Source organism: Bacillus sp. EKM501B (assembly GCF_011800505.1).
Taxonomy (GTDB): domain Bacteria; phylum Bacillota; class Bacilli; order Bacillales; family Bacillaceae_G; genus Bacillus_A; species Bacillus_A cereus.
The window spans coordinates 173,015-230,685 of sequence record NZ_JAALFZ010000006.1 but is presented as its reverse complement, the minus strand read 5'-3'; the positions used below and the strand labels follow the sequence as shown (position 1 = coordinate 230,685).

Genomic DNA, 57,671 nt, shown 5'->3' with positions numbered 1-57,671 from the left:
TTAGTTTTTGAACCGTTTCACGTTTATATAAATCGGTACTAAACTCTAGTAATCCATGTAAACCGTTCGGAGTACCATCAACCCCGTTACTCTCACTAATTTCAAATGTTAAATCAAATTTTGCAGAACCGACGCTTTGAATTTCAAGGCTCGCTTCTAAACCTGGTACATGAAACGTTGCTTCTGGTGTATTTTGAAAAGCTAACATAACTTGAAACAACGGGTGGCTGTTTCGAGTACGTACTGGATTTAACACTTCAACAAGCCTTTCAAATGGAACATCTTGATTTTCATAAGCTGCAAGATTTACCTGCTTCACTCTATTTAATAATTCTTTAAAACTTGGATCTCCTGACGTATTTGTACGTAACACTAATGTATTTACAAATAAACCAACAATATCTGAAAGTACATCATCATTTCTTCCAGCAATCGGACTTCCAATTGGTATATCAGTGCCTGCACCTAATCTTGTAAATAGTGCACTAAGCCCTGCTTGCAATACCATAAACAAACTAACTCCATTTTTACGTGCAAGCTCTACTAACCTACTATGCATACCTTCATCTATATGAAAATGAATTGTTTCCCCGCGGTAACTCGTCTCAATTGGACGCTGGAAATCTGTAGGTAACTCCATTTGGTCTGGTAAACCTTTAAGTTCTTCTTTCCAAAAATCTAATTGTGTTGAAATAAGACTCTCTGGTGTCGTTTCATCACCTAGCAATTGCTGTTGCCAAAGTGCATAATCCGCGTATTGAACTGGTAGTGTCTCCAGCTGAACTCTGTCACCTTGACATCGTGCTTTATACGCCACTGTAAAATCTCTCGTTAACGGCTGTAATGACCAGCCATCACCTACAATATGATGTAATAAAATTAATAATACATGTTCGTTTTCACTCACTGTAAAAAGTTGTAAACGAACTACCGGCTCAAAATCGAGGTTAAAGCTATATCTTACCGCCTCTGAAAGTACACTTTCTAATTCATCTTTACATGTATTAGTTATAACCATTTCTAGATTTAAGTTTTCCATATCTAAAATTCTCTGATAGGAACTACCTAATACGTTAGGGAAAATTGTTCTAAGTGTTTCATGTTTCTCAACTACATCATAAAAAGCACCTTGTAATGCTTCCCGATTCAATATTCCATTCATACGAATGACTAGCGGAATATTATAAGTAGGACTTGGACCTTCTAAACAATTTAAGAACCATAACCTGCGCTGTGCAAATGAAAGTGGAACTTCATTTGGCCTACTTGCTTTCTGAATAGCTGGTCTTGCGCTTTTTGCATCGTTTAATTGTTTCGCCAGTTCGGCAACAGTTGGTGATTCAAATAGTTTCCCGATTCCTAATTCCACACTTAACGTTTCACGAATTCTTGCCATTAAACGAGATGCGAGAAGTGAATGTCCACCCATTTCAAAGAAATTATCATCAATGCTAATTCGAGAAACACCAAGTACTTCTGCAAATAAATCACATAATATTTCTTCTTTCGGATTTCTAGCAACTCTCTCATTGTGCATTCCATTAAAATCAGGAGCAGGTAATTTCTTTCTGTCAACCTTACCATTTGGCGTTAATGGTAATTCTTCTAGCACAACAAATGCCGATGGTATCATATAATTCGCTAAACTTTCTGAAACATAAGAACGAATTTCTGAAAGATTAATCGGTTCCTTTTCTTCTGCAACGATATACGCAATGATGCGTTTATCATTTGGACGATCTTCTCGTACCATTACTACCGCTTGTTGAATATTTTCATGTCGTTGTAATACCGTTTCAATTTCAGCTAATTCAATTCGGAATCCACGAATTTTAATTTGATGATCTGCGCGACTAATGTACTCTAACGCACCATCACTACGCCATTTCACAAGATCTCCTGTACGGTACATGCGCTTCCCTGATTCTCCATAAGGATTTGCAATAAACCGTTCAGCTGTTAACTCAGGTTTTCCTAAATATCCGCTTGCAAGTCCCTCCCCTGCAATATATAATTCCCCAATAACTCCAGGTGGAACTGGTTGTAACCCTGCATCCAATACATACACTTCTGTATTGCAAATTGGCTTTCCAATAGGAGGTATACCCTTTTCACCTTCATCAATGTTCATAAAAGTAGACCAAATCGTCGTTTCAGTTGGTCCATATAAATTAGTTATTGAGCAACCTAATTCTTTTAATTTATTTGCTAAATGCGCTGGAAGAGCTTCACCACCAACTAGTATATTTAGCCCTTGTAGCTTCTCTGGATAATCAGTTACTAACGCCTGCCAAAGCGTCGGTGTAGCCTGCATAATGGTCACTCTTTCTTCTTGTAAAAGTGTCGTTAATGCTGATGGCTCTTGTATGTCTTCTTTTTGCGCAATTGTTAAACTTGCACCACTAATAAGAGGTAAATAAATTTCTAGAGCAGAAATATCAAACGCAAACGTTGTAACTGCTAATAAATGATCATTTTCATTTAATGAAAACTTTTGTTGCATAGCCATTAAAAAGTTACTTAAACCTCTCATAGGAACAATTACACCTTTTGGGTTTCCTGTTGAGCCTGAAGTATATATTGTATAGGCTGGGTTTAAAAGTGATACATCATTCTTACATGCTATATTCATACGAGAATATGTATGTAACGCTAGTTTCGTTTCTTCTTCATCTAATACAATTTTTTTCATATCATTTTCTATAACTAACTTAGATGAAACAGATGAATGTGTTATGATACAAACTGGTTTTGCATCATTTACTATATAATTAATTCTTTCTGCTGGGTATTCTGGATCTATTGGTAAATACGCTGCACCAGCCTTTAAGACTGCTAGCATACTAACTACCATTTCTATTGATCTAGGGAATACTAAAGCTACAAACTGGTTTGGTCGTATTCCTTCTTCTACTAAATAATGTGCTAGTTCATTCGCTCGTTCATTTAGCTCTTTATACGTAAGGTTTACACCGTCACAAGTAATGGCTAGTTTATTGGGATTTTTTTGCACTTGTTTTTCAAATGATATAGGCAGACTGATTAACTCATCGTCTTCCTTCGTTTCATTCCATTCCAATAAAACTTTATGATTTTCTTCAGGCAGAGTAATGTTTATTTTTCCAATCGACTCGTTTTTCTCATAATTATTTACTACTAATTCAAATAGACTCATAAATCTTTCTTTATGCAATGCTAGCTCCGCGCCATTATATACTTCAGGATTTGCATCAAAATGAATCATTAGCTCATTTTGATCAAAACGTTTATATACATTTATTGATAAATCATCGACAGGTCCTGCTGATAAATTATGCGTAATACCACGATTTCCAGCAAAATTTAGCCCGTAATCAAAAGGCATAACATTCACTAACGGTCCAAACAACCTTTGATTTTCACCTAGTAACTTTAAGTCTCTTCTTAATTCCTCATGACGGTATTTATAATGGCGACGTACATCTCGGATTTCTTTAGAAACTTGCTGCAATAATTCCGCAAGAGTTATATTTGGAGTTACTGTAATACGAAGTGGCACTAAATTCATTACCATACTTGGTGTATGAATAGATACCGAACCTAGACGTCCCATCATCGGTAAACCTAAAACAATATCATTTGCACCTGTTAACTTATGCATATAAATACTTGTTACAGCGACAATGAATTCCGGCCAACTTGTTAACGAAATATTGATATCTTCTAATAAAGTTTTCGTGCTAGAACTAGATAAATAAGCTGTTTCTCGTGAAAATCCATTTGATGTTCTCGGTGCTCGCTCTGCCAAGCTTACAACTTCTGGTTCATCCGCAAATTTTTCTAACCAAAAAGTACGATCTTCCTGAAATTTTTTAGACTCACGATACTCAATATCTTCTTGCACGACTTTTGTAAGAGAACCAAACGGCTTTTCATTCTTGTTTGTTTCTTCTATAAGTGATGTATACTCATTCGCCACTTTTTGGCTAAGAAGTGAAAATCCATAGCCATCCATCACAATGTGATGGATGCGCTGATACCAAAAGAAACGATTATTTTCAACTTGAATAAGTGCTTCAGTAAATAATGTATCTTTTTTCAAATCGACTGGCATAGATAAATCATTTTTCATCCATACTTTAGCAGCTTCTTCAGGGTTTTCTTCTTTCCGAACGTCAATAAAATGCATATGAAACTGTGATTCTTCAATAACTTGCCATGGGCCAATTTCATCCTCCTCGAAGCGAACATGAAGTGCTTCTGCTTCCATTACAACTTTACGTACAGCTAATTCGAAAATTTCTTGATGAATATTTCCGTTTATTTCTACATATTCCCCAGTATTGTAAATTGGATTAAGCGGATCTAATTGTTGCGCAAACCACATACCAGACTGCGCAGATGATAACGAATGACGAATCTTTTGACTGTTAGGCATTCTTTACTACCCCTTTATTATGTAGTCTATTTGTTACAGCACCTGTGCTGTTTGTGAAGATAGTAAACTGTACCAACCTGCAACAGTTGGACGTTCTGCTAAATGTGCAAACGTGATTTCTTTCCCTTCACGACGCCACTTCTCTACTAAACTCATAATTCTGACCGAATCAAGCCCTCTATTTAATAAGTCCTCATCAATATCAATACTCTCTACTGGCTCACGAAGTAGTTGTGCAACTAGTTCATGCACTTCCTGTATAGTGATTCCTTCACTCTCATCATCTTTTACACTTTGTAAATCGTTTAACAGTAGGTTTGTTGATGTCGTTACTGCACATCTATTAGATGCATACTCCAATGCTTGTTTATGATGCTCTAGTGAAAAATCAGCAACTGCATCTGCTACAAAGAACGGCTCTATACCATCCATAAATGCTTCACAAGCTGTTAAAAGACAGCCAATATGCGCATAAATACCGCAAATAATGAGTTGATCTTTTCCTTGTTCATTTAAAATTTCTAATAGATTTGTCTTTTTAAATGCACTATATCTCCATTTTGTGAGGAATATATCATCCTCATCAGGAGTAAGTTCATCAACAATTTTCTTTTTATCTGGTCCAGCAGGTATACCGTCACCCCAAAAGTCTTGTAATAAACCTCGTTGTTCTAACGTTTGCCCACCAGGTTGTGCTGTATAAACAACTGGTATACCAAGTTCCTTACATTTTTCTCTTATCATTTTTATATTTGAAATAAGTTCTACTTTTGGTGATTCTTTATCGCTATATGCATCAAGAAAATATTCTTGCATGTCATGAATTAAAAGTACTGCACGTTTCGGATCTGGTGTCCAATTCACTTTATTTTTTGGTAGTTCTGATTCAATTGGCATTTTATATACTGAAATAGATGGGATAGCCATCTAATCACTTCCTTCCGGTTTTTATTATTGTTTTACTGTAATAAGCTTTTCAGCAATGACTTTACGTAGTTCTTTTTTGCTGACTTTTCCGACTCCTGTTTGCGGGAATGCTTCAATAAATTCAATTCGATCTGGAATTTTATAAGCCGCTATACCACGTTCTCTTAAAAACATTTTTAATTCACTTACTGCTGGAACTTGTCCGCGAGCTATAACAAAAGCACAGGTGCGTTCACCTAAATAATCGTCAGGCATAGATACAATTGCTACGTCATGGACCGCATCGTGTGCTAATAGATGATTTTCAACTTCTTCCGCAGCAACTTTCTCACCACCGCGGTTAATTTGATCTTTATCTCTTCCTTCTACAATGATGTATCCTTGTTCATTTACTTTTACAAGATCACCTGTGCGATAAAATCCATCCTTTGTAAATGATCGTGCATTATGCTCTTCGGCTTTATAGTAACCACGAATTGTATATGGACCTCTTGTTAATAAACTACCTACTTCGCCAGGTTGTACATCGTTGTCATTTTCATCAACAACTCGTACTTCATCGAGTGCAGACATTGGTCTACCTTGTGTATAAATAATAAATTCTTCCGGATCATCTAATCTTGTATAGTTCACTAATCCTTCCGCCATACCGAACACTTGCTGTAACGTACATCCAAATGTAGGACGTATACGTTTTGCAACCTCAGCGCTAAACTTAGCACCACCTACTTGAATAATCTCTAGGCTTGATAAATCGGCATTACGAGAAGATGCAGCATCAAGCCAAATCATTGCTAATGGCGGAACGAGCGCTGTAATTGTAACTTTTTCTTTTTCGATAAGAGCAAAGGCCTCATCTGGACTACCACCAGTTGCCAATACCACTTTTCCACCCGCATAGAAAGTTCCAAATGTCCCTGGAGAACTCATTGGGTAATTGTGTGCTACTGGAAGAACTGCCATATAGACGCTTTCTGCATTCAAATTACAAATTTCAGCGCTAACACGTAAACTATAAATATAGTCATCATGTGTTCTAGGAATTAATTTAGAAAGACCTGTTGTGCCTCCTGATAATTGGAGAAATGCAACATCACTTGGCTGAACTTCTGGTAATGAGACGGGATCCATATACAGATCATTTATGTTCACAAACTCTTCTTCTTCTCCCACTACAATTACATGTTGTAACGTTGGCACTTTCTCTTTCACTTCTCTTGCTAATTTTCGATAATCAAAACCGAGAGCCTTATCTGAAATAACGTAAGCGCTCGCCTCGCCAAACTCACAAAAATAACTAATTTCACTGCTTCGATGTGAAGGTAGTGCAAAGACAGGAAGCGCTCCAATTCGAAATAGTGCAAAACATATTTCGAAAAACTCGATAATGTTAGGTAACTGGATTACAACTCTGTCCTCTTTCTTTATTCCTAAATTCAGTAAACCTGCTGCTAAACGATCTACCTTTTTATTAAGTTCACTATATGTTATATGCTTCTTACCACTTACAACCGCGATTCGATCTCCATATTTCTCAGCCCGCTCTCTTAACACTCCTCCAAATGTTTCACCAAGCCAACATCCTGCTTCTCGGTAACGATCGGCAAATTCTTTTGGCCATTCTGTATAACCTACTAGCATTCTTTCTTCCCCCTATTTTTCATTAAGTGAACTATCTCTTAACCCTAAAGCTTTTAGCATTGTTTGGAACTTAGCTGATGTTTCTGCTAACTCATCTTCTGGTTTTGACTCAGCAACAACTCCAGCTCCTGCATATAAACGAAGTGTATTTTCTTGTACTTCAGCACAACGAATTGTAACAATCCATTCTCCATCTCCATTTAAATCGCTCCATCCTAGCATTCCTGTAAAGAACTCGCGGTCAAATGGCTCAATATGCTGTATAGCTTCTCTTGCTTTTTCCATCGGAGTTCCGCAAACTGCTGGCGTAGGATGAAGGGCAATTGCTAATTGTAAAGAAGAAGTATTTGGATCCTTAAGTTCACCTTTCACTTCTGTAGACAAATGCCACATCGCTTCACTATGAATAACTGATGGCTTTTCTGGAACATGTAATGTATGACAATACGGACGAAGTGCAGCGACAACCGCTTCAACTACTACCGCATGTTCATGTAAATCTTTTGGCGAAGAAAGTAATTCCTCTGCTCTTCTTTTATCTTCTACTGGGTCCTCACTACGTGGCCTTGAACCAGCTAACGGGTTAGAAATAACTTGCATACCATTACGTGAAACAAGTAATTCAGGGCTTGCTCCAATTAGCGTCTTACTGTTCTCTTTTTCATCTTTCGGTAAATTTACAGCAAATGTATAACCATGCTTATTATGCTCTGCTAATTCTCGCAGAAGTTTTTGCTTATCAATCTTTTCGGAAGATTTAACATCTAACGATCTGGATAGAACGATTTTCTTTAAATCACCGTCCTGTATTTTTTCAATTCCTTGCTTCACACCATTCATATAAACTTCAGGGTCTGGCACTGGTGTCATTTCAAATGTTACATTCTCATTTGTTTCAAGCTGATTTGTTGTATCCAATTGTAAACGCTCAGAAATTCTGCTATATTCTGGTACGATGAGTTGGACTTCTTTTCTACGATCAAATGGCAAAGCACCCACAACGATAGGATTTGGATTTCCAGCTTGTTTCGCATTACTTAATGTCGCTTGCACAAGCTCTGGGAAACTTTCAATTTCACGATGCTTTACTGTAGTAAACTCTCCTTCTGCTAATATCGTTCGAGTTGGTGAAGCGAAAAAGAATGAAGATTCAGTCTTATAATCTTCTAAAAGTTTTTCTGACAATTCCTTTACAGCTATATGTTCATTCATAATATAATAACCTCCTGAATTTTTATTAAACTCCTAACGTAGCACCGCCATCAACACATAAATTGTGCATTGTAATATGACTTGCTCTATCTGAGGCTAAAAATAACACTGCTTCAGCAACTTCTGAAGGTTGTGCAATTTTTTGTAATGGAATTCCGAGTCTATATGTATTTTGAGAACCAGCAATTATATTTTTAGCTCCATTCTCATCAGCCCATAGTAATCTTTGCATCTCAGTTTCAGTAGAACCTGGAGAAACTAAGTTGCAGCGTATATTGTATGCCGCAAGCTCTAGTCCTAAACATTTCATAAACATCGTCGTTGCGGCCTTTGACGCAGCATACGCAGCCATCTCCATTCTTGGCGTATTTGCCGCATTTGAACCGACTGTAACAATTGCCCCCGATTTTCTTAACATCATATTTTTACTTACCGCTCGGGACATATTGAAAACCCCTGTAGTATTTACAGAGAATGTTTTATTCCAATCTTCATCACTTAACGAATGAATTGGTCCCATACGTAAAACCCCTGCAACATTTATTAAAATATCTATTGGCGCTATTTCATTTGCAATATGATTTACCATGTCTTCAACAGCGGCGCTATCACTCACATCTAAACGAAACGTTTTCATACGTGTATTGTTTAATTCATTTTGATTTAAGAGTACATTTAACCCCTCTTCATTTTGATCAACCGCAATAACTGTGGCTCCTCTTTCTAAAAACATTTTGGCAACGACACTGCCTATGCCTTGTGCTGCACCTGTTACTAAAACTGTTTTCCCATCAAATTCCCCTAAGTTCATTTTCTCTATCCTTTCACATAAACATTAATTTCATTAAGTAACACCGATGATATTGATTTTCATTATCAGTTGTGTTGTAAAAAATAATACACTTACTAAACTAATTGGTCAAGTGCGCATTACTTTAAAATCCATTTTATTGATAATGTTTTTCATTTACCATCTTACACTGAAATGATAATGTTTCTCAATAAACTTGTCAATCTTTTTTTATTTTTCAGATAAACCATTTTAATGCTTCTTAATAAAATCATATGTAAACGCATTAAAAGTACTTATATTATAAATAAAATTCAAAGTCCTCTTTTTAAAATTGAAGAAACTAAACTAGAGATACGTTCATTTACAATGCTTTATGAAAAACTCAAGTATATATTTTCTCAATATTTTTCTGAAAATATATCTTACAAATACTAATGAATGTCTTTTTTGTCATTTAAGATTTAATATATATTTCGAATACGATGTATCAATTTATTGTATTTCAATATAATCCAAATAGGCATTTCACTCACTTTTACATCTATGAAAATCATAAAAGTAATTTAACCTTGTTAAAATAACTCATAAAAAAAGCATCCTAATTAATAGAATAGGATGCTTTTTCGTAATCATATTGTTATAGAAGATTTATATACTTATGCTACGCTGCGATACTCTTCTTCTTTTTCTTTTTTCTGCTTAGGTGCTTGAATTAAAATTGCGATAATGAATGACACGACACATAATACACCTATTACCATGAACGTTGGTTTGAATCCACCTAGAAGTGCACCGATAAAGGAACCTGCAAGCGCCCCAAATCCAAATCCTTGATACACAATTCCGTAGTTCTTACTATGGTTTTTCATACCGAAGAAATCACCAACAATAGCTGGGAAAATAGTGATATTTCCACCAAAGCAAAACGCTACACTTGCTACACATACGAAGTAAATACCATAATTTAAATCTACAAAACTTAGAACTAAGACTGAACTCGCCATAACAACAAAAGTACCAGTAACGATTTTTAAACGCCCAATTTTATCCGATAACGGTCCTAAAATGATACGACCTAATGTATTGAAGATTGCAACCATAGCCACCGCATTAGCTGCTGTTGCTGCGCTAAGTCCTACAAGTTGAACACCAATGTCTTTTACCATACCAATTAAGTATAAGCCACTCATACATGATGTAAATAACATGATAAATAATAAGTATACTTGTTTTGTGCCTAACATTTCTTTCGTTGTGTATTCCTCAGTTTTTGTTTCATGAACTGCTCCTTGATCTGCAGCTTGATGGATTAAACAAGCACCAATTACAACCATAGCTGTAACAATTAAACCCCAGTATATAAATGCTTGGGATACACCAACTGATTCAATCAACTGTGCGTTAACGTATTTAAAGATTAAGCTACCTGAACCATATGCAGAGACAGAAATACCAGCAATTAAACCTTTACGCTCTGGAAACCACTTTATTAAATTTGATAGTGAAGTGATATATGCTGTACCATCTGCATAACCTACAACAACTCCCGCTAGTACATAAAGTAATATTAGTGAGGATGCTTGTGAACTAAGTATTAATCCTAGTCCTAATGCTAATCCAGCTATCATAATAAGTTTACGAAGTCCCCATTTTTCTTGCAATTTACTCGCAAATAAAGTTGAAAATGCTAAAGAAAGACTAGTAATTGAGAAAGTTATCGCAACAGCGTTAAGACTCCAACCATATTTACTAACTAAAGGCTGATTGAATAAACTCCATGTATATATCGTCCCAAGCCCCATTTGTACTATAACTGTGCCAAGGACAACAAGCCATGGATTAACAGTTGATTTTTTCATACCTTTCCGCCTCCTCTTTCTATTTCAATGCTATTCGCTAAATTTACTTTTTTTATGTTCATTTTGGTCACCTCTTTTGATTTGACACCTTCATTGTATAAGATGTTTTTGTTTATGTAAGCACTTACAAGATAGAGCGTCAAAAACATGGAATCAGTTACAAAAAACGAAGGATGAAATACAAAAAACTACTGATTAGATACAATAGAAAAATTTTTTATACTTCAATCCACCTTATTTTTTATAAAATCACAAATTTTTTTCCAATAAATAAAACTAAATATTCACTAATATATCTATCCGTGGTTTAATATATATAATAAAAAAATATTTCTGTCTTTAATGAGGAGGTACTATGAAAGCAAACGTAGGGGATACTATACTTTTTCAACGAAATAATTTAAAGATTACAGGATCTGTATTAAAACTTTATACTGAATCGGTCTTAGTTGAAATTACAAATGTAAGCGGTGGTACTTTTGAATTTGATCGAACAATTGTAAATCATAAAAACTATAAAGTTTTAAATACAAATACATAAAACAACACAAAATAGCCCCTGCTCAACAGCAGGGGCTATTTTATATAAAAATATTTCACTAGTTTATATACCCTAAAACATTAACAATCTTACTCGCTTTTAAATTGTTAATATGATAATAAATTTCTAAACCTCTTCTCTCTGCTCGTAACACTTTACCCTTCATTTTTGATAAATGTTGTGAAACAGTAGATTGCGGAATATTCAGTAACTCTGTTAATTGTGTTACATTACAAGTTTTTCTCGTACTTAATTCATTTACAATTTGCAGTCGGATTGGATGCGCCATAATTTTTAAAATATCTACATCTTCTTCTGAAACTAAAGTTTTTCTCATTTCACTCGTATATGTTGTCATAAGACATTCCCCTTTTATATGAATTCCATATTCATAAGATCTATTTCCAAATTTTTTAAAACCCTTGATTAAAACTTTCATATAGAAATAAAAGGATTTTAAATTTTTGAAAACAGAACTTACATTCACTTTATTTATTTATTTGGTACATATACATAATACAATGTTAATATGTGCTCTATGTGAAGTTCACATAAATTTATGATGAAGATTTACTTAGCCACTCGCATCCTACTCATCTAATTACCCACTGCATAAAATCATCAGTTATTTTAACACATTTTAGGCGTTTGTATATACTATTTATAAAACAACTTTTATAAAGGGGGGATTCATATGCCTACAGCGTTACAAGAAGAAGTCGAAGAAGCACGGGAAACATATGTCAGTCGTATCATCTTAGTTGGAGGATCCGCTTTATTTTTAGTAGGCGGGGTTATCTCAGCAATTTCAGCCTTTAAAACTTATAATCGTTTGGAGAATACGCCGCCTTCTACAGATAATTCATAGATATTTTATAAAATAAAACGTCGCCTCCAATATGAAGAGACGACGTTTTATTATTCATACATATGACACTAAAAGTATCGGTAGATTCCCTACTCCATTTTCTAAGCTTACTTCACCACAAACCTAGTCTGACTACACCCATCCTTCTGCTTCGTTACTTCTAATACAGCTGGCATTGCGTTTTTCAGCTCTTGAACGTGTGAGATGACACCGATAAATCGGCCTGATTTTTGTAAGTCAATTAAGGCATCTACCGCTTTCGTTAACGATTCTTCATCTAATGAACCGAACCCTTCATCGATGAACATCGTTTCGATGGAAATACCGCCTTCATATGCTTGAATGACATCTGCCATTCCTAGCGCTAGGCAAAGTGATGCGTTAAATTTCTCTCCACCGGATAGTGTTTTTACATCGCGTGTTTGGCCAGTGTATGCATCGTACACATCTAAACCTAATCCACTTTGACGGTTTCTTTTTTCAACTCGCTCACTTCGTTTTAAATAAAATTGTCCATTTGATAATTTACGTAGTCGTTCGTTTGCGATTTGAACAATTTGTTCTAAATACTCAATTAAGATGTAACGTTCAAATGATATACGACTTTCGTTATCACCTTTCATTACTTCATATAAATCAACAAGTTCTTGGAAGGCTTTTTCTTCCTCGTGAATTTGTTCGTCAATACGTCTAATGTTTTCATGTAAATCAGAAATATATGTTACCGCATTTTGCGCACGTTGACGTTTTTCTTTAATGATATCGAGATTAATTTCTAGTTCTTTTATGTGTTCACCTAAAGATGTAATATCCATATACTCTTTATCTTTTAATTCTGAGTTTAACTCTTCAATTTGTTTTGCAAGCACTTCAAGCGATGAATAATAACCTTGAATTTCTTTTTGTAACATCTCCACCTCGGGATCGCTTAATTTGGCTTTTTTATACGTGAATTCATCTGTAAACCCGCTTTGTTCTAGCTCTTTCATAAAGCGTGCGAAAGTCTCTTCTTTCTTTAATTTTGCACTTTCAAATTGATTAGAAGCACCTTTTTGTTCTGCTTGAATACGTATATTTTCATTTTGCCAATGCTGATACGCTTCCTGCACTTTCTTCCATTCGTCCTCCATTAACCTAAGTTCCTGCATAGCTTGGTCAAACTGTGCTTTCCAAGCTTGTACTGTTTGTAAGTTTTCTGGAATATTTCGTTTATCATGTTCATATGACGTACGAAGTTGCATACACTCCATTTCTGTACGGTGCTGCATTGTTTCCAATTCTCGTTTTTGTTTCTGAAGTTCTTCTATTTTTTCTTCTACGCTTTTCATGTTCGCAGCAATCTGCTTACGTGTTTCTTCACTTGCTTTTAACGTATTAACATCTGCAGCTAATTGTTTTCCTTTTTGAACAAGTGCACTATATGTTTCAGCTAATTTTTCCGAATTGTAGCCGCGCTTCACAACTTCTTCTATCACTTGTTCATATTGTAGTCGATAGAAATTCCATTTCTCCTCTACTTGCACATGGAATTTTTCAGCAATGTTCTTCTTATCTCTTAAATCGTTTAACTCTTTTTCATCGATCGCATTACTTTGCTCTGTAGCTTTTTGTGGATGACTCGTACTACCACATACCGGACAAGATTCACCGTCATGTAAATGAAGAGCTAATATACCAGCTTGTTCACTTAACCAGCGGCGCTCCATGTTTTCATATGCACGAACTGCCACTTGCATTTTATTATTTGCCGCTTCTTTTTCTTGCTCGAATTTTTGTTTTTCTTGCCAAACATCATATGCTTGTTTTAAAACTTTTGCATCTTCTCGCATATTCGTTAGTTCTTCCACTTTAGCTACATATTGCTCAAGTGCTTGTTCTAATTGCTGCAATTCATCAGACATTCTCTGTTTTTGGTTTGTATGCTCTTCTAGTTGTTGATCTAACTTTTGCATACTTTCTTTTAATTTCCCTATTTGAATTTCGGCATTTTGTAAATTCAGCTTTCTCTCAGCTAATGATTCAATAATCGCTTGTAACTCTTCTAATCTTTGAACAAGTTTTTTAGCCTCTTCTCGTTCAGCTTCTTTATTCTTTACTACTTCATACTTCTCCTGAGCAAGTTCAAAGCTATTCATTATCTGTTCTTGTTTGACGATTATCTGTTTTAACAAACTTTCAGCTTTCTGCTCATTTTCCATCGCTTCTTCATACCATTGTTCAAATGGTAATAAGTGCTTTGCTTGTTCCGCACGTTTAAAGAATTTTTCTTTCCTTTCAATTGCTGCACGGTTCTCTTGTAAAGTGTTATATTTCTCATTCTTTTGTTGTAAATCTATAAATTTCTCATTTACAGATTTTGCTGCATGAAAACGTATTTCTGCATCCTTTAATTGCTTCGTTTGAACATCTTGTTCTACTTGTAATTGCTCAACCTCTGCCTTATACACGGTTGTTTCTTGTTCTAACGCTTCTACTACTTGATGCGTATTTACATGTTCTTGTGCCACTAATGTCTCTAATAATGCTCCATCACGGATTGGTAATTTAAAAACATTACGGAAATAGAGCTCTCTCTCTTTTTGTTTTTCTTGTAAGACGTCTTTCCATTGTTTTCTCTTTTGATCAAGTAACTCACGCATTAATTTATAACGATCCGTTTTAAAAATACGACGTAAAATCTCTTCTTTGTTTTCCGTCTCAGATGTTAATAGTTTTCGGAATTCCCCTTGGGGTAACATAACAATTTGGCTAAATTGATGTTTACTTAACCCAATTAAATCTTCCACTTTTTTGTTTACGTCTGTTACATGAAAACGATCGACGGCTGGAACGTTTTCTCCATCAATAACTTCATATAATTCTACTGCATGTCCTGTAATAGTCTTATTCCCTTGTTTTTTATGTCCAAGTTGTCGTTTTATTTCATAGCGTTTCCCTTTTAACTGAAAGGTTAATTCAACACTTGTATAAACATTATCATCAGCAAATTGACTTCGAAGCATGCTCGTATCACTACGTTCTTCGCCACTAGCCTCACCATATAACACATAACAAATCGCATCAAAAATCGTTGTTTTTCCAGCTCCTGTATTCCCAGAAATAGCGAAAATACGATGTTCTCCAAGATCTTCAAAATCGATTATTTCTTTCTGTTTATATGGCCCGAATGCTGTCATAATAAGCTGAATCGGTCTCATCCTCGTTCACCTTCCCGTTCTTGCACTGTTTGTAATACATCTATAAATAGGCGTTCTTTCTCTTCTGATAAATCTAACCCCTTCATTTCTTTATAGAAAGCCTTTAAAAGAGATAAATCATCCGTTTTATGTCTTGAAACAGTTACTTCATTTGTATCTGTGAGTTCTCGCCTTTGCATCGCTCTTTCAACGTGCATTGCATTTGGATATACAGATCGTATTTTCTCCATTGGCTGTAAGACAGGGTTTTCGTCTAATAATTTTACAAATACGTAATCTTCACTTACTGGGTGCTGTAATAATTCATCTATTTTCGCTTCTACTGTTCGCATTTTACGACGTGGTGAAAGTAACCTTTTTTCAATTGCTACTTCACCAGTTTCATTCAGTTGTACAATGTAATAGCCTTTTTTATGTTTCTCTTCAGAAATTGAATAGGCAAGTGGTGAACCTGAATATCGAATCGTCTCATTACGTACGAAATGCGCTTGATGTAAATGTCCAAGCGCTGTGTAATGAAACTTATCAAAATAATGACTATTTACATATTCAGCACCACCAATTGAAAGTGGTCGTTCTGCATCACTTGTATTCTCCTCCGCTTCTCCTGAAGAAGTTACAAATGCATGTCCAACAAATACATGTCTAGCTTCTTTATCCATCGTTTCAGAGAGCTCATTCATAAAAATGCGCATCGCATCATCATGAGAACGTATGTCTTCATTTTTCAACACGTGCCTCACTATGCTTGGGTCTGCATACGGTATTAGATGGAAGTGAACCTCTCCATATTCATCATTTAGTACAACAGGTTCATACGGGAATTGAAATTGACCTGCAATATGTAATCCTTGTTTTTTCATTAAACTACTTCCAAAATGGATACGATCCGGACTATCATGATTACCAGCTACCGCAATAACTGGTGTTTGCAAATCAATAACTATTTTTTGCAGCACATCATTTAATAAGTCTACTGCTTCTGTAGGTGGAATTGCTCGGTCATATAAATCCCCTGCAATAATTACAGCATCTGGTTTTTCTTCTTCAACAGCCTGTACAAACTGATCTAATACAATCTTTTGGTCTTCAGTCATATACACGCCATGAACAAGCTTACCTAAATGCCAATCCGCTGTATGAAATAACTTCATATTTTTCTACTCCTTTTAATTTACTGATTTTAGTGAAACGAGTTGATAGTTTATTGTAGTTTTTCCGTTCTCCCACTCTAGCTTCAATATCGTTGCACTTCCAATTCTTTCTTCATTTGATTTATATAAAGGCAATATTTCTTGAACTGTAAATAAGTGATAACCATCCAATATTAATTGAAATATATTTTCTTCAATATGTAATCTTACTTCTTTTTCATTTGAAATAATTTTTGTGTGCATCTCAAATTTCATGATAGATACAACCCCTTTTTATAATCTCTACATTTTAATAGTATAGTGGCTATGCAAGATTGACAAGTACATACACAGCAAAGTACACACTTTTCTATTGTTATATGTTTTATGTATTTTATATAAAATAAGGTATGTGAAATTTTATATTTTCCCCAAAATAAAAATGTCTATTATGACATCTTTATTTTTGTATAAAGTCTTTCATTACATAATATAAAACGGTAATTAAGACGATTGCGACGAAAAATGAGAACACTGCGACAATGTAGCCATCTTTATTTAATAAAATACAGAATGAAATAGATATTATAAAAATCGGAAATACGAGACGTACTTTATCCTTCACTTCTTCTGTCGTATCTGTATGATGAAAATACTGCGTTATTCCTATCATTAAAAAAGACAAAATAATAACCGACAATAGTAAAGGTCCTGGCATTCCGATTTCTCCTTTCTCTATTTCTAATTCAGTGTAAAATTTTTTATTACAATTGTACGATTTATTTTTTCTTCAAACACACTTTTAGAATTGATAATGAACATTTCACACCTATATAATAGCGCTTTTATCATTATAACTTCAAATAATTACACTTACAGTAATGTTGTAATATTCCCCCTCAGTCTCTGAAATCCTGCAAAGATAACTCGTCAAAATATGCAGTGACCAAATTAATATTTACCGTCAACTTTTGACAAAATTTATAAAGGACATTTCAGTACATATCAAGAATTAAGAATAAGAAGATATGTAAGGGAGGATGCATTATGACTGAACAAGTTTTATTTTCTGTTAGTGAAAACGGCGTTGCGACAATTACTTTAAACCGTCCAAAAGCACTTAATTCTTTATCTTATGACATGTTACAACCTATCGGACAAAAACTTAAAGAGTGGGAACACGATGAGCGTATTGCACTTATCGTGTTAAAAGGAGCTGGCACAAAAGGTTTTTGTGCAGGCGGCGACATTAAAACTCTTTATGAAGCGCGTTCCAATGAAGTGGCATTGCAACATGCAGAACGTTTTTTTGAAGAAGAGTATGAAATTGATACATATATTTATCAATATACAAAACCGATTATTGCTTGTTTAGATGGAATTGTAATGGGCGGTGGTGTCGGTCTTACAAATGGTGCGAAGTATCGCATTGTAACTGAGCGTACGAAATGGGCAATGCCAGAGATGAATATTGGCTTCTTCCCAGACGTCGGAGCTGCATATTTCTTAAATAAAGCGCCTGGATATACAGGACGATTCGTTGCTTTAACAGCATCTATTTTAAAAGCTTCTGACGTATTATTTATTAATGCTGCTGATTACTTTATGACATCTGATTCATTACCAGAGTTTCTTACTGAACTTGAAAGTGTAAATTGGCATAAAGAAGATGATGTACATACTAATTTAAAAGAAGTTATTCGTACATTTGCAACTGCTCCAAACTTAGAAAGCGAGCTCGCTCCTTCATTAGAAGTAATCAATTCACATTTTGCTTTCGATACAATTGAAGAAATCATCCATTCATTGGAGAAAGATGAAAGTTCCTTTGCTCTAAAAACGAAAGAAACACTGTTATCAAAATCCCCTATTTCACTAAAAGTAACATTAAAACAGTTTATTGATGGAAAAGATAAATCCGTTGAAGAATGTTTCGCTACGGACCTTATACTTGCTAAAAATTTCATGAGACATGAAGATTTCTTCGAAGGAGTACGCTCCGTTGTCGTTGATAAAGATCAAAATCCGAATTATAAATATAAACAGTTAAGTGACATTTCAGAAGAAGATGTGAATCGTTTCTTTAACTTACTTAATGCATAAAATGAAATTGTCATGAGGGGGTGTTTCGTTCATCCCCTACCTAACTTCTTTGCTTCAGCTAAATCTTGTGCGGTGAAAATCTTACTACCCGCAAATAGCGGGATAAAATCGAAGCTATATAGTAGTGTAATTACAGCTACTATATAGCCTTTTTTATTTAATTATTTTTAACAAAATTTAATTTTATTAAATCCATTTTTGTGCTACACTGATTTTAATCAAATATTCTAAAAATAAAAAGGAGGGGCGGCTATGATAGAAAATTATCTTCTTTTCATCATTATGTCTATTTGCCTTATCATTTTACCTGGTCCAGATACAGCAATGGCTACGAAAAATACATTGGTTGCTGGTAAAGTCGGTGGAGTGAAAACAGTGTTTGGTACATGTATTGCACTATTAATTCATACTTTAGCTGCTGTAATTGGTCTTTCTGCACTTATTGTAAAGTCAGCTCTTTTATTTTCTATTTTCAAGTACGTTGGGGCTCTATATTTAATTTATATTGGTATTAAAGCCCTTTTAGCAGTAAGAAATAAAGAAGGCATTGATACGAACGATACATCTTTAAATAATGAAGATGAACACACCTCTTGCTTTCGACAAGGGTTTCTTACGAATTTATTAAACCCTAAAGTTGCAGTATTCTTTTTAACGTTTTTACCGCAATTTTTAAATCCAAATCATAATACGTTTATCCAACTACTCGTAATGGGCCTTACTTACCTCGTTTTAACAGCCATTTGGTTCGCTTTTTATATATTTTTAATTGATAAAATTAGTGCTTTTATGAAAAAACCGAAGACGCAGCGTTATATTCAAGGGTTAACGGGAGTCGTCTTAATTGGTTTTGGTATTAAACTTGCTTTTGAAAAAAGTAATTAACAAGATGAAAACCACCACTATTAATAGTGGTGGTTTTCATTTAATAACTAATTTGGCTGTTTATTTTATATTAAAACCAGCGCTCAGTTACAACTTTTTTACGTGTATAGAATTGAACGCCATCTGTGCCATTTGTACCTAAATCACCAAAGAATGACGCTTTATTTCCTGCAAATGCGAAGAATGCCATTGGTGCTGGAACATTTACGTTTACACCGATCATACCAGCATCGATATTATCACGGAACGTTTGTGCATGTTTACCGTTTGACGTATAAATAACTGCACCATTTGCAAATTTAGATTGATTTGTTAGTTTAATACCTTCTTCTAAATCTTTAACTCGTACAATGCTTAATACTGGAGCAAAAATCTCATCTTGCCAAATTTTCATTTCTTGATTTACGCCATCAAAGATTGTCGCACCTACAAAGTAACCTTCTCCAACTTCTTCATTAATTTTACGGCCATCTACTAATAAAGTTGCCCCATCTGCTACACCGCTATTAATGTAGCCTAAAACGCGCTCTTTATGAGATTCACGGATTAATGGTCCAACATAGTTCTCTTCGTTAAAGCCATCGCCTACTTTTAATTTTTTCGTTTCTGCTACTAATACATCAATGAATTCATCAGCAATTTCATCCACTACTGCTACTACTGAGCATGCCATGCAGCGCTCTCCACTACTTGCAAATGCAGATCCAATTACACCTTGTACTGTTTTCTCAAGATTGCAATCTGGCATTACAATCGCATGGTTTTTCGCACCTGCTAACGCTTGTACACGTTTTCCGTGTTTCGTACCTGTTTCATATACGTAACGAGCTACCGGCTCAGAGCCAACGAACGAAACAGCCTGAATATCTTTATTTTCTAAAATGCTATTTACAACATCTTTTCCGCCTTGTACTAAATTTAATACGCCTTTTGGGAAACCTGCTTCATAGAATAATTCTACAAGTCGCTCCGCTAAAAGTGGCGTTCTTTCAGATGTTTTTAATACGAATGTATTACCGCAAGCAATTGCAAGTGGGAACATCCATAACGGAATCATCATCGGGAAGTTAAATGGCGTAATACCAGCAACAACTCCGATTGGGTAGCGCCAAATCGATCCATCAATTCCGCTAGCGATATTCGGAAGTGCTTGACCCATCATTAAATTTGGCGTAGATGTTGCAAGTTCTACCGCTTCAATACCACGCTGTACTTCACCTGTTGCATCCGTTAGCGTCTTACCATTTTCTAGCGTAATGATTTTTGCAAGCTCATCTTTGTTTTCTTGTAATAGCTGTAAATATTTATATAAATTTCTTGAACGATTTGGAACTGGTACTTTAGACCATGTTTCGAATGCTGATTTTGCCGCTTCAACAGCTTTTTCAACATCTTCTTTTGGAGATAGTGGAACGTAAGCGATAATTTTTCCAGTCGCTGGATTTGGAACTGCTTCTACTTCCGTACCTGTCGATTCAACCCACTCACCGTTAATGTGATTTTTTACTCGTTTAATTTCAGTTGTAATCATTGTATTCTCTCCTTTGTATAATTTATTTTTGATTAGAAATTAATTGCTCGCTAACTTTCTTATATAAAGCAGCCATATCGTTTTCACCATATCCAGCTTGACTCGCTTCGTCATATACGTTTAATAACATTTCGCTTACCGGTAAATGGAGTTCGCTTTCCTTAGCTAAGTCAACTGCAAATCCTAAATCTTTCTTCAATAAGTTCACAGTAAATCCTGGCTCGTAGTTTTCAGGTGCTATAAAACTTTTATAATTACGTTCATAAATTCTACTTTGACCGTAACTTACATTTAAAATATCAAACATTTTATCTAAATCCATATTGTTCTTTTTCGCTAATGTTAAAGCTTCACTCACACCAGCTGTATAAAAACCAATTAATAAGTTATTAATTAACTTAACAGTTGTACCACTATCAATCTGCTCACTAACGTGGAAAATGTTCGCGCCTAGTACGCCCATGATAGATTCCGTTTTCTCATATACTTCTTTTGATCCACCAACCATAAACGTTAATGTTCGGTTTTCGGCTCCGATTACACCACCGCTCACAGGTGCTGCTAAAAAGTCTACTTTCTTTTCCTTTGCAGCTTCCTCTAATTGTTTGTTTAACTGCGGCGATACCGTACTTGTATCAATGAAAACTATATTCGAGTGACCATTTTCAAATAATCCTTCTGCTCCAAAATATACCGCTTCAACAGCGCGAGGTGAAGGTAAACTTGTAAAAACTACATCACATGTTTCTGCTAGTTTTGAGATTGATAGACCGATAATTCCGCCTTCTTTTTCAAAGGACGCTTCCGCCTCTTTATTTAAGTCCACGCCATATACTGTGTAACCTGATTTAACTAGATTTTTTGACATTGGAAGACCCATGTTACCTAAACCGATAAAACCAATCTTTTTCATATCGCTTTCCTCCTATTTACACAATATATTTCCCACGATTTATAATAGCTTTCGCAATTTCTCTCTTCTTCGTAAATACGTTCGTGTATAAAGGTACTAATAATTGACGGATTTCAGCTAAAATCACATTTCTATCTTGTTCTTCTGTGACAGCTGCTGAAAGTACAGAAATCGCCGCTTCTTCTACTTTACGGTATCCTTCTTCACAAATAACATCCGTTATGAGTTGCTTCGTACGTTCTTTTTCCTCTCCATTTTTACGTACTGCTTTTCTCGTACGTAAAAACGCTGATTCCATGATGTACACGTCCGTCAACATATTTGATATTACACGTGAATATTCTTGTTCTTGGTCAATTTTTAGACCTGGAGTTTTAGAGAGCGTTTTCAAAGATTGTTTCAACAATTTTTTCGCTAATAAAATGTAACGATGGTTTCTTTCTACATTTGCTACATCACTTTCTACTTCAGTGTCTTCTAATTGTTCGATTTGCTTCATTAACATTTTAGCAACTGTTAATCTATTAATTTCGTTCGTTCCTTCAAAAATACGACTAATTCTTGCATCACGATATAATCGTTCTACCTCATACTCTTGCATATAACCGTAACCACCATGAATTTGTACAGCTTCATCTACGATATAAGCAAGTGTTTCAGAAGCATTTACTTTATTCAGTGCACATTCAATTGCAAATTGGGACATTTTCTTCATAAGATCTTCATCGCTCTCATGAATTGCTTCATCGATTACACCTGCTGTACGATAAGCTGCACTTTCGGCTCCATATGTAGCAATAATCATATTTGCAATTTTCTCTTGAATCATCGTAAAGTCTACTAATTCCGTTTGGAACTGTTTTCGCTCTTTTCCATATTGAACCGACAAACCAATTGCTTGTTTTGCTGTTCCAATATTTCCAAAAGCAAGTTTAAGTCTAGCAAAGTTAAGAATATTAAGGGCTACGTGATGCCCTTTCCCAACTTCCCCTAAAACATTTTCAGCAGGGATGACAACATCTTCTAAAATAAGAGTCGCTGTTGAAGAACCTTTAATCCCCATTTTCTTTTCTTCTAATCCAATAGATACACCTTCACATGTTCTTTCGACAATAAACGCTGTCATTCCTTTATTTGTCTTCGCAAAAACAACGTATACATCTGCCATATGAGCATTTGTAATCCATTGCTTCTCACCATTTAACTTCCAAGCTGTTCCCTCTTCATTCAATACGGCGCTTGTTTTTGCACTTAATGCATCCGAACCAGCATTTGGCTCCGTTAAAGCATAAGCCCCAATCCATTCTCCCGATGCGATTTTCGGTAAATATTTTTCTTTTTGCTCTTTCGTTCCATAATATATGTAAGGCAATGTACCGACACCAGCGTGTATATTAAAAGAAACGCTAAACGCACCAGCGTAACCCATTTTCTCTGCTACAAGACCTGAGACAGCCTTTCCTAACTCGAACCCGCCATAATCTTCTGGTACCTCAATGCCTAATAATCCAAGTTCCCCAGCTTTCTCAAATAATTGACGAGAAACTTTATAGTTATGTTGTTCAATATTCTCCATTTGTGGAACAATTTCTTGTTTAACGAATTGTTCTGTCGTTTTTGCGATTAAATCTTCATCACCTGAAAAATCTTCTGGTGTAAAGTAAGTATGATTTATATCTTTATTAAGTGAAAAAAATTCATCCCATGGTAACTTCGTTTTCTCCATATGTATCCCCCTATCATTCGGCTGTCATAGCTTTTTGCTTATGCTCGTCTACGATGAGTGGAATATCTTTTTTGAAAATAGAAGGCGATGATTTTTCACATCAAGCATTTTATTTTGCCAAAGATGTATTTTCATCGCCTTCGCTGCTTTATCTATTGATCTTCTGATAATACTGTTTTTGCAATACCAGTATCTAACTCTTCAAAGTCATGATATGAAATTGTTTCGTATAATTCACTTCTCGTTTGCATATTAGAAAGTGCATCTTTTTGAGAACCTGTTTCTTTAATTAAAGCAAACACATTTTCATATGCTTTCGCTGCAACGCGAAGTGAAGTTACAGGATAAATAACCATTTGGAAGCCCATATTCGCAAATTCCTCTGCACTATAATATGGAGTTTTTCCGAATTCAGTCATATTCGCAAGCAAAGGTGCATTTACCTTACTATTAAATAGACGGAATTCTTCCTCTGATTGAAGCGCTTCAGGGAAAATTGCGTCTGCACCTGCTTTTACATATGCATTTGCTCTTTCAATTGCTTCATCTAATCCTTCAACGCCGCGAGCATCAGTACGTGCTACAATGTATAAGCTCGGTGCAACTTCTTTAATCGCTTTAATTTTTTGAACCAATTCTTCTGTAGTAACAAGTTTCTTACCATTTAAATGTCCACATTTTTTTGGTAATTGCTGATCTTCAATTTGGACAGCTGCTACTTTCGCTTCCACCATTTCTACAGCTGTTCTCGCCACATTTAGTACACCACCAAATCCTGTATCAATGTCAACAAGAACAGGTAAGTCTGTAGCTCTTACTAAATCTCTTGCTCTCTCAGCCACTTCAGTAGACGTCACGATACCTAAATCTGGTAAGCCTTTACTTGCAGTATAAGCAGCTCCTGATAAATAAAGAGCTGAAAAACCTGTATTTTTTGCAACAAGAGCTGCCATTGCATCATGAGCACCTGGAATTTGCAAAATTTCATTTGCTTCTACTAAAGCTCGGAATCGATTCGCAAGCTCCTCTTGTGTTGACTGCTTTTTCACAACCCAAGCCATTCTAAATTCCCCCTATTATTAAATTAAGAATAGATCTACAAATTCGTTTACATTCATATTTTCTAGTTTTTCTTCATTTAAACAAACTTCATGAATTTGTTCTTGTTGCTTACTAGAATAATGACCTGCCATATTTGCAGTGAATTTTTGAACAACTTTTGGAATTGCTTCGTCTCTACGGAAGCGGTGACCAAGTGGATATTCACATTCCACATTTTCTGTTACTGTGCCATCTTTAAAGTGAACTTGAACAGCGTTGGCGATTGAGCGCTTGTTCGGGTCAAGGTAATCTACACTGTACTGTTTGTTTTCAACAACAACCATCTTATTACGTAATTCATCTACACGTGGATCGTTTGCTACTGCATCTTCATAATCGTCTGCAACGATATCTCCTTTTAATAAACCAATTGCCGTAATGTATTGTAAGCAATGATCACGATCAGCTGGGTTATTTAATGGACCTTCTTTATCAATAATACGAATTGCTGATTCATGAGTTGTAATTGTAATACGGTCAATTTCATCTAATCTCTCTTTAATTTCCGGATGCAACTTCACTGCACATTCTGCAGCCGTTTGTGCATGGAATTCTGCTGGATATGACACTTTAAATAATACATTTTCCATTACATATGACTCTAGTGGTCTTGCTAATTTTAATTCTTGTTTATTGAATAATACATCTTGGAATCCCCATCCTGGCGCAGATAATGCTGTTGGATAACCCATTTCACCTTTTAGAGCAGTCATTGCAAGATGAACACCGCGGCTCGTTGCGTCACCTGCAGCCCATGATTTACGTGAGCCCGTATTTGGAGCATGACGATATGTACGAAGACTAGAATTATCAATCCACGCATGTGATAATGCATTAAAGATTTCTTCACGTGTTCCGCCAAGCATTTTCGCAACTACTGCAGTTGTTGCTACTTTTACATATAATACATGGTCAAGACCAACTCTGTTTAAGCTGTTTTCTAAAGCAAGCACGCCTTGAATTTCATGTGCTTTAATCATCATTTCTAATACTTCACGTACTTTTAAAGCTTCTTTTCCTTCTGAAATACGAACACGGCTAATATAATCTGCAACTGCTAAAATTCCGCCTAGGTTATCAGATGGATGTCCCCACTCTGCTGCAAGCCAAGTATCGTTATAGTCTAACCAACGGATCATACATCCGATATTAAATGCACCTTTTACTGGATCTAGTACATAAGACGTACCTGGTACACGTGTACCATTTGGCACGATTGTTCCTGGCACAACTGGTCCTAGTAATTTCGTACATTCTGGATATTGCAGTGCTAAAATTCCACATCCAAGTGTATCAAGTAATACGTAACGGGCTGTACTGAATGCTTCTGCACTAGTAACCTCTTTATTTAATACATAATCGGTAATCTCTTCTAATAATGCATCTTTTTGCTTAATTTCATTTGTTTTAATCATGCTATCCTTCCCTTTCTGTCGAAAATTCGTTATTATTAATGATGGGTGTCGGTCAAACACCCATCTGGCGGGCGGCGCTAACAACTCCCCAGTTGTTCTTATTTACTAAGTACATGTCGCTCGCCAATATAATTTACACGTGGACGGAACAAACGATTATTTGCATGTTGCTCAATAACGTGCGCACATAACCCCACTGTTCTAGAGCTAAAGAAGATTGGGGTGTAAAGTTGAATTGGAATACCTAGCATCCAATATACTGGAGCTGCATAATAATCAAGATTTGGATAAATTCCTTTTTCCTTCTCCATAATCTTTTCTCCAGCTTCACACATTTCATATAGTGTATAATCACCTTTTACATCACATAACTGTTTTAAAGCTTCCTTCATCATAAGTGCTCTTGGATCCATCTTCTTCATATAAACACGGTGTCCAAAGCCCATAATTTTTTCTTTGTTATATAGTTTCTTCTGTAATAACTCTTCAAATTTCTCAACATTACCAGCTTCTAAAAGCATGTACATAACCGCTTCATTTGCACCGCCATGTAAACTTCCTTTTAAAGATGCAACTGCACCTGTTAAAGCACCGTATAAATCTGATTGTGTTGATGCAATAACGCGAGCTGTAAATGTAGAGTTTGGCATTTCATGCTCACTATATAAAACAAGGGAACGATCAAAGATCTTTTCCTCAAGTTCAGTTGGTTTTTTACCAGTTAACATATAGAAGAAATTCGCACTATAAGATAATTCTTTAAGAGGTTCAATTGGCTCCTCATTATTTAAAATATGATAGCTATTCGCTACAATGTTTGGCACTTTACTTAACAGCTTGTACCCTCGGCTTTTATTCACTTCTAACGAGCGGTTTTCGATATCATTATCGTAACCAGCTAACGCTGACACACCTGTACGTAATCCATCCATGGGATGCGTCTCTTTAGGCAATGCCTTTAGTACGTTGAACACACCTTCTGGTACTGCATATTCTTCTTTTAATTTCTTTTCAAGTGTTGCTTTTTCATCTTCATTCGGTAGATGTTCCTCCAATAAAAGGTGCACAATGTCTAAATACTCTTTTGTTTTTGAGAGTTCGATTAAGTCATACCCTTGAATTACAATTTCACCTTTTACTGTGTCAAGAAACGAGATTTTCGTCTCCGCTGCCACTATACCATCTAATCCCGGGGAAAATTTCTCTTCAGCTTTCATCATTATTTCCTCCAATCCTAATAGATCTTCGTGCACATAACTGTAAGCCTTTACAATATTGTGAAACTACATTTCTATTTCAATGTATCAGAGTTTTTAGAAGATTTCAATTTATTTTATAATGATAAGTTTCCTACACTTTTCTTACTGTAACAATACAATTTTTTGAAAATAATTCTTATATTTTATAAAGAAAGGATAGACTTCTTTGCGTATTTTCAAAAACAAAATATAAAGATTTTTCATATAACACCGCCAAATATACAATTATTCTAATTTTATTTGAGAAATAGAAAAAACGAGCTGTACATAAATACAGCTCGTTACTATATGATATTTATTTCACTATCTCTTAAATATAATTTTTATATAAAACTTATTCATTTTTAATAAAGTTATTATTTTACATAATTAAATTGAATTTCTTCCATTTCCTCATGATAACTTACAAATAAATCATAGTTTTGAAAATACCAAAGATCATCAGAATCTACAAAAAATATAATACCTTCCTTCTCAACTGACACTATTTCGCCATCGGGTTTCTCAGCAACAACCCCTAAAGAATATCCGGGCTGAATTGAACTATCCCCTCCGTACCTTACAGTAAAACGTACAGATTCACCGTGCTTTATACGTAATTCTTCCTGGAACCATTGCAGAGCTTTACGATCAATTGAAATTCTCATCTTTATTCCTCCAGTTTACGCAAACTCTTTTTTTCCTAATCGTTGTTTTACAAAGAAGACGAAAATAATTAAGGCTATCAATGCTGAAATTGCACTCCCTGAAAATAAAATACGATAACCAAACATTTGTGAAACAACTCCAAGTAAAATAGCACCTAACCCGATTCCTAAATCAAACGCTGTAAAAAATGAAGCATTTGCAACTCCTCTTTTACTCGGATCGACAATTGTAAGTATTGCCGCTTGCAAAGCTGGCTGCGCTGAACCAAATCCAATACCGTATAATGTTGCTGCGATAATTACACCTATCAAACCATTTGAGATAGTTAAAACAACTATAGCTAAAATAGTAATACATAATGCTGGAAGTATGATGAATACTTCTCCATACTTATCTAATAGTTTCCCTGAAATTGGTCTTACAATTGTTAATGCAATTGCATATACAAGAAAGAAAGTTCCCGGGTTTACATGAATTGATGATGCAAATAACGGTAAAAAGGTTGTTATTCCTCCATATGCAAACGATAAAAAGAATACTACAATCGTGATTGTTAATACGGATTTCTCAAATAGCTGAATTTTCCCTTTTTCTTTTTGTGGCGTAAATGGGATCTTCGTTATTAATGATAATACAACTGCCATAAAAGATAACAACGTCGCTAATAAAAATAGACCATCAAATGAATAATTTTGCACAACCCATAATCCAATCATAGGTCCAATCGCCATTGCAATTGTCATCGCCATCCCATACCAACCCATACCTTCACCGCGGCGTGAATCTGGAATAATATCCGTTATTGCTGTTCCAACAGCTGTTGTAGAAACAGCCCATGTTACTCCGTGAATAACACGTAAAACAGCTAAAAGGACAATAGTCGATGCTATATTATAGGAGTACATCGTTAAGCCAAAAAAGATGAGTCCGAAAATAATAAAGGATCTTCTACCATATTGATCTAACATTCCTCCAATAATCGGTCGTATTACAACAGCAGCTATTGTAAACATCCCCATCATAAGTCCAACTTGCGATTCATTGCCACCTATCTCTTTAATAAAGAGCGGGAGCGTTGGAACAAGTAAATAAAATCCTGTAAATAAAAATAACATTGCGAAAGTCATTTGAATAAATGATTTCGTCCATAATCGTTCCATAAAAATACCTCCATACACTCGTAAAATATTACGATTAACACCCTCATTGTATATTTTTTTTATCTCTTTTCCCTCCGCAAATAGACGTATCTTTTCATATTAAATAGTCCACCATCAGCTTACATTAGTCTTAAGACTTTGTACGCATGTTTTAAACGAAAGTCCTATATATGTACCTTTATACGTGTGAAAAGAATATACTAATTTATTAACTCAACTTAGGAGTGAATATTTCATGTGGGTATTATTAAGAGTAACTGCCGTAGTTCCTTCGACTCCTGGGATACATGTTCCTGCAGTTCATACAGCTAGCTCCGATGTAGGAATTGAACTTCCCGCAACTTGGCAGCAATATCAAATTCCCGGTCAAGTTACCCCATCATTTTGGCATCATGGTACACACCCCAGTAGTACTCCCATTCATAGCCATAGTTATCCTCCACTACCTCCGACTCAAGTCTTTTATCATTTCCCTTCAATTTTTTTCCAAAATTTTCATGGTACGTTTAACATTTAATAGCTATCACTGTATTACCCCTACATTTTAATAAGGCGAACCTTTAATCCAGTTTCAACATAACAAAGTCGAATTCCTTAAATAAGAAATTCGACTTTTTAATTGTTTTCCAAACTAAAGTAACCGTTAAAGAAAGACATTTATTAAAGATTTGAATATAATTTTTACTTATTTAATACTTTATATGATTCATCATAGTTAGTCCCTTTGCGGGATAACCAACACATACCATCATTTGCAAGTAGACTTTTCTCTCTTTACGTTAATTCACTCTTTTTCTTCTATCTAGCCCTTAACATTACATTTTCTGTAGCAAAATGAAAAAAGCACTTAAGATTGTAATTTTCACAAATCTTAAGTGCTTTTTAATATTTTTTATAAATTTTTCTTATTGTCCATTATTGGCAGGAACCTCTCCTGCATTTCCACCATTATTTGGTTGTACTGTTGCAGGTGGGGTTGGAGTTCCTTGACCTCCATTATTATTCGCTGGAGGTGTCGTTCCTTGACCTCCTCCGTTATTTGCTGGAGGTGTCGTTCCTTGGCCTCCTCCGTTATTCGCTGGAGGTGTCGTTCCTTGGCCTCCTCCGTTATTCGCTGGAGGTGTCGTTCCTTGGCCTCCTCCGTTATTTGCTGGAGGTGTCGTTCCTTGACCATTTCCGTTATTTTGTTCATTTTGTTTCTTTTCTTCTTCTTGTTTCTTTTGCTCTTCTAGTTTCTTTTGTTCTTCTTGCTTCTTAAGTTCCTCTTGTTTCTTTTGTTCTTCTTGTTTTTTCAGTTCTTCTTGTTTCTTTAATTCTTCTTGCTTTTTCTCTTCTTCAGTTTTTTGCTGTTGATCTTGTTTTGGTTGCTCCGTTGTATCCGGTACGCTAGTATTTGGCGATGAATCACGTTTTTCACCTTTTATACGTAGCTCACTACCTTCTTGAATAACACTACTTGGCATTTTAAAGCGTGATTTATCTGTAGCCATTTCGCTCATCATTTCTTTAAAGATCAACTGTGCAATTTTCGTATTTTTACTACTAATATACTCGTCTTTACCATCTTTCATATACCCAGTCCATACTGCCATCGTATATTGCGGTGTATATCCAGCAAACCAACTATCACGAGTTGCACTTTCTGGAATTTTATATTGAGCTAATTGCTTTGATGAATAGTTTGTCGTACCCGTTTTACCAGCTACATCTAAAGAGCCTACATTTGCCGATGTACCAGTACCCGATGTAACTACAGAACGAAGCATATCAGTAATCATGTATGCGGTAGAATCTGTCATAACTTGTTTTGGTTTTTGTCCAAAACTTTGTGACTTACCGTCTGGATAAACGACTTTCTTAACAAAATGCGGTTTCGTATATTTACCTTCATTACCAAATGCCGCATAAGCACCCGCTATTTCAGTTGGCGATACTTCATTTGTACCAATCGCTGTCGATTCCGTCGGTGCTGTATTAAATGTAATACCTAGTTTCTCAGAGAATTCTTTTGATTTACTAATCCCTACTTCTTTTGCAGTTTTAATTGCAGGAATATTACGCGACATTTTTAATGCTTCACGCATCGTAATTGGACCCATATGACTTCTATCTGCATTTCGAACTTCTTGACCCGTTGAATACTTAAATGGAGAGTCATCGATTTGATGATACGTAGCCCATTTTAAATATTCAATTGCAGGAGCATAGTCGAAAATTGGCTTCATCGTTGAACCAGCTGCACGATCTAATTCAATTGCCATATTATGCCCTTTAAATACAGCTTTATTTTCTCCACGGCCACTACCTATAGCACGAACTTCTCCTGTTTTCGTATCCATAAATGTGAATGCACCTTGGAATTTATCGTTTGGATAATCAATGATATTATTATTTAAAATATTATCAGCAAGTTTCTGTGCTTTCGGATCTAACGTTGTATAAATTTCTAAACCGTCAGAACCAATATTAGCATCTGGCAATTCTTTTTCTACTTCTTTCACAACTGCATCCATAAATGCAGGGTATGGCATTGTTTGTAGTTGAGCTGCAGGCTTGAGTCCCTTTTCTACGTCAACTTTTATTGCTTCTTCCATTTCCTGTTTTGTTATATATCCATGTCGATTCATTAAGTTTAGAACAACATTTCTTCTTTCTGTTGCTTTTTGAACATTTTCTTTTTTCGTTGGATCATAGTTATTCGGTGCTTTCGGTAAACCTGCAAGCATCGCAACTTCTGGTAATGTTAAGTCCTTCAATTCTTTACCATAGTAGTTTTGTGCTGCTGTTGCGATACCATATGAACGATTACCTAAGTTAATTTTATTTAAGTACATCTCTAATATTTCATGTTTTGAATACTGTTGTTCTAGCTTATAAGCTAAATATATTTCTTGCGCCTTACGCTTTGGTGTTTTATCCATAGATAAGAAGTAGTTTTTAATAACTTGCTGCGTTATCGTACTTCCACCTTGAGAGCCATAATCTCCTTTAAGACTCACTAAAACAGCACGGGCAGTACCTTTAAAGTCTACTCCGCTATGCTCATAAAAACGTGAATCTTCTGTCGCTAAAAATGCATTTTCTACTAATTTAGGTATTTGATCATACGTAACATTCGTCCTTTTTTCTTTTCCATATTCATATACCAAATCCCCGTTTTTATCATAAATTTTTGAGGATAACGGATTAACAAGTTTTGCTTTTTCCAGTTTTGGTGCGTCCTTAATCATTACGAAAAAGGTAGCAACCCCCGCCACTAAACCTACAATACCAAGTAATAAACAAGTAATTAAAAACTTGCGGAAAAATGATGTTTTACCTTTTGGTTTTTGTGTTTTAGAAGCTGGTTGTTTTTTCTTTTTAACTTGTCGTCGCTCCTCGCGAGAACGATAATTTTCTGACATGTTACTTTCTCCTGCCTTTCAATTCTCCCGTTGATTTAATTAAAAATATTGAGGTCACTTTCGTAAATACGTTTAGGCAAGAAAGTGTACTGACCTGGAGCATTCAATATTTTCCTAATTCACAGATTACAAATTTTAGAATGGCTCTTATACATACTATTTTCACTTCTAATTTTCTAATAATGCTGCCCCTTTTAGCATAATAATGAAAGAAGTGAATTTTTATTACCTCGTATAAATAATATACCTTTTTTTCAAATGGTCAATATTTTCTTATTAATAAATCAAAGGTGAAATAAAAATAGCATATCGATATGAACTTCGTGTGAACTTACTTATAATTACGTATAACCAATATTAAATATATTGAATATAGGTATAATACCTCTTTAATTATAAAGATTTCAACACCACAATACCGTTACCTACAAAGAATTATTAAAAATGAAAAATAAGGAGTTGCATAATAATGAAGCTATCTCCGGTTACCTCAAAAAATATAGTTGCTGTTGGTTATAATCCTTTTTCTATGATTTTGCGAATCCAATTAAAGCATGGTATGTATGATTTCTTTAATGTACCAGAAAGCATTTATACTGGCCTATTACATGCACAATCTAAAAGTTATTATCATAATACTTACATTAAAAATTCTTTCCGCCACACAAAAATTTAAACTTAACACCCACTAAAAAAAGAAAGGAGGTTAATCCTCCTTTCTTTTAAAAACATTTGGCAGATGAATTATCTTCGATTTCTCTTATTAATTTCATCATATGCTTGAATTTGTTTTTTCAAACGCTGATCAGCTTTTTTATCATGCACTACAAGAATTGCGTGTATAACTCCTGGAACCCAAAATATTAATGTTAATATGAAATTTATGATTGCCTGAATTGGTTTTCCACAAAATAATACAGCAACAGGTGGAAGAAAAATTGCTAATAAATACATCATCCCTTGAAAACTCCTTATTTTGTATTTTATATATCACTTTTCAAAATATACGCAAAAAAACCTACTACCATTTTAATCTTAACCTGCCTCTAAAATCAATGTATCTCCTTCTATTTATATAAGTATTTCAGACTTTTCATTGTTTTCTAGCCTATTTTCTTCCTCTATTGCAGTTATTCCAATTGCGGAAATTAACGTTCCTATCGCTTGTATCCAAATACCAATGAGTGCAATGATTCTCTCATCCTTCTTATCAAAAATACTATCTTTATTTTCTTTCTCATCTTTCAATACATTTAAAACACCTTGATACGCTTGTAATCCAGCTCCTAAACTTTGCATGGAGTTACCCAGTATAATAATTTTCTGTAATACATTTATATCCACCAAAGCTGCTTCTACTCCTAAAAAAGCACCAATCGATTGTAAACTGTTCCCTGTAATGATAAGATAATCATTTTCTTTCAATTGTTCATTTATATTAAAATATATTCCTATTACATTTGATATATTTCCTAATGCTAATAACTCAATTCCTATTTGATCAAGTAATTTACTTTGATTCTCTCTTTTTTCTTCCCCATCATCATAATTGCTCGCAATGATTTGTAATATATACCCGAGGGCTTGTAATGAGCTTCCTACAATAACAAGTTCCGATTCAACTTTCTCTTCTCCAATAAATCCTCTTGTCGTTCCAATAGCAGCTGTAAGATTCCCCCCTACTTGAAACCATGCCCCTGTCACTTTTAAACTGCTTGGATTCATTTTTATCACCTATTCAAATATTTTCTAAAGCTTTCAAAACAAACAAATCTCACCCTTAATCTTTTATTTTATTTTTCAGATGTAATTTTGTGAATGATCTAATGTGCTACTAATATAAAAAGCACCTTAAAGGTGCTTTTTATACGCATGCTGGGCATGTCAATGAATCTCCATTTTTATCTATTGTTATATTCAATATATATTCAATTGCGTTATGTGACCAAGTTTCAGGTGTAGGCGATTCATTTATATATTGTGGCGCACATGACTTCAGCATTGGAGTACTAATACTCCCCCCAGGATCTAAAGCAACTACAGCCATGCCATGGGGTAATTCCAGGGCCATAGATTTAGTGATACCTTCAATTGCAAATTTCGAGGCACAATATGGCGCAAGCTCAGCTTCACCTTCTCTCCCCCAACTAGAACTCATATTAATGATAATTCCTTCTTTCCTAGCTACCATTGCGGGAACAAACGCTCTTATTACATTTACTACACCATTCACGTTTACATTCATTACATTTTCGAATTCTTGAGCCGTAATTTTCCAAAGTTGTGCATTTTGATTTACAATCGATGCATTATTTATTATCAGATCGGGAGCCGTATGTCTATTAAATATATAATTTGCCCAGTTATTAACTTGCTGAGAATCTGAAACATCAATTACTTGGAAATCATGTATTTTACTGTACTGTTTTTTTAGTTCTTCAATTTTATCTTTTGAACGTCCACAACCATATATGTTCCACCCTAATTCATGAAATCGATCAACCATCGCACGTCCTAACCCTTGTGTCACACCTGTAATAATTACAGATTTACTAATTTCTTTTCGCTTCATTTCTCTCATCCTCCTTCCCTATATCTTACTCTCTTCATTTTTATTCAGCGATTTACTATAGTATCAACTCAACTCATACTTTAGTAATGGTTTTGATATTGCATACATAAGCAAAAAAAGTAACCATCATGGTTACTTTTTGCTATATATCTAAAAATTCATTGTTTATTTCATTATTGTTTTTACATTTCAACTTCTCTTTTCCACATTTCTCACACTGGTAAATATAAACTACACCTAATATACCTTTTTTAAAATCCTCATTATCCTGCATCTTAATAAAAATATATTTATGTTTACAATGCGATTCACCCAAATAATTTTTAAACCACTTTTTCAACACAACACATTCCACCTTTATGATAGAACCTTTATTTAGCTGCTTTATTACATACTTTTATTTAAATGTTCAATCTCATCTTGCAATTTTTTAAATTGCTCAAAATGCATGGTAATAGATTGGCTACTGCCATAATCAACATTTTGTTTCACTAATATAACACCCGTGTCATGAAAAAGCGCTTCAAGTTCTTTCCTAATAGACACTTTCGCAATATGAGCTGTTTTAATTGCAGATAAAATTGCAATTTCATTAAACTTTAATTTTATTTCATTTGGACAAAATGCGTCTTCAACTAATATAACTTCATTACTATAAATTAATGCAACAAGATTACTTGATTTGGCATCTGTTAAATCAACTTTTTTCATAATATCTTTCATTACATTTTGCCTCCTTTATTTTCATATATATCAATTATACAAATTTTTTAAAAAAAATTACTCAACTTTATTATATTAATTTTAACACACTTTTATTGAAATCCACGCTCCAAACGTTTTACTATTCCACAATTTTTATTGTATGAACCATCTGGACTATAACTCCATATAGTAATGTTAACAACTTATTATAAAGCAGGTGAAAATTATGCCATCAGTTGTAGGAAATTTAGTTGTACAAAATAGCAATGGATCATTTAACTTAGGTGATTTCTACAACGTATCTCCGAAAGAAAATACGAAAGCTTATAATGGTTCCGGCGCATCAAACGTTGGTTTTGTTGTTAATACTTTTAACGGTGTTAGCGCGACCAATACATTTGATTCTGACCTTGCAGATCAAAACCAAGTGGGTACAGCCTAATCTTATGTTCAACTTTCTGTATAGAAAATTTTAATTTGTCTATACTATAATCAGGCTGTTTGACAGCTCTTGTTGATTTTGGAGTACCCTATCTTTTTCTCCCTTTCCCTGGGGCTCAGCAGCTAGCACGAAGCTAGCTGCTTTTTCTTGTATTATTTGTCTCATAAATCAGAAATAAAAGAAGCTGCCATTTAATATTCAGCTTCTTTTACGTTATTTCAATAATATCCATAGCGTTAAATACGTAAGTTTTATAAAAGGCGTCTGTACAAATTACAATTTGTTTTACCGGATTGATATGTACAACAGTCATGTAGCTTGTTAGTATGTAACCATCTTCAAAATATGTTACCAATATTTCTTTCTCAGACAGTAATGACGTTAATAATTTATCAGAAATTCTCTCTTTTGCTTCATTTGTTAAAAGCGGTTTTTGTACTTTTAATTTCTCTCCAATAATCTTTCTCATATTTAAAAGTTGTTCGGACATTACTGTAAACGGAACCCACTCTCTTTCTTCTTTTTGTATCTTTACATCGTTCATTTTTTATCTCCTTGATCATTTATACATTTATTTAGCCATACTATCCCTTAGTTATTTTTAATACTCACTAAACTCGGATTTACTTCTAAACTATAATTAGGTTACTTCTTAAAAGAACATTCGTTCCTATTATACACGAACTTACGTTCTTTTGAGAAGAGCCATACTTATTATTTCTTAACAAAAAACATAATTTTATTTATCTCCATACTTTTTTCCTTTATCAAATAAACTTCTCATTTCTTATATAACATGCATATAACAACTAAAAGGCGACTTCACCCAAAGTAAAATCGCCTTTTTCTAAAAAATATTTCAAAGCTTATTTTTCTATCCTAACTAATGTTCTTTCTGGAATACATAATTCATCTATATTAAAATGATTTATTTTTAAGTTCAATTCCCCTACTCGTTCCTTATCTTCATCACCAACCCAACAACTAAATAATTCGAAATAGTCTCTATCTTCCAAATAACCTTCCATAAAGTTAAAAGTTTTTCTTTCGCTTCTTTTTTTCCTTTACATTTTGCCACTCGACAAGTTCAATTCCCCAACTAGTTGAAACCTCATATGTGTAATTTGTTTGGAATTGATAATCTTGTACAATTTCAAGCATACTTTCATCTGAAAAACACGGTCCAAAAACAATTAGATTATTAGAATCCGGATCCGTTAACGGAATTTCTACATTACAGCCTGTGTAACTTGCTAAACTCATTTTATACTCCTCCAGTATTCGTATAAAAAATACTTCATAGTATATTTATTTATTTAAATATAAAATCCCTGCCTAAACGAAAAAGTTTTAAATTTTTATCGTTTATTAACCATCTATAACTGAAAACATATACTATGATGAACGAACTCACAAAGCATAAGAAAAGAGAGCATTTACAACACTCTCTTTTCTTACATACTCTATGGAACTTTACAAAACTGAATCAATGATTTTTATTATTATATTTTATTACATATACTTAGGTTGTACTATTATATGTAACTCTCTCTCTGTATCCGCTTTTTTCGGATGACGAAAATAATTAAGTTCGTACTTTAACACTTTATACTCAACCATCCCGATTTTAATCCCTTTCGTTTCTTTTAATATAGCTAATAAATCACTTACATTTTCATCATATGACTCAAAAATTTTCGCGCCGCCCTCTCCTTGAAAGATTACTTTCATATATTCTCCACCACCTTAATTTATTGATGTGGTAAATGACGCGTTTAAAACGATTCATTCTTTATCCTAAAATTTTCATATGAAAAAGAACATCCTTTCCAATCGAATGCTCAGCTTTTTACTAATTATCCATGTTAAATATTTATTCAAAGACATTATATGTATTATTTTTTAAATTATGTTCGATATCCATTATTAAAGAGTAAATATATGTAATAAACTTGCATAATGAAAACCGTAGAATATCCACTTTCGTTGAAAAAATTATAATCCATAATTTTCCATTGTAATTCTTAATATTTAAATGTAATATTGTATTGTCTTACTATCTATTTATAACTCACACACTAATTAGAAAAGGGAACTCTATATGAGTTCCCTTTTCTAATTATGATTACAGTCATTATTTCTTTTCTAGAAATTTAAATGTATCTTTAAATTCTTTATTATTCACTTTAATATCAGCATCTTTCAATAAATCATTGACTACTTGTTGTTTCCATTTACCTGTCGTATCTTGTAGTCTTTGTTGTTCTATATCTTTACGAATTTTATCCTTTACTTCATCAAATGGCTTCAATTCTTTTTTATCCGTCACTTTAATAATATGGTAACCGTAAGTTGTTTTAACCGGCTCACTTACTTGGCCTGCATCTAATTTATACGCAGCTTCCTCAAATTCTTTCACTGTTTGTCCAGGGGCAAAACCAGATATTTCCCCGCCCTGTTCCTTTGAACCAGTATCTTCTGAATACTGTTTTGCTAAGGCAGCAAAATCTTCACCATTATTTACTTTCTCCTTTATTTCTTTAGCCGTTTTTTCATCTTTCACTAAAATGTGACTTACTTTCATTTCTGGTTTATAGTTATCTTTCACATCTTTATCTGTAACTGTTGCTTTAATTGCTTTCTCAAATGCAATTTCTGGCTTCATTTTTTCTTTTAATTCATCTTCATTTTTCAACCCAAGTTGTTCTAAAGTCGATTTAAAGTTTTCACCCATTTTATCTTTTGCTTCTTCTACTTTCTTTTTTGCTTCCTCATCTGAAACTTTATATTTATCTAGCAATGCCTTACTTAACATCATTTGATATAAAGTACTTTCTCCATATTGTTGTCGTAATTCTTTACTTAATTCTTTCTCTGTAACATTTCCTACTTTTGATGTTACTACGTTGTCTGAGGAACCACATGCAGATAATGCTAGCATCATGCATGAAATAATTGTTCCAATAAATATTTTCTTCTTTTTCAATTCAAATACCTCACTTTTATCATTATGCAAATTAACTATACACAGTCATTGTGAAAACAGTGTGTTTTCTACATGTAATTCATTTCATATGAGTTGACTATGTATCATGTATTTTCATTTTTAAATATAAAGAGCCTTCTTACTATGCATAGTAAGAAGGCTCTTTATATAATTCTCAAAAAAATATAGCTTCTATAGTTGCTTAATAATTACATGTTTTTCAGGTATCCAACTATTCTGTCCGATATCTACCGCATTTCCCACTCTACCCCACACTCGAAAAGATGTCGATCCATCTATGTTTCCTTTATAATTCATACATTCAGGCTCTTCATAATAATTTACTCCGTAACCGACAGGATATTTTGAAGTTGCATAAAACCATTTCACATTAAAATGTTTTAAATATACCCACTGCTTATCGTTCCCTAAACAAATCATATCTTGCTCACCGCCTCCCCAATAACCTGCTAAGATTAAATATGGAATTTTTTGAGTGAGTGTACCTGTAAATTGAGGATTCATGGGGTTTTCATATAAATTTATTCCATATCCATCAGGATATTTCGAAACTGCAATACCAATGCCATTCGGTTGCTGTGTATACACTATGTTAGATTGATTTGCTTTGTTCGAATTTATAAACCAAGAAAGTGACTTATTTCCTACTAATCGATTCAGATCACATTTCCCAATCCCAGGAACATTCCCTGAATCCGTATATTGCCACATATCGCATGGATATGCTGGCTTATTCCCTCCATAACGAGGGATCCATACGAAATCAGCTTCAATATTACGTGCTCCAAATGATAGATACGTGTGATGCCCTACATATAATCCTACTTTTTCCGCACCTAAACGGCGTAATTCATCAATAAATGCCTGTGTCCCGCCTTGCATATCTACCATCGTTTGAACTTCTACGTCCGCTACCCAAAACTTAGCAGATTGATCACCACGATTCCAAAAATCTTGTGCCTCTTTCTTTGCATCAGCAATAGATATAAAACGACAAAAAGCATAATTACCGAATGGGATACTATGCTTTTTCATTTCACTAACATAATTTTGATACATAAAATCCACCGTATTAGAGCCATCTTGAACTCTAGCAATCACTAAATCTAGCTGAGATGCTGCAATATCCCAATTGATAGTTCCATTCCATTTTGAAATATCTACAATATACCCCATACATTCCAGCTCCTTTTGAATGTCCTATTCATAGCTAGTTTTATTGTAAGCCTCCTCTCTCTAAAACTAGCTATCTATAATATAAGTAAAAAGAATCTTTACTGTTTTTCAAAATATATTCTCTTTCAGAAATATTTCTATTAGCTTTAACATGTATGTCACAAAAAATATTCTCATATTCGAAATATACCTTACTATTTGTTATGTAGTCTCATCCTATCAATTTAGGTATTGAACATTTTTATAGATATTAGAAAAAATCCTCTTATATTATTAACTTAAAACTTCCAGTATCAATTCCCTTTCAGTTAATAAAAATCACTACTCATTTTCTATATATTATTAAGTCAAATGTTGAATTTTTTAATTCATTAAAATTTGTGATCCAAGGTGGCGAAAGCTGAACTTGTACATTTTCTTCCAATATTTTATACTACCTCCTTATACCATTCTTACTAACATAATATGTAACAAACTAAAAAATGCATTAGTTATATTAATTAAACATTTTATTTCACATTCTCAATTTCCCCTTTACATCTTTAAGCACTTTTACTACTATGAAATTCTTTATTATAAGCAAATCCACTGAAATTTCATATTATACTAATACGACTCTATATCCTTTAAATTATAATACTCAATATTAGGAGCTGATTTCATGGAAAAAAAACCTATCGTGTTTAAAATTCCACCAAATTCAAAACTAAAAGTTACATTTTTCGGTCCTTGTAACGAAGTAATTACAAATGTGTCTATAATTAATCAACTATGCACCCCTAAATGTCAAACTATCACGCAATATCCAGACTTTAAGAAATATGTAACTGAAGTACGATCGTTATCCCGTTGTTAGTCCGCATAATGCACGATTTTCACAACTTTGTTACCTAAAAATAACTGAGAAAGAAAATAACTGCATTCCTAGACTAAAATTACTCATTTTATGATATTCCATTGATAATTCATTGATTTTTTACACGTTTTTATTAAAAGAACATATATTATCGTATGGAGATTATCCACTCATAAAACCTATCTTTCTTTGGAGCGTACTTATTATGTATGCTCTTTTTTTATGTAACCGTCCCCCTTCTAAATTGGCCAACAATATATTAAAATTCTTTATATACTCAAGGAGGTCAAATATGTTCAAGCTGCATCCGATACTACTCATCTTAGGATTGATTTTGTTTTTATATAGTGTAATCGCCTTTACGCTATTCTTTTCAGTGTATTAGCATTCCCTACACAAATCTATGTTCAATATATAATTTCTATATAGTAAAGAAAAAACGTAATGATACGATCTTTTATGTATTCCGTCTTTCTTGTTCTATAAGAAAACTAGTAAACTTACTAACAATGAGTTTTCACAAGCATGTTACTTATTATTCTGTTTATTATCTGAAGAAGGTTGAAGCCCCTACAAATTAAACTACGCTTTACCTATTTACTTATATATTTTAGAAAAACAATAATAATCCCCCACCATTTGGTAAGGGGATTAACTAAACCTACTAAAAAGCATTTAATAGTCTGTTTTATTTAATTGGAGAAGGAAATCTTGCTGCTTCAAAATGTGCCCCATCTTCTAAAGGACTTAAAACCCCATCTATACTACTTTGTGCATAAATCTCAACTTCATCCCCTGCATTCAATTGAACAATCGTCGAAACACTTACGACATTTCCAAAACTTATTGGACCAAAAAAGTCATTATCTATAGCTATCGCTGCGTTTCCATTCACACGAATTTCTACACGCGCTCTATAATTTAAAGTTGGATCGTTTGGAAAGAAACCAATCGTTCCAATAATAGAATATACACCTTTAGTCTTCGGCGTAAAAATAGATGTTGCTGGATTATACTCATTCGCTAAATCAAATTGTTCATTTTGAAATAACACTTTCACAAAAGTATTAGCAGGAACATTTTGATTCACAGTATTTCTAGCTCTAAATGCCGATGCTCTAACAAGATTGTCCTTATTATCATGACACTTACTAGTGTTCTTACAACAATCATGATGCTTCTTTTTATACTCCTTACAATACTTACAGTAGTAATAACAAGACATACTAATTCCCCTTTCAAACTTATTACTACATATTATGTAAGATTGATTTATAAGGTTTGGACTAGCTATTTTTCTTATTCATAAGGGCGCTATTAATCTACACCCTTATTTATATAAACCACTTCATTCCTTACTAGTTATAAGTTGTATATAGTTCCATATGGAATAGTAAGAAAAGAACTTCCGTACGGTGTAACATGATGTACTGGATAAAAATACTCTACGGATGAGTAATATGGTTGTACTCCTTGCTGCTGCATTTGCATTTGTTGTTGCATTTGCAATGCTTGTTGAATAGCTTGGACTGTACTTTGTGCTCCACTATACGTTATAGACGTACCATACGCTGGTCGTATGCCAGCTTCAGAATTAAAATATGAATAAAACATGATCTTCAACTCACTTCCGTATAATTTATTACAAATTATATTATGATTCTTTATTTCAGTAGGTACTATAAGCTAGTCCGCTCGCTTATATTCAAATGACAAAATAAAACAGTAGCTGCTAGACTACTTTGAATTCTTCTTATTACCAAATGAAATGATATACATATTCTCCGGTTACACGCTCATCGATTCCAGCAACCCTAACGAACCTAAGTAAATCCGCCCCTTGAAGAAAATATATCGACATCGTAACCGGTACTTGTGACCACATGAATTGAAAAAGCTCATTCACCCTCTGATTCGTCGTAATGATTAGATCATTTACAGGTCCATGATTCCATGCAGAGGTTTGAACTGAAGTGAAAGAAAGGTCTTTCCCATTAACCACTATTCTTGCCACGCTTTGAGTTATGTCCACAATACTCCCCTCCAACATTACAAAAATTGGACCTTTTTTAGTTCATATTATTATAAATATTCTTGACTGTAATAAATGTTTAAGGCAAATCCCTAATAAAGTGAAACTTTAATCAGTGGGGGTCTTACTGCCCGTTAATGCGGGATACAATTTTTTTATTCATATCCCTCAATTCCCATTACAACCATATAATTTCTAACCTAATTCAATTTTTGTAAAAGTTAAACCAGCAAATGTAAATTCCATAAAAGTATTAGAAAAATTAAACTTTACTTTTGAAGGTACTCTGAGAAAAAGCGAAAAATCAGCTGGAAAGCTTATCGATTTAAATATTTATTCGAAATTAATAAGCAATTAATTTTAGTCACTCTGCCCATACTCAATCAAAGTTTGGGCTTCTTTAATTTCTGTATAAAATTCAAAAGTTTGACACAATCCTGGAAAAAGCTTATAAAGAAAAGTGAGGTTCCGTTATTTTCACACTTAGTAGCGCAGTCATGTTACATACAATTTTATAAGTGTGAACGAACTACAAAACTAAAAAACAAATAATAAGTTTGCAACATGTTTGCAAATACGAATTTTGCATATAAATTCGTGTGATATTGAAAGGAGTTTTACTTATGAAAGAAATTAAAACAGAACAAGAATTCAAAGACATCATCGCAAGCGAGGAGCCAGTAGTTGTTAAGTTCTTTACTACATGGTGCCCAGATTGCGTACGTATGGACAACTTTATCGGAGATGTAATGGAAGAGTTCAATAAATTTGAATGGTATTCTATTAATAAAGATGAGTTTCCAAGTATCGCTGAAGAGTATCAAGTAATGGGTATTCCAAGTTTACTTGTATACCAAAACGGTGAGAAGCTAGGCCACTTACATAGTGCTAATGCAAAAACTGAAGAGCAAGTTACTGAGTTTTTAGAAGCATACTAAGTTGAAAGCCCTCTGGAAAATATTTTTCAGAGGGCTTTCATCTGTTTTCATAATTATCTTTTGACGTTTTTCATCGTTTAATGAATTACACCTTGTCATGATAAGAATAATACGTAGTAAGAAAAGTACTCGTTTCCTCATCCATCTACCCTCCTATCTCTTTAGTAAATAAACTCTAATTAGGTTCACACCCTAACTTTGTACTTTTCAACATATTTTTCCTTCACGAAACTTTGTTATCCCCTTCTTAAAAAGCTATAAAACGTCAACAATGTTTGTATAGACCCACACGACTTTCGTTTGATACTCTATTTATAGAAAGAAATTCCTTTAAAGAAAGGTGAGTGATTAAAATGGATACTCTTTCTCATAAAGAAGCTGATAAAGGTGCTATTGTCAGCATTATGGCCTACATATTTTTATCCTCTATGAAAATCATCATCAGTTATATTACCCTCTCTAGCGCATTACGTGCTGACGGTTTAAATAACTTAACGGATATCGGTGCTTCTTTAGCGATATTAATTGGTCTAAAAATATCTCGTAAACCTCGTGACCCAGATCATCCGTATGGGCATTCGCGGGCCGAACAAATCGCATCACTTGTTGCGTCCTTCATTATGGCAACAGTCGGATTAGAAGTTGTTATTAGTGCCATTCAATCTTTCTTAAATCCGAAACAAGCAGCGCCTAATATACTCGCTGCATGGGTTGCTTTATTTTCTGCTGTCGTTATGTACTGCGTGTATTTGTATACGAAAAAAATTGCAGCACGAACAAAAAGTAAATCATTAGAAGCCGCTGCAAAGGATAATTTATCAGATGCACTCGTAAGTATTGGTACCGTAGTAGGTATTGTCGGTTCTCAGTTCCAAATGCCTATTTTAGACCCTATTGCCGCTTTAATTGTCGGTCTTATTATTTGTAAAACTGCATGGGAGATTTTCGTAGAATCTTCTCATATGCTTACAGATGGAATTGATCCTGATAAAATGGAAGAATACGCTGATGCTATTGAGCATATTGGCGGTGTGGAAAACATTGTAGATATTAGAGCACGTATGTATGGGAATCAAACGTACGTTGATATTACAATTGAAGTAGATGCTCGCATGGATGTTGGAGAAAGTCACTGTATTACCGACAACATCGAAGCTATGCTTCGCAAAAAGTTTGGAATTTACCATGCACACATTCATGTTGAGCCAATGAAAAAAGAACCTATTATGACATAGGTTCTTTTTTTATGAACGTTTTATGGAATATAACACATAAAACGAGCCAGCTACCACCAGCTGCCCATCCTGCTAATATGTCAGATGGATAGTGCACGCCAAGATATATTCGGCTAACTGAAATAGATAATACAACAAAGCTTGCTATAAGAATAATTAACAATTTTTTATGCAACGAAATACGCTCTTCAGTAATTGTGACGTATGCAATAAATCCTAAAAAAGCAGTAGCATTCATCGTATGACCGCTCGGAAAACTATATCCAGTTGCAGTAACAAGCTGCGTGACATCAGGTCTTGCTCGTTCGTACCATAGTTTAAGCATACTGTTTAAATAACGAGATCCGTAGTAATTAATTGTTAGAAGTAACGCACTAAGCAACTTTTTTCTAACGAGAAAATACATTACAAGAATAATGAGTAATGGAAAATATATTCTTTTGGAACCGATAAAAGACACCCAAGTAAAATAGGTCGTCAAATAATCGTTTCGAAAGCTTTGAATAAAATGTGCGACTATATTGTCAAAGTTCTCAATACAAGCGGTATGATACGAAAGTGATAATACGACAAAACAAATGAGTAACGTAAAACTTAGCAAGTATAAATGTCGATATCGTTTCACATACATAACCTCACTATGCAAAAAAATGGAGCGGTTGTTTTAGTTTTCCTCTCCATTTCTTTTTTATGCATAGTTTATTAAAAAATATAATTATTAATTTTTTGCTTCATCTCAGGGATATCTTCTCTTGTTACAGTGAAGCGAATAACCTTCTCATCAAGATCAAGTGCCTCAGCGAATAAACCAGCTAATCCACGTGATTTTCTATCTACTTCCATAATTATTTCTAATCGGTCGTATGCACGTGGCAAAATTAATAATTCTAATTCATCTAATCTGCCGTAGTACTCTCCAGAAACCGGAATAAACTCAAATTCTTGTGCGAATGGAACTTGTTTACGTAATCGGTGCGGTAATTCTTCACATTCTATATGACGTGCTTTAAACCCTAATTCATTTACACTATCTAAAACACTACTTAATAATGCATTAGGTAACACTTGAACGTAGTCGCGGTCACTTGGGTCTATACTACGTTTAATATCAAGACCTGTATGAATCCATACCGTTTTCATACCAAGTGTAAGTGGTGCTTCAATTGGCATTGGAAAAGAAAATGGAATGTCAACTGTTTCATTTGGTTCTACAGAAAAAGGTTCGGTTAAGCGTACTCGCTCTAAATCATATGTTGCTGTTACTTTTTTATCATCCACTTCTCGTACATACGACGTCGATAATGTTAAGTAAATGCTTTCAATTTGTTGGCTAACTGAACCTCCAGTTATATGAACCTTTCCAACTATTTCTTCCCCAACAATATACTCATCTTTTTCAAGAACAGTATCTACCTTTGCACTTCCAATACCAACGCTTGCTAAAAACTTTTGAAACATGGAGTCTCCATCCTTTCTAAAGCAGAAGCTACATCTTGTTTTAAATCTTGTACATTCTCATAGTACGGCGTTTTTATTTGTAACATTCGCATAAGCATTTCGCGATTATAATTTTCCAAAGTTAATTCTTCGTACCATGGTTTTTCCTGTTTTTCATTAGATTCATATCCTGCATATAATAAAAATAATGAGAAATGACCGAGCGCATAAAAGTCGCTACGAAATTGAACTTCTCGCATCAAAGCTTGTTCACCTTCGTAAGTTGTAGCTCGCTCATCATCCTCACCTTTCCATTTAGCTAATCCAAAATCAATAATACTAATTTGATTTTCTTTCATTAATATGTTTGGAATGCGTAAATCTCGGTGAATAATTCCTTCACTATGAAACACCGATACAATTTCTAATATTTCATATAAAATCTCAAAAACTTCACGTTCTGTATATACATACCCATCTATGAAAATATAATCTTCAAAATTTTTACCAGACATGTACTCCATCACAAAGAAGCTCTTTTTCTCCCATATGAAATGATCATATAGACTAGGAATTGCATGATGATTTAATGTTTGTAAAATCATTTTCTCTTGTTCAAATGATTTTCTACCAGACTCATATCTTTGTTTACTTTGTCTTAATTGTTTTAAGACTTTATATCTATTTATTTGCAAATCATTAACGACATATGTAACCCCATAACTGCCCATTCCAATTACTGATTCAATTTTATAATGCTCTGCAACAATTGTATTTTTTCGCAGTGGTCTATCAAATAATGCTAGTACACGACGCCATTTCATCAGCTACTTGAAAAGAAGCTACGGCTTTTACGTTTTCTTTTATAATATTGATGTCCATAACCAGATGAACGTCGTTTATAATCGCTACTTGAATACGAGCGCCCTCTACGACGATAATCACTACTTGAATACGAACGATATTTTTTCTTTCCTAATAAAGAATCAATAATTTTTTTGAACATTCCTTCACCTCTTGAGTAAAATTTCCTTTTCATTATATCAATAATTATTGACTATACTTGTGACAGGTTTGTAAAGAGTAAAAAACGACGAGTTATGCCCGTCGTTACTTTCATTCATCCTCTTCATCAAAAACTTCATCAATCATGCATTTCTCTAATAAATACTCAAATGTAATATCTGCGAGATCTTCAATTTCTTCTCGTTTTGGGACGTACCCTCTTTCAATTAGTTGCTCATAAAAAAACTCCGCAATCTCTTCCGTATCAATCACGACTTCAATTTCCTTCATGAGCATCACTCCTTTATTTCTGTTTTATGAAAAAATCTCAAAATTATGTATATGAGATTAGAAAAATAGATTTTATTTTTTTATAGGTCATAAGCTTTGGACGAGATGCATACGATTGTAGTACAAGCTATTCAAAGGGGGAAATAATAATGGAAAATCAATATGAAGTAGGACAAACAAAAGAAGAGTTCATGCATGAGGATCAATGGGCAGACTCTCTTATAAAGTGGCTTTTTATTTTTTTAATAGTTGTAGGCATACCTTATACTGCATATGTTGTTGTTCAATTTATTCTCTCTTTCTAGTTAACTATTTTTTCTCTGTCAATTTAACTAAATAATTATGAACAACATCCATTACAATTTTATATTCTTCATCTTTAAATGTATCGAACAATAATTGATAATCGTTATAAATGTCAAGTAATCCATCAATGATTTCTTGACGATTCGTCTTAACACTCACTTTTTTCGAGTTGTTAATTGACTTTAACTTTCCTAAATCTAATTTATTCATACCTGCTTTATCTTGTTTCATTTTCTTCAAAATTGCATTTGCCGTTTGAGCATTGGCGAGTAACGTTAAATCTGATTCATCCGCTTCTAACCATTCACCATCCGTAATCCGTGACAATTCATAAATTGTATCTTCCCATGCGTCATTCTTATATCTCCATACTTCTGTACGAAAACCAACAATACGGAAAACATCTTTATCATATCCAGTTACTTGCACAAGATCACCAAACGTGAAATTATAATTTAATTCAATCCACTCCGTATCGCCCTTTTTCATATCTTGCTCTGTAACGTGCTGCAAAGTTTGCTCTACGTAAAATCCATCGTGATTATTGACTTCGTATACATAAACTCCATCTAAAACCTTCATATTTGTGATTTTCCCAACGGTTCCATATAGCGTAATCACGACTATGTCCCCTACGTTGTATTTAGGTTGTTTTTTTCTTGCCATCTCTATCTCTCCTTTTTTTGACGTCGTGATTTTGATATCAGTATATGCAACCTACATAAAAACGCTTATCACAGAAGCTTATATTCATAAATTTTTTCAATAAAAAATATAATCTTATAAAATTTAAATTACACTCAAACAAAAGCTAGTAACTAGACTAGCTTCAAATCAACAAATTTCATAATAAAAAAACATACAGAATACTTCACTTTAAATAAAGTAATGTATTCTGTATGTTTTCAAATAGTTTTTATCTATCTTGTATGTATAAATCCCAGGCTTCATCAAATATAGACATACTTTCTAGCATTCCGCTCAACTCTAAGTATGAACTAATTTCATCATAGTCTTCAGATTGCTTCGGAAAACTTAAATCATCATACATCGCCTCTGCTAAATCTGAAATTTCATTTCTAAATAAAGCTGCACGATGCTTCATCATATAATGGTAAAATGTCTTTTTCAAAAATATTCCCTACCTTTCTAACTTGGGTACATTATACAAGGCAAAAAAGAAAAAAACCAGCATAAAAGCTGGTTAAAAGTCGAAATAATTTCTTTTTAATAGACGCGGTCTTCCCATTAATTCTTCATATGTTAGTTGTTTTGGTAAATCTTTCGTGTAAATTAAGAATAATTGATCTTCAATTTCTTTTACTGTATGGTCTGATTGATAGTCCATCCCGCACGAGGAACAAGAAATACATGGTGTCTCTTGGATTTCAATGGCTTTCGTACCATCTGGTAATTCCCAATATACAGTATTCAAGCTTTCTTTCGCTTCTGTACTGTCACACCACATACAATTCATACTGCATCACCCTCAGTTTTTTTGTCGTTTTCTTCTAACTTAGCCATTTGTGCTTGATATTTTTTATCTTTTAATTGATCGCGCTTATCACGTTTATCTTTTAAAGATGCATGAGTATCATTATCTTCGTAGTCTTTACGACGGTTCATACGCTGTAAGTCGTCTGGAACGAGGTTAAATTTCTTATCGCTCATAAGACCTGCGATACCAACATCTGAACGTTTTTCTTCGTAGTTCGGATAAATCTCTTTAAAGTATCCTTCCGCTCTTCCTGGAATATAGCTCTCTGGCTCTGGATACGTCGTAATAACACCTTCAAAGTTACGAAGTACAACTTTATCTGCACTTTGTGAGATTAAATAGTTTGGTTGAAGTGCAATTTTACCGCCTCCGCCTGGCGCATCAACAACGAATGTCGGAACAGCATAACCAGATGTGTGTCCACGTAAACCTTCAATAATTTCAAGACCTTTAGATACTGGTGCACGGAAGTGACCGATACCTTCAGATAAGTCACATTGATAAATGTAGTATGGACGTACACGGATTTTTACTAAGTCATGCATAAGTTTTTTCATAATTGGAACGCTGTCGTTAATACCAGCTAAAATTACTGCTTGGTTTCCGACTGGAACACCAGCATTCGCTAACATTTCACATGCCTTTTTCGATTCTTCAGTAATTTCAATAGATGTATTGAAATGTGTATTTAACCATACTGGATGGTATTTTTTAATAATGTTACATAAGTTTTCTGTAATACGTTGTGGGAATACTACTGGTGCTCTCGTTCCGATACGAATAATCTCAACATGCGGAATCTCTCGTAAATTTTTTAATACATATTCTAAAATTTTATCGTTAATTAGAAGTCCGTCACCACCGGAGATTAATACATCTCGTACTTGTGGCGTTTCACGAATATAAGCAATTGCATCATCTAATTGTTTCTTTGGTACACCCATTCCAATTTGTCCACTAAAACGACGACGTGTACAGTAACGACAATACATAGAACATTGATTTGTTACTAAGAATAGTACACGGTCCGGATAACGATGTGTTAGCCCTGGAACTGGTGAATCTTCGTCTTCGTGAAGTGGGTCTTCTAAATCATATTTTGTTTTATATAACTCTTCCGAAATCGGTACTGATTGCATCCGAATCGGACAGCGTGGATCATCAGGATTCATTAGCCAAGCATAGTACGGTGTAATGTTTAACGGGATCGTTTTCGTTGAAATTTTAACGCCCTCTTCTTCTTCAGGTGTTAAGTTAATCACTTTTCTTAAGTCATCTAACGTTTTGATCGTATTCGTTAATTGCCAAACCCAATCATTCCATTGCTCTTCAGTAACATCTTTCCATAATTCGATATCCTTCCAGTGACGATTTGGTTTGTATACATCATGTAACATTGCTATTCCCCCTTTTTATACGCTCATCCTTTATATAAGCAATAGTTATGCCAACTTTACATTGTTGATAAGTAAATGTGCGGAGAACCCTATTACATAAGCGAAAAAATATTTTTAAGCGTTGTATGAAATCAATACTTAACATCATATTCATTACTTTTTATATATGTAAACGCTCTTTTATTGGTGCAAACACACAAAAACCGCCGATTATTCGGCGGTTTTGTCGTACTTGCTCAGTTTATATTGAAGCGTTTGACGAGGGATACCCAACATTTTTGCGGCTTGTAATATATTCCCTTCCGTTTCAATCAACGCTTGATCTATTAATTCTTTTTCTGTTTGATGAAGTGCTTCTCTAAGTGGCATTATACCCTTCTTCTTCGAAAACTTCTCTTTCCGGAATGTACGTGGTAAACAATTGGCTGTCAATGTATTCCCTTCTGCAATAATAACAGCATGTTCAATCGTATGTTTTAACTCCCGGACATTTCCAGGCCACTGATAAGCTTGCAGTCTATCTTTCGCTTCCTCATCAATTTGAAGTACACCTTTTTTATAACTTTTATTATATTCTTTCAAAAAATAAGATGCTAATAATAGTACATCCTCAGTTCTTTCACGAAGCGGTGGGATATATAATGAAAATACGTTTAAGCGATAATATAAATCAGTGCGAATTTTATTCTCTCGTAAACATATTTCTGGAGGCTGGTTCATTGCGGTAATAACACGAACATCTACTTTTCTCGTCTTATTATCACCAATTCTTCTAATGACTCCATCTTCTAACACTCGTAACATTTTTGCCTGCAAATCAAGTGGCATTGAATTCAGTTCATCTAAAAATAATGTACCACCATCAACAAGTTCAAATAGCCCAGCTCTTTCAATCGCTCCCGTATAGCTTCCTTTTGTCGTTCCAAACAATAAACTTTCTAATAGCGACTCTGGTAAAGCTGCACAGTTTTGTGCAATAAATGGCTTGTTTTTTCTTTTAGAAGCTTCATGAATTGCTTGTACGAACAGTTCTTTTCCTGTTCCTGTTTCACCATATATTAAAACATTCGCGTCTGTTGGTGCTACTTTTTGTGCTAACTCTTTCGTCTGTTTAAACCGCGTATCATTTGTCACTATCGTCTCAAATGCAGCGTGCTTTTTAATCACTTTTTTTCTAGATGATCGCTTTATTTTCGACTGTAAGTCAACAATTGTGTCAGTAAGTTTTTGAATTGTAGAGTAATCCTTTGCAATTTCAACAGCCCCAGCAATATTCCCATCTATAAAAATAGGTAACGTCGTATTTACTGTACAAACATCTTCACCATTTAAATTTTGATAATGTTGTACCTGATGTACGATAGGTTTTTTTGTATCTAGTACTTTCATCAATGTACTCGTTTCCCTTGATAAAGACGGGAACGCTTCTAAGAGATGTTTCCCTAACACTTTTTCAATCTTGGATCCATCGTGTTTTGCAGCTACAGAATTATAAAATATTGTAATTCCATTTTCATCTACAGCGTGTATAGCCTCATCAATACTGCCCAAAATCGCTTCAATGACTTCTTGTGTCGAAACTGCTAGCAATGTCATCCCCCCTCTTGCCGAAAATCCGGCAATTACATGCCGAATTTTCGGCACACCTATGTGCGATTGTAAGCATGACGATTCCGTTCTATAATTTTGACCAATTTTATATTTTAATTAGATAACTCGAAACTCTAATTAGTACAGCTTTTCGAACACCCAGCTCCACCTAACTGTTTTGCTTTACAACCAAATTTTGAGACGGAAGTTTTACTGCTTTCGAATAACTAGATAGATCTTTCACCCATATATTCATATCTTCCAACTTATCGAAAATGTAGCAATTATTCGCCAGTCTTCCTGTATACGTATAGCCTAATTGATGAAAGGCAGCATTCATTCCGAAAGAAAGCGATCGAGCAATTGTATAGGAGCAGAAAATAGATCTTTCTCGAAGCTCTTCCTCTAATTTAATTAGTAAACTTTTCATAAATCCATGTTTACGATATTCAGGTAAAGTAGCACAATTCGTTAATTCTGCATTCCCTTCCTTTATGTTCATTTCTGCAGATGCTGTACTAATAATTTTCCCCTCAAATTCATACACGTAGTAAATTGTATCGTCTTCTTTCATCGTCTGTAATACATAACTCGCTTCATTTAAAGGTGTCGGATACACTTCAAATACTTTTCCGAAGACAATTGCTAATTCTTCTGCATCTTCTTCAGTCGCTTTTCTCAGCAAAAATTTCTCTGGAACTACTTTTTCTTTTATTTCTTTTCCTTTTACACCGCTTAATATAGTATCTTCCTCAGTCCAATGCATACTATTTCGTCTTTCATCATTATTATATTTCACAAAAAAGTATGCATCGTGTCCTTGAAAATAATGAGGTATCGTTGCTTCCAACAAAAAACCGAAAGAGAGCCATGTTGAAACATGCTCTCCCTTTCCTTTAATAATACATTTAGTGAAAGAATGTTTCTCTGCTAGTTCGTCAATTGTCTGTATAATACTTTCAACATTTCCTGTATAGTGATCTACCCGGATACGTTTATTAAAATAATCTAAAACGCCTTCTACTGTATAACAATTCGTCTGTTCTCTAAAAGATTCATAGTATTTCATTTTTTCACCTCACACCAATCTAGTAATGTACATGCAATAATTTTTGCGGCAGCTATCATTTTATCAACTTCTATATATTCGTTTGGATAGTGTGCTACTTTCGTCTCTCCTGGACCAAATACTATTGTTGGTACGTTTGCAATTTGTGTAAATAAACCTCCATCAGTCCCCCACGGAGATGCTTCAATAATTGGTTCGTTCCCTTCGATTTCAACAAAGTTATGATGAAGTGTTGTAATGAGTTCATGATTTTCTTCTAATTCACCAGGAACCCATCTCGCTCCAAACCATTCTACTTCTACCGGATTTTCAACAAACCAATTGTCCACATCATTTAATTCAACAATCCAATTCTCAAACTCTTCTTTTGCCGCCTCTATAGTCTCATTCGGCGCAACACCGCATCTTCCTTCTAAAATTAATTCATCGGGAACAGAACTTGGCCAACTCCCTCCTTCAATTTTGCCAATGTTAATTGGAATTGGAATTGGAATTCCTTTAAATAACGGATCTGTAATTCGACTATTTCTTTTCTCCTCTAGCTTTCTTACATGTTCTATAACAAACATGCTTTTTTCAATTGCACTAACCCCTTCATAGCGCGTTCCACCGTGTGCAGCTTTCCCTTTTACACGTAGACGAAACCACATGGAACCTTGTTGTTTCGGGAAAAACTTCATATTAGTAGGCTCTGGAATAATGACACCATCTGCTTTATATCCTCGTAATATAGTTGCTAATGTCCCTGCTCCACCACTTTCCTCTTCTATTACACTTTGAAAATAGATGTCTCCTTTTAATTCAATACTAGATTCAATGATCGCTTCCATCGCAAGCATAAGTGCGACATTTCCGCCCTTCATATCCGTCGTTCCACGGCCATATATACGATTCCCTATTTTCTCACCGCTATAAGGGTGATGTTCCCACTGATTCACATCCCCTTCTGGAACTACATCAATATGCCCATTTAATATCATAGATTTCCCGTCGCCACTTCCTTTTAAAGTTGCTACAATATTTGGGCTATCTGAAAAACTTGTACGGGGTGATACAAAATAAGGATGATCTTTCATTTTAGAAAAGGAGGGCTCCCATATATCGAGATCTAAACCTAATTCACGTAATTTTTCAATCACAATTGCCTGCGCACCGCTTTCATCACCAGATACGCTCTTTTCTTGAATTAATCGTTTTAAAAATTTCACACTTTCCTCTTCATGGCTCTCAATATAATCACAAACTTGCTTTTTTAATTGCTCCATATATTACATCTCCCTTCATTCAATTACTAGTAAGTTAGAACTAATTTGAAAATCAGCTTCTGTATGTCGTTTTACATCTTCTACTGTGTATGGGCTCATTAATTCTTGTAATATAAGTCCACTCGGAGTTACCTCCATGACTGCCATATCAGTAATAATTAAATCTACACATTTCTTTGAAGTTAATGGCAATGTACACTCTGAAACAATTTTTGCATTTCCGTACTTATCAACATGATTCATCACAACAACGACCCGCTTCGCTTTTTGTGCTAAATCCATTGCTCCACCAATACCTGGAACACGTTTTCCAGGTACAATCCAGTTTGCTAAATCGCCATTTTCACTTACTTGTAATGAACCAAGAATCGTTATGTCTAGCAAACCTTTTCGAATCATCCCAAACGCTGTGCAGCTATCGAAATAACTCGCTCCTGTTATAAGAGAAGTTGGTAAACCTGCTGCATTACACAAATTTTCGTCTTCATTCCCTTTACTTGGCGTTGGTCCCATGCCCACGATTCCATTTTCCGCATGAAACATAACATTTATATCGTCAGGCAAATGATTTGGTACAAGCGATGGTATGCCAATACCTAAATTTACAATCATACCATTTTGTATTTCTTTCGCCGCACGCCTAGCAATCTTATCCCTCACTTCTACGCCCATACCCATTTCCAGTTCACTCCTTCCGACGGTACAATATAATTTACGAAAACACCTGGAACGACAATTTCCTCTGGATCTAAACTTCCAAGCGGGACTATTTCTTCCGCTTCTACAATTGTTATATCCCCAGCCATCGCTACGTGAGGATTCATATTTCGTGCACTTTTGTCAAATACAAGGTTACCAAACGGATCTGCCTTTTTTGCATATACAATTGAAACTTCAGCAGTTAATGCTGTTTCAACTAAGTAGGTCTTACCATTCATTTCAACTGTTCGTTTTCCCTCTTCCACAATCGTATCAACACCAACATCAACTAAAACACCACCAAGACCAACGCCACCAGCGCGAATGCGCTCTGCTAATGTTCCCTGCGGAGAAAACTCAATTTGTAATCTTCCCTCGTTTAGTTGCCTTCCTGCATTTGGATTGGAGCCAATGTGAGAAGTAATTAGTGATTTAACTCTTTCATTTGTAACAAGACGACCGATACCTACATCAGGAAATCCAGTGTCATTTCCAATCAAATTTAAATTTGTAACGCCTTTTTCTAAAATTGCCTGTATTAAAGATGGAGGGGATCCAATCCCTCCAAATCCCCCAAACATTAATGTCATATCATCATGGAACAAAGAAATTACTTCCTCAATTTCTTTTAATTTACCGAATGTATTTGTAATAGTTGTCATGCGATACTATGCCCTCCTTTTTGCATCATCTCTTCCACACTTTTAGAGAAAATTGAAAGTAATTCATCTAACTCGGAATATGTAGTTGTCATTGGCGGTGCTACAAGCAGTGCACTATCTTCTTTTCCTGCTTGCCCTGAAACTGCTTGATATAAAAGCAGGCCGTTTTTAGCTGCAACTGAAATAAGCTCTGACGCTTTTGTAAACGGTTGCAATTCTACTCCGATTAGCAACCCTTTTCCGCGCACATCAGCAATGATTGTCGATTGTTGCTGAATTTTCTGTAAGCCTTTTATTAAATACTCTCCCTTTTCTGCTGTTTTTTCAGGAAGATTATGTTTCTCCATATATTCAATAACAGCTAAAGCCGTTGCTGCAGACAATGGATTTGCACTTAACGTATGACCGCTCATTACTGAACGTGATCCACGTAATATTGGTTCCATAACACGATCACTTACAACTGTCGCTGCCATCGGTGTATATCCCGCTCCTAACCCTTTACCAAGTGTCATAATATCCGGCTCTACGCCCCAATGCTCCATCGCAAACCATGCTCCAGTACGACCAAGCCCAGTCATTACTTCATCCGCAATAAATAAAATATCGTAATGGTCGCAAATCTCTTTAATGACTTTATAATAGTCTTTCGGCGGAACAACCGCGCCTCCAGCTGCTCCGATAATCGGCTCAGCAATAAAAGCAGCAATATGCTCTGCACCAATTCTTTCAATTGATCTTTCTAGTTCAGTCGCA

The 57,671-nt window shown here is 34.5% G+C and carries 59 protein-coding genes and 1 pseudogene (2 of these 60 running past the window's edge); 12 read left to right on the top strand and 48 right to left on the bottom strand.

The window, feature by feature from the left end:
• The 6 genes from HFD78_RS15085 to HFD78_RS15060 all read right to left on the bottom strand — a co-directional run.
• Nucleotides 1-4,417, bottom strand: partial view of an amino acid adenylation domain-containing protein gene (locus HFD78_RS15085; protein WP_001133926.1) — the 5' portion only. 2,741 nt of this gene lie to the left of the window's left edge; the window shows 4,417 of its 7,158 coding nt (coding positions 1-4,417); the start codon lies at nucleotides 4,415-4,417; its stop codon lies beyond the left edge, outside the window.
• Between the two features lie 33 nt (nucleotides 4,418-4,450).
• Complete coding sequence (locus HFD78_RS15080; RefSeq protein ID WP_001007253.1) at nucleotides 4,451-5,344, bottom strand: isochorismatase family protein; 894 nt, start codon at nucleotides 5,342-5,344, stop codon at nucleotides 4,451-4,453.
• 24 nt (nucleotides 5,345-5,368) lie between these two features.
• Nucleotides 5,369-6,985 carry a (2,3-dihydroxybenzoyl)adenylate synthase gene (locus HFD78_RS15075; RefSeq protein WP_000960118.1) on the bottom strand — a complete coding sequence of 539 codons (1,617 nt, stop codon included), beginning with the start codon at nucleotides 6,983-6,985 and terminating at the stop codon, nucleotides 5,369-5,371.
• Nucleotides 6,986-6,997: 12 nt separating this feature from the next.
• Nucleotides 6,998-8,197, bottom strand: coding sequence for an isochorismate synthase DhbC (gene dhbC / locus HFD78_RS15070; protein WP_001002076.1), 1,200 nt, complete (start codon nucleotides 8,195-8,197; stop codon nucleotides 6,998-7,000).
• A 25-nt stretch (nucleotides 8,198-8,222) separates the two neighbouring features.
• Nucleotides 8,223-9,008, bottom strand: coding sequence for a 2,3-dihydro-2,3-dihydroxybenzoate dehydrogenase (dhbA, locus tag HFD78_RS15065; RefSeq protein WP_001048430.1), 786 nt, complete (start codon nucleotides 9,006-9,008; stop codon nucleotides 8,223-8,225).
• A gap of 638 nt (nucleotides 9,009-9,646) precedes the next feature.
• Nucleotides 9,647-10,849, bottom strand: a complete 1,203-nt coding sequence (locus HFD78_RS15060; RefSeq protein ID WP_191968086.1) for an L-lactate MFS transporter — start codon at nucleotides 10,847-10,849, stop codon at nucleotides 9,647-9,649.
• A 355-nt stretch (nucleotides 10,850-11,204) separates the two neighbouring features.
• Between HFD78_RS15060 and HFD78_RS15055 the strand changes: the two genes are divergently transcribed.
• Nucleotides 11,205-11,390: a YkvS family protein gene (locus HFD78_RS15055; protein WP_000646793.1), complete on the top strand. Its 186-nt coding sequence runs from the start codon at nucleotides 11,205-11,207 to the stop codon at nucleotides 11,388-11,390.
• A gap of 58 nt (nucleotides 11,391-11,448) precedes the next feature.
• Here HFD78_RS15055 and HFD78_RS15050 read toward each other — a convergent pair whose 3' ends face one another.
• Complete coding sequence (locus tag HFD78_RS15050; RefSeq protein WP_000214801.1) at nucleotides 11,449-11,748, bottom strand: ArsR/SmtB family transcription factor; 300 nt, start codon at nucleotides 11,746-11,748, stop codon at nucleotides 11,449-11,451.
• 336 nt (nucleotides 11,749-12,084) lie between these two features.
• Here HFD78_RS15050 and HFD78_RS15045 point away from each other — a divergent pair, with 336 nt between their 5' ends.
• A complete protein-coding gene (locus tag HFD78_RS15045) occupies nucleotides 12,085-12,258 on the top strand; it encodes a hypothetical protein (RefSeq protein ID WP_001141667.1) in 174 nt (57 codons plus the stop codon).
• 107 nt (nucleotides 12,259-12,365) lie between these two features.
• Here the strand turns inward: HFD78_RS15045 and HFD78_RS15040 are convergent, their stop codons facing one another.
• The 4 genes from HFD78_RS15040 to HFD78_RS15025 form a co-directional block, all read right to left on the bottom strand.
• The gene (locus HFD78_RS15040; RefSeq protein ID WP_001247413.1) at nucleotides 12,366-15,455 is read right to left on the bottom strand and encodes an AAA family ATPase; all 3,090 of its coding nucleotides are present in this window, start codon (nucleotides 15,453-15,455) and stop codon (nucleotides 12,366-12,368) included.
• Nucleotides 15,452-16,609: an exonuclease SbcCD subunit D gene (locus tag HFD78_RS15035; RefSeq protein ID WP_000765146.1), complete on the bottom strand. Its 1,158-nt coding sequence runs from the start codon at nucleotides 16,607-16,609 to the stop codon at nucleotides 15,452-15,454. The genes HFD78_RS15040 and HFD78_RS15035 overlap by 4 nt, the downstream gene beginning before the upstream one ends.
• Before the next feature lie 15 nt (nucleotides 16,610-16,624).
• Entirely contained in the window at nucleotides 16,625-16,864 is a 240-nt protein-coding gene (locus HFD78_RS15030; protein WP_000667346.1) for a DUF2584 family protein, read from the bottom strand.
• 184 nt (nucleotides 16,865-17,048) lie between these two features.
• Nucleotides 17,049-17,306: a hypothetical protein gene (locus HFD78_RS15025; RefSeq protein ID WP_001119404.1), complete on the bottom strand. Its 258-nt coding sequence runs from the start codon at nucleotides 17,304-17,306 to the stop codon at nucleotides 17,049-17,051.
• A gap of 329 nt (nucleotides 17,307-17,635) precedes the next feature.
• Between HFD78_RS15025 and HFD78_RS15020 the strand changes: the two genes are divergently transcribed.
• Together HFD78_RS15020 and HFD78_RS15015 are read left to right on the top strand one after the other, a co-directional pair.
• Nucleotides 17,636-18,691: an enoyl-CoA hydratase/isomerase family protein gene (locus HFD78_RS15020; protein WP_191968085.1), complete on the top strand. Its 1,056-nt coding sequence runs from the start codon at nucleotides 17,636-17,638 to the stop codon at nucleotides 18,689-18,691.
• A gap of 252 nt (nucleotides 18,692-18,943) precedes the next feature.
• Complete coding sequence (locus tag HFD78_RS15015) at nucleotides 18,944-19,576, top strand: LysE family translocator (RefSeq protein WP_098432033.1); 633 nt, start codon at nucleotides 18,944-18,946, stop codon at nucleotides 19,574-19,576.
• A 70-nt stretch (nucleotides 19,577-19,646) separates the two neighbouring features.
• Here the strand turns inward: HFD78_RS15015 and HFD78_RS15010 are convergent, their stop codons facing one another.
• From HFD78_RS15010 to HFD78_RS14975, 8 genes are all read right to left on the bottom strand, one after another.
• The gene (locus tag HFD78_RS15010) at nucleotides 19,647-21,107 is read right to left on the bottom strand and encodes a CoA-acylating methylmalonate-semialdehyde dehydrogenase (protein ID WP_000633364.1); all 1,461 of its coding nucleotides are present in this window, start codon (nucleotides 21,105-21,107) and stop codon (nucleotides 19,647-19,649) included.
• 22 nt (nucleotides 21,108-21,129) lie between these two features.
• Entirely contained in the window at nucleotides 21,130-22,020 is an 891-nt protein-coding gene (locus HFD78_RS15005) for an NAD(P)-dependent oxidoreductase (RefSeq protein ID WP_000719408.1), read from the bottom strand.
• A gap of 16 nt (nucleotides 22,021-22,036) precedes the next feature.
• On the bottom strand, nucleotides 22,037-23,746 hold the full coding sequence (locus HFD78_RS15000) for an acyl-CoA dehydrogenase family protein (RefSeq protein ID WP_000415991.1): 1,710 nt from the start codon (nucleotides 23,744-23,746) through the stop codon (nucleotides 22,037-22,039).
• 152 nt (nucleotides 23,747-23,898) lie between these two features.
• Nucleotides 23,899-24,807, bottom strand: a complete 909-nt coding sequence (gene prpB / locus HFD78_RS14995) for a methylisocitrate lyase (protein ID WP_000312639.1) — start codon at nucleotides 24,805-24,807, stop codon at nucleotides 23,899-23,901.
• Nucleotides 24,808-24,825: 18 nt separating this feature from the next.
• Nucleotides 24,826-26,262: a 2-methylcitrate dehydratase gene (gene prpD, locus HFD78_RS14990; protein ID WP_191968084.1), complete on the bottom strand. Its 1,437-nt coding sequence runs from the start codon at nucleotides 26,260-26,262 to the stop codon at nucleotides 24,826-24,828.
• Nucleotides 26,263-26,360: 98 nt separating this feature from the next.
• The gene (gene mmgD / locus HFD78_RS14985) at nucleotides 26,361-27,482 is read right to left on the bottom strand and encodes a citrate synthase (RefSeq protein WP_001987369.1); all 1,122 of its coding nucleotides are present in this window, start codon (nucleotides 27,480-27,482) and stop codon (nucleotides 26,361-26,363) included.
• A 395-nt stretch (nucleotides 27,483-27,877) separates the two neighbouring features.
• Nucleotides 27,878-28,168, bottom strand: coding sequence for a HesB/YadR/YfhF family protein (locus tag HFD78_RS14980; RefSeq protein WP_001222842.1), 291 nt, complete (start codon nucleotides 28,166-28,168; stop codon nucleotides 27,878-27,880).
• A 15-nt stretch (nucleotides 28,169-28,183) separates the two neighbouring features.
• Nucleotides 28,184-29,329, bottom strand: coding sequence for an MFS transporter (locus tag HFD78_RS14975; protein ID WP_000440661.1), 1,146 nt, complete (start codon nucleotides 29,327-29,329; stop codon nucleotides 28,184-28,186).
• Nucleotides 29,330-29,564: 235 nt separating this feature from the next.
• On the opposite strand from HFD78_RS14975, the gene HFD78_RS14970 reads away from it, so the two are divergent.
• Entirely contained in the window at nucleotides 29,565-29,846 is a 282-nt protein-coding gene (locus HFD78_RS14970; protein ID WP_000270088.1) for a hypothetical protein, read from the top strand.
• Between the two features lie 388 nt (nucleotides 29,847-30,234).
• On the opposite strand, the gene HFD78_RS14965 is transcribed toward HFD78_RS14970, so the two are convergent.
• Nucleotides 30,235-32,733 carry a transglycosylase domain-containing protein gene (locus tag HFD78_RS14965; protein WP_001293942.1) on the bottom strand — a complete coding sequence of 833 codons (2,499 nt, stop codon included), beginning with the start codon at nucleotides 32,731-32,733 and terminating at the stop codon, nucleotides 30,235-30,237.
• Between the two features lie 469 nt (nucleotides 32,734-33,202).
• Between HFD78_RS14965 and HFD78_RS14960 the strand changes: the two genes are divergently transcribed.
• Nucleotides 33,203-33,409, top strand: coding sequence for a KTSC domain-containing protein (locus tag HFD78_RS14960; protein WP_000777843.1), 207 nt, complete (start codon nucleotides 33,203-33,205; stop codon nucleotides 33,407-33,409).
• A 68-nt stretch (nucleotides 33,410-33,477) separates the two neighbouring features.
• Here the strand turns inward: HFD78_RS14960 and HFD78_RS14955 are convergent, their stop codons facing one another.
• From HFD78_RS14955 to HFD78_RS14935, 5 genes are all read right to left on the bottom strand, one after another.
• Nucleotides 33,478-33,690 (bottom strand): YqaE/Pmp3 family membrane protein, encoded by a 213-nt coding sequence (locus HFD78_RS14955; protein ID WP_000990218.1) that lies wholly within the window; start codon nucleotides 33,688-33,690, stop codon nucleotides 33,478-33,480.
• A gap of 114 nt (nucleotides 33,691-33,804) precedes the next feature.
• Nucleotides 33,805-34,458: a DUF6944 family repetitive protein gene (locus HFD78_RS14950; RefSeq protein WP_001070041.1), complete on the bottom strand. Its 654-nt coding sequence runs from the start codon at nucleotides 34,456-34,458 to the stop codon at nucleotides 33,805-33,807.
• Nucleotides 34,459-34,597: 139 nt separating this feature from the next.
• Nucleotides 34,598-35,305, bottom strand: a complete 708-nt coding sequence (locus HFD78_RS14945; RefSeq protein ID WP_000823058.1) for an SDR family oxidoreductase — start codon at nucleotides 35,303-35,305, stop codon at nucleotides 34,598-34,600.
• A 142-nt stretch (nucleotides 35,306-35,447) separates the two neighbouring features.
• Complete coding sequence (locus HFD78_RS14940) at nucleotides 35,448-35,648, bottom strand: hypothetical protein (protein WP_000915140.1); 201 nt, start codon at nucleotides 35,646-35,648, stop codon at nucleotides 35,448-35,450.
• Nucleotides 35,649-35,692: 44 nt separating this feature from the next.
• On the bottom strand, nucleotides 35,693-36,028 hold the full coding sequence (locus HFD78_RS14935; RefSeq protein WP_000651907.1) for a hypothetical protein: 336 nt from the start codon (nucleotides 36,026-36,028) through the stop codon (nucleotides 35,693-35,695).
• Nucleotides 36,029-36,236: 208 nt separating this feature from the next.
• Here HFD78_RS14935 and gerPF point away from each other — a divergent pair, with 208 nt between their 5' ends.
• Nucleotides 36,237-36,452: a spore germination protein GerPF gene (gene gerPF, locus HFD78_RS14930; protein WP_001141565.1), complete on the top strand. Its 216-nt coding sequence runs from the start codon at nucleotides 36,237-36,239 to the stop codon at nucleotides 36,450-36,452.
• A gap of 208 nt (nucleotides 36,453-36,660) precedes the next feature.
• Here the strand turns inward: gerPF and HFD78_RS14925 are convergent, their stop codons facing one another.
• From HFD78_RS14925 to HFD78_RS14905, 5 genes are all read right to left on the bottom strand, one after another.
• Nucleotides 36,661-36,996: a YolD-like family protein gene (locus HFD78_RS14925; protein WP_001999741.1), complete on the bottom strand. Its 336-nt coding sequence runs from the start codon at nucleotides 36,994-36,996 to the stop codon at nucleotides 36,661-36,663.
• Nucleotides 36,997-37,484: 488 nt separating this feature from the next.
• Nucleotides 37,485-37,715, bottom strand: a complete 231-nt coding sequence (locus tag HFD78_RS14920) for a KH domain-containing protein (protein ID WP_000050527.1) — start codon at nucleotides 37,713-37,715, stop codon at nucleotides 37,485-37,487.
• Between the two features lie 249 nt (nucleotides 37,716-37,964).
• The gene (locus tag HFD78_RS14915) at nucleotides 37,965-38,183 is read right to left on the bottom strand and encodes a hypothetical protein (RefSeq protein WP_000864279.1); all 219 of its coding nucleotides are present in this window, start codon (nucleotides 38,181-38,183) and stop codon (nucleotides 37,965-37,967) included.
• Between the two features lie 403 nt (nucleotides 38,184-38,586).
• Entirely contained in the window at nucleotides 38,587-39,438 is an 852-nt protein-coding gene (locus tag HFD78_RS14910) for a peptidylprolyl isomerase PrsA (RefSeq protein ID WP_000727342.1), read from the bottom strand.
• Between the two features lie 192 nt (nucleotides 39,439-39,630).
• Nucleotides 39,631-40,635 (bottom strand): glycoside hydrolase family 25 protein, encoded by a 1,005-nt coding sequence (locus HFD78_RS14905; RefSeq protein ID WP_000540659.1) that lies wholly within the window; start codon nucleotides 40,633-40,635, stop codon nucleotides 39,631-39,633.
• Nucleotides 40,636-41,296: 661 nt separating this feature from the next.
• Between HFD78_RS14905 and HFD78_RS14900 the strand changes: the two genes are divergently transcribed.
• Entirely contained in the window at nucleotides 41,297-41,491 is a 195-nt protein-coding gene (locus HFD78_RS14900; protein WP_000412557.1) for a hypothetical protein, read from the top strand.
• A gap of 688 nt (nucleotides 41,492-42,179) precedes the next feature.
• Here the strand turns inward: HFD78_RS14900 and HFD78_RS14895 are convergent.
• The 3 genes from HFD78_RS14895 to HFD78_RS14885 all read right to left on the bottom strand — a co-directional run bounded on the left by HFD78_RS14895 (nucleotide 42,180) and on the right by HFD78_RS14885 (nucleotide 43,523).
• Nucleotides 42,180-42,716: a C1q-like domain-containing protein gene (locus HFD78_RS14895; RefSeq protein ID WP_002100961.1), complete on the bottom strand. Its 537-nt coding sequence runs from the start codon at nucleotides 42,714-42,716 to the stop codon at nucleotides 42,180-42,182.
• Between the two features lie 137 nt (nucleotides 42,717-42,853).
• The gene (locus tag HFD78_RS14890; protein ID WP_000500091.1) at nucleotides 42,854-43,105 is read right to left on the bottom strand and encodes a DUF3947 family protein; all 252 of its coding nucleotides are present in this window, start codon (nucleotides 43,103-43,105) and stop codon (nucleotides 42,854-42,856) included.
• Nucleotides 43,106-43,247: 142 nt separating this feature from the next.
• Nucleotides 43,248-43,523 carry a hypothetical protein gene (locus HFD78_RS14885; RefSeq protein WP_000355689.1) on the bottom strand — a complete coding sequence of 92 codons (276 nt, stop codon included), beginning with the start codon at nucleotides 43,521-43,523 and terminating at the stop codon, nucleotides 43,248-43,250.
• Between the two features lie 202 nt (nucleotides 43,524-43,725).
• On the opposite strand from HFD78_RS14885, the pseudogene HFD78_RS14880 reads away from it, so the two are divergent.
• The 3 genes and pseudogenes from HFD78_RS14880 to HFD78_RS14870 form a co-directional block, all read left to right on the top strand.
• Nucleotides 43,726-43,881 (top strand): annotated as a pseudogene (locus tag HFD78_RS14880) (GNAT family N-acetyltransferase); the annotation flags it as partial.
• A gap of 265 nt (nucleotides 43,882-44,146) precedes the next feature.
• Entirely contained in the window at nucleotides 44,147-44,461 is a 315-nt protein-coding gene (locus tag HFD78_RS14875; protein WP_000658787.1) for a thioredoxin family protein, read from the top strand.
• A 353-nt stretch (nucleotides 44,462-44,814) separates the two neighbouring features.
• Nucleotides 44,815-45,696, top strand: coding sequence for a cation diffusion facilitator family transporter (locus HFD78_RS14870; protein ID WP_000380380.1), 882 nt, complete (start codon nucleotides 44,815-44,817; stop codon nucleotides 45,694-45,696).
• Here the strand turns inward: HFD78_RS14870 and HFD78_RS14865 are convergent.
• From HFD78_RS14865 to HFD78_RS14845, 5 genes are all read right to left on the bottom strand, one after another.
• On the bottom strand, nucleotides 45,686-46,321 hold the full coding sequence (locus HFD78_RS14865) for a phosphatase PAP2 family protein (RefSeq protein ID WP_000833370.1): 636 nt from the start codon (nucleotides 46,319-46,321) through the stop codon (nucleotides 45,686-45,688). The two genes, HFD78_RS14870 and HFD78_RS14865, sit on opposite strands and share 11 nt — an antisense overlap.
• A 77-nt stretch (nucleotides 46,322-46,398) precedes the next feature.
• Nucleotides 46,399-47,154 carry a sporulation protein gene (locus HFD78_RS14860; RefSeq protein ID WP_000486631.1) on the bottom strand — a complete coding sequence of 252 codons (756 nt, stop codon included), beginning with the start codon at nucleotides 47,152-47,154 and terminating at the stop codon, nucleotides 46,399-46,401.
• Entirely contained in the window at nucleotides 47,136-47,957 is an 822-nt protein-coding gene (locus HFD78_RS14855) for a serine/threonine protein kinase (protein ID WP_000872051.1), read from the bottom strand. The genes HFD78_RS14860 and HFD78_RS14855 overlap by 19 nt, the downstream gene beginning before the upstream one ends.
• Nucleotides 47,957-48,139, bottom strand: a complete 183-nt coding sequence (locus HFD78_RS14850) for a hypothetical protein (protein ID WP_000473372.1) — start codon at nucleotides 48,137-48,139, stop codon at nucleotides 47,957-47,959. The genes HFD78_RS14855 and HFD78_RS14850 overlap by 1 nt, the downstream gene beginning before the upstream one ends.
• Nucleotides 48,140-48,249: 110 nt before the next feature.
• Nucleotides 48,250-48,429 (bottom strand): YozD family protein, encoded by a 180-nt coding sequence (locus HFD78_RS14845; protein ID WP_000658451.1) that lies wholly within the window; start codon nucleotides 48,427-48,429, stop codon nucleotides 48,250-48,252.
• A gap of 149 nt (nucleotides 48,430-48,578) precedes the next feature.
• Here HFD78_RS14845 and HFD78_RS14840 point away from each other — a divergent pair, with 149 nt between their 5' ends.
• Entirely contained in the window at nucleotides 48,579-48,734 is a 156-nt protein-coding gene (locus HFD78_RS14840) for a DUF3930 family protein (RefSeq protein WP_000431486.1), read from the top strand.
• 4 nt (nucleotides 48,735-48,738) lie between these two features.
• On the opposite strand, the gene HFD78_RS14835 is transcribed toward HFD78_RS14840, so the two are convergent.
• From HFD78_RS14835 to HFD78_RS14790, 10 genes are all read right to left on the bottom strand, one after another.
• Nucleotides 48,739-49,401, bottom strand: a complete 663-nt coding sequence (locus tag HFD78_RS14835) for a hypothetical protein (RefSeq protein WP_000101499.1) — start codon at nucleotides 49,399-49,401, stop codon at nucleotides 48,739-48,741.
• 250 nt (nucleotides 49,402-49,651) lie between these two features.
• On the bottom strand, nucleotides 49,652-49,867 hold the full coding sequence (locus tag HFD78_RS14830) for a YozE family protein (protein ID WP_000750717.1): 216 nt from the start codon (nucleotides 49,865-49,867) through the stop codon (nucleotides 49,652-49,654).
• Between the two features lie 72 nt (nucleotides 49,868-49,939).
• Complete coding sequence (locus HFD78_RS14825) at nucleotides 49,940-50,212, bottom strand: YokU family protein (protein WP_000995763.1); 273 nt, start codon at nucleotides 50,210-50,212, stop codon at nucleotides 49,940-49,942.
• Entirely contained in the window at nucleotides 50,209-51,630 is a 1,422-nt protein-coding gene (gene kamA, locus HFD78_RS14820; RefSeq protein ID WP_000902142.1) for a lysine 2,3-aminomutase, read from the bottom strand. Before kamA ends, HFD78_RS14825 begins: the two co-directional genes overlap by 4 nt.
• A gap of 210 nt (nucleotides 51,631-51,840) precedes the next feature.
• Nucleotides 51,841-53,226 (bottom strand): arginine utilization transcriptional regulator RocR, encoded by a 1,386-nt coding sequence (rocR, locus tag HFD78_RS14815; RefSeq protein ID WP_011110073.1) that lies wholly within the window; start codon nucleotides 53,224-53,226, stop codon nucleotides 51,841-51,843.
• 163 nt (nucleotides 53,227-53,389) lie between these two features.
• Nucleotides 53,390-54,289 (bottom strand): putative beta-lysine N-acetyltransferase, encoded by a 900-nt coding sequence (gene ablB, locus HFD78_RS14810; protein ID WP_000878597.1) that lies wholly within the window; start codon nucleotides 54,287-54,289, stop codon nucleotides 53,390-53,392.
• Complete coding sequence (locus HFD78_RS14805) at nucleotides 54,286-55,554, bottom strand: peptidase (RefSeq protein ID WP_000436691.1); 1,269 nt, start codon at nucleotides 55,552-55,554, stop codon at nucleotides 54,286-54,288. The genes ablB and HFD78_RS14805 overlap by 4 nt, the downstream gene beginning before the upstream one ends.
• A gap of 15 nt (nucleotides 55,555-55,569) precedes the next feature.
• Nucleotides 55,570-56,232 (bottom strand): CoA transferase subunit B, encoded by a 663-nt coding sequence (locus HFD78_RS14800; protein ID WP_000525278.1) that lies wholly within the window; start codon nucleotides 56,230-56,232, stop codon nucleotides 55,570-55,572.
• Nucleotides 56,217-56,915: an acetate CoA-transferase subunit alpha gene (gene atoD / locus HFD78_RS14795; RefSeq protein WP_000208107.1), complete on the bottom strand. Its 699-nt coding sequence runs from the start codon at nucleotides 56,913-56,915 to the stop codon at nucleotides 56,217-56,219. The genes HFD78_RS14800 and atoD overlap by 16 nt, the downstream gene beginning before the upstream one ends.
• Nucleotides 56,912-57,671 carry the 3' portion of an aspartate aminotransferase family protein gene (locus tag HFD78_RS14790; RefSeq protein WP_001205880.1) on the bottom strand. Its footprint extends 551 nt past the window's final position, so only the last 760 of its 1,311 coding nucleotides appear in the window; its start codon lies off the right edge, out of view; the stop codon is at nucleotides 56,912-56,914. Before HFD78_RS14790 ends, atoD begins: the two co-directional genes overlap by 4 nt.

Bases quoted from the DNA above. Each gene is read 5' to 3' on its own strand.
- mmgD (WP_001987369.1), bottom strand. From the start codon at position 27,482: ATGATGAAAGCTGAAGAGAAATTTTCCCCGGGATTAGATGGTATAGTG.
- HFD78_RS14925 (WP_001999741.1), bottom strand. From the start codon at position 36,996: ATGAACGATGTAAAGATACAAAAAGAAGAAAGAGAGTGGGTTCCGTTT.
- HFD78_RS14980 (WP_001222842.1), bottom strand. From the start codon at position 28,168: ATGAGAATTTCAATTGATCGTAAAGCTCTGCAATGGTTCCAGGAAGAA.
- HFD78_RS14890 (WP_000500091.1), bottom strand. From the start codon at position 43,105: ATGTTTTATTCATATTTTAATTCTGAAGCTGGCATACGACCAGCGTAT.
- HFD78_RS14855 (WP_000872051.1), bottom strand. From the start codon at position 47,957: ATGAAATGGCGTCGTGTACTAGCATTATTTGATAGACCACTGCGAAAA.
- HFD78_RS15050 (WP_000214801.1), bottom strand. From the start codon at position 11,748: ATGACAACATATACGAGTGAAATGAGAAAAACTTTAGTTTCAGAAGAA.
- HFD78_RS14860 (WP_000486631.1), bottom strand. From the start codon at position 47,154: ATGTTTCAAAAGTTTTTAGCAAGCGTTGGTATTGGAAGTGCAAAGGTA.
- HFD78_RS15080 (WP_001007253.1), bottom strand. From the start codon at position 5,344: ATGGCTATCCCATCTATTTCAGTATATAAAATGCCAATTGAATCAGAA.
- HFD78_RS14970 (WP_000270088.1), top strand. From the start codon at position 29,565: ATGTGGGTATTATTAAGAGTAACTGCCGTAGTTCCTTCGACTCCTGGG.
- HFD78_RS14900 (WP_000412557.1), top strand. From the start codon at position 41,297: ATGGAAAAAAAACCTATCGTGTTTAAAATTCCACCAAATTCAAAACTA.
- HFD78_RS15040 (WP_001247413.1), bottom strand. From the start codon at position 15,455: ATGAGACCGATTCAGCTTATTATGACAGCATTCGGGCCATATAAACAG.
- HFD78_RS14905 (WP_000540659.1), bottom strand. From the start codon at position 40,635: ATGGGGTATATTGTAGATATTTCAAAATGGAATGGAACTATCAATTGG.
- HFD78_RS15000 (WP_000415991.1), bottom strand. From the start codon at position 23,746: ATGGAGAAAACGAAGTTACCATGGGATGAATTTTTTTCACTTAATAAA.
- HFD78_RS14965 (WP_001293942.1), bottom strand. From the start codon at position 32,733: ATGTCAGAAAATTATCGTTCTCGCGAGGAGCGACGACAAGTTAAAAAG.
- HFD78_RS14950 (WP_001070041.1), bottom strand. From the start codon at position 34,458: ATGAATCCAAGCAGTTTAAAAGTGACAGGGGCATGGTTTCAAGTAGGG.
- HFD78_RS14875 (WP_000658787.1), top strand. From the start codon at position 44,147: ATGAAAGAAATTAAAACAGAACAAGAATTCAAAGACATCATCGCAAGC.
- HFD78_RS15035 (WP_000765146.1), bottom strand. From the start codon at position 16,609: ATGAAGTTATTTCATACAGCGGATTGGCATTTAGGTAAGCTTGTTCAT.
- HFD78_RS14920 (WP_000050527.1), bottom strand. From the start codon at position 37,715: ATGAGTTTAGCAAGTTACACAGGCTGTAATGTAGAAATTCCGTTAACG.
- HFD78_RS14800 (WP_000525278.1), bottom strand. From the start codon at position 56,232: ATGGGTATGGGCGTAGAAGTGAGGGATAAGATTGCTAGGCGTGCGGCG.
- prpD (WP_191968084.1), bottom strand. From the start codon at position 26,262: ATGATTAAAACAAATGAAATTAAGCAAAAAGATGCATTATTAGAAGAG.
- rocR (WP_011110073.1), bottom strand. From the start codon at position 53,226: ATGACATTGCTAGCAGTTTCGACACAAGAAGTCATTGAAGCGATTTTG.
- HFD78_RS14870 (WP_000380380.1), top strand. From the start codon at position 44,815: ATGGATACTCTTTCTCATAAAGAAGCTGATAAAGGTGCTATTGTCAGC.
- HFD78_RS14915 (WP_000864279.1), bottom strand. From the start codon at position 38,183: ATGAAAGTAATCTTTCAAGGAGAGGGCGGCGCGAAAATTTTTGAGTCA.
- HFD78_RS14975 (WP_000440661.1), bottom strand. From the start codon at position 29,329: ATGGAACGATTATGGACGAAATCATTTATTCAAATGACTTTCGCAATG.
- HFD78_RS15020 (WP_191968085.1), top strand. From the start codon at position 17,636: ATGACTGAACAAGTTTTATTTTCTGTTAGTGAAAACGGCGTTGCGACA.
- HFD78_RS15015 (WP_098432033.1), top strand. From the start codon at position 18,944: ATGATAGAAAATTATCTTCTTTTCATCATTATGTCTATTTGCCTTATC.
- HFD78_RS14835 (WP_000101499.1), bottom strand. From the start codon at position 49,401: ATGGCAAGAAAAAAACAACCTAAATACAACGTAGGGGACATAGTCGTG.
- HFD78_RS14845 (WP_000658451.1), bottom strand. From the start codon at position 48,429: ATGAAGGAAATTGAAGTCGTGATTGATACGGAAGAGATTGCGGAGTTT.
- HFD78_RS14825 (WP_000995763.1), bottom strand. From the start codon at position 50,212: ATGAATTGTATGTGGTGTGACAGTACAGAAGCGAAAGAAAGCTTGAAT.
- kamA (WP_000902142.1), bottom strand. From the start codon at position 51,630: ATGTTACATGATGTATACAAACCAAATCGTCACTGGAAGGATATCGAA.
- HFD78_RS14935 (WP_000651907.1), bottom strand. From the start codon at position 36,028: ATGAAAGATATTATGAAAAAAGTTGATTTAACAGATGCCAAATCAAGT.
- HFD78_RS15030 (WP_000667346.1), bottom strand. From the start codon at position 16,864: ATGAAATTTGAGATGCACACAAAAATTATTTCAAATGAAAAAGAAGTA.
- ablB (WP_000878597.1), bottom strand. From the start codon at position 54,289: ATGAAATACTATGAATCTTTTAGAGAACAGACGAATTGTTATACAGTA.
- HFD78_RS15045 (WP_001141667.1), top strand. From the start codon at position 12,085: ATGCCTACAGCGTTACAAGAAGAAGTCGAAGAAGCACGGGAAACATAT.
- HFD78_RS14895 (WP_002100961.1), bottom strand. From the start codon at position 42,716: ATGTCTTGTTATTACTACTGTAAGTATTGTAAGGAGTATAAAAAGAAG.
- HFD78_RS15060 (WP_191968086.1), bottom strand. From the start codon at position 10,849: ATGAAAAAATCAACTGTTAATCCATGGCTTGTTGTCCTTGGCACAGTT.
- dhbC (WP_001002076.1), bottom strand. From the start codon at position 8,197: ATGAATGAACATATAGCTGTAAAGGAATTGTCAGAAAAACTTTTAGAA.
- HFD78_RS14945 (WP_000823058.1), bottom strand. From the start codon at position 35,305: ATGAAGCGAAAAGAAATTAGTAAATCTGTAATTATTACAGGTGTGACA.
- atoD (WP_000208107.1), bottom strand. From the start codon at position 56,915: ATGACAACTATTACAAATACATTCGGTAAATTAAAAGAAATTGAGGAA.
- HFD78_RS14805 (WP_000436691.1), bottom strand. From the start codon at position 55,554: ATGGAGCAATTAAAAAAGCAAGTTTGTGATTATATTGAGAGCCATGAA.
- HFD78_RS15055 (WP_000646793.1), top strand. From the start codon at position 11,205: ATGAAAGCAAACGTAGGGGATACTATACTTTTTCAACGAAATAATTTA.
- HFD78_RS14840 (WP_000431486.1), top strand. From the start codon at position 48,579: ATGGAAAATCAATATGAAGTAGGACAAACAAAAGAAGAGTTCATGCAT.
- dhbA (WP_001048430.1), bottom strand. From the start codon at position 9,008: ATGAACTTAGGGGAATTTGATGGGAAAACAGTTTTAGTAACAGGTGCA.
- HFD78_RS14960 (WP_000777843.1), top strand. From the start codon at position 33,203: ATGAAGCTATCTCCGGTTACCTCAAAAAATATAGTTGCTGTTGGTTAT.
- HFD78_RS15005 (WP_000719408.1), bottom strand. From the start codon at position 22,020: ATGAAAAAGATTGGTTTTATCGGTTTAGGTAACATGGGTCTTCCAATG.
- prpB (WP_000312639.1), bottom strand. From the start codon at position 24,807: ATGGCTTGGGTTGTGAAAAAGCAGTCAACACAAGAGGAGCTTGCGAAT.
- HFD78_RS15010 (WP_000633364.1), bottom strand. From the start codon at position 21,107: ATGATTACAACTGAAATTAAACGAGTAAAAAATCACATTAACGGTGAG.
- HFD78_RS15025 (WP_001119404.1), bottom strand. From the start codon at position 17,306: ATGCCAGGACCTTTACTATTGTCGGTTATTATTTTGTCTTTTTTAATG.
- gerPF (WP_001141565.1), top strand. From the start codon at position 36,237: ATGCCATCAGTTGTAGGAAATTTAGTTGTACAAAATAGCAATGGATCA.
- HFD78_RS15075 (WP_000960118.1), bottom strand. From the start codon at position 6,985: ATGCTAGTAGGTTATACAGAATGGCCAAAAGAATTTGCCGATCGTTAC.
- HFD78_RS14850 (WP_000473372.1), bottom strand. From the start codon at position 48,139: ATGTTCAAAAAAATTATTGATTCTTTATTAGGAAAGAAAAAATATCGT.
- HFD78_RS14955 (WP_000990218.1), bottom strand. From the start codon at position 33,690: ATGATGTATTTATTAGCAATTTTTCTTCCACCTGTTGCTGTATTATTT.